The organism is Butyrivibrio sp. TB (assembly GCF_900110805.1).
Taxonomy (GTDB): domain Bacteria; phylum Bacillota; class Clostridia; order Lachnospirales; family Lachnospiraceae; genus Butyrivibrio; species Butyrivibrio fibrisolvens_C.
Genome location: NZ_FOER01000031.1, coordinates 1 through 47,167 on the forward strand (window position 1 = coordinate 1; position 47,167 = coordinate 47,167).

Consider the following 47,167-nt stretch of genomic DNA (forward strand, 5'->3'; position numbering starts at 1 on the left):
TGTTAACTTCCTATCTTTTTAACTCTCGTCGTCACTTCCGGTAAATCCCCTCAAAAAATCTCTTAATGCAGGGTTGATGATTTTTAATCCTCCTCATCAGCGTCCCCATTCATGAATTCTATGATCTCTTTCAGTGACTTTTTACTCTTCTCGAAAGCCTTCACCAGTTCCTTGCTCTCAAGTTCCCTGCGCTTTGTTATGAGCTTGTCCAGTTCTTTAAGCTCTGCTTCATATCTGTCTTTTGCCTTAAATACTGCCTCTTCCTGTTTCTTGATTCTATCGTCTAAACTTGTTCTTGCCATGATATCAGTCCTCCCTCTCTGCATTTGCCTTAACAATTACATTCTTTAGATCTTCTCCGAGTGCTCTTCCCAGCGTCTTTATGTCTGCTGCATTCATCCCGAATGCTTTCAGTATCGCTTTCTGGGTAGCACTTACTGCGTGATCTATCCTGTATGTATTGTCAGAGGACTTTATCATCTCTATCTTTTCAAGTTCCTTAAGTGCGGCTGGAACTGTCATGTAATTCTCTTTCTGTCCACTCTCCTTTACTTCATCCTTAAGGCATGTATATATCTTATTACGTATGATAAGAGCTATGAACTCTATGAAAAGCTTGGTCTCCAGAGATTCATTTCCATAAACCCTTTCTGCCCTTGCTCCCATATATGATTTATCTCCGCGGAACAGTTTTTCGGAAACATCCCTGCTCTTATACAGGTTTATTGCTTCTTCCGCTGTCATGGACTCTGATGTGATAAGTACAAAGTATCCACAGAGTGCAATCTCCCTGTCTATGACATCAGTGCGTTCGCGCCATGCAAGGAGTCGTTCATCTTCCTTGCCCTTATTGTAAATCTCAAGTTTAAAGTATTTCTCAATGTTTGGACTTGGGGGTATCTTCTTGCCCCTGTTCTTTTCAAGAAACTCGACTATCCTGTCTATCTTTCTCTCTACATTCTCGCGTTCTGCTGCATGTTTTCTGTCATTGTAGTATATGTGGAAATATCTGTCCTTTTCATCCGAAGGGAACAGTTGCATCTTAACTGTCATTCCATTGACTTTATAGGATCTTATGCTGTTTGCCCTGCTCTGCTCAAAACTGCCTCTATGTTTTAAAACAAGCTCACTCACAAGGTCCTTCATGCCCTTGACCATAATCACAAAGCCGTAGCCGTGGTGATCCATGTAGTGAATGTTTGCCTCACTAAAATATCCCCTGTCGAGGATGAATCCTATATTTTTATAGCCATAGCCTTCCACCTTTTCCAGCATGTACTGAAGCTGTGACACGTCATTGATGCTACCCGGATAGTCCTCATAGAAAAGGGGCTCATTGTTGTTCCTGTCATATGCTATCGCATAGTTGAAAATCGGCTTATCCTGCTTATCCTTTTCATGTCCGATCTCAGCAAGATCTATATCACCTGCCTGGCAGTGCTTATTGGTTGAATCATAAGAAACATAAATCTTTGATCTGTGATCCCGGTTCTTATTCCATTCATTAAGGAAAGCAATCCTTGCATCAGTCATGTCCTGGCCAAGGAAGTCTGAAATCTTTGAATCACTATAGACATGCATCCCTTTTGTAAAGAGAGGATGCTTATAAGCATAGTCAGGATAATACTGACCGGCATTGTTCTCAGTTAGAATGCTATATGCAGCAAGATCAAGAAACAGTCCGGCATCCTTGCCAACAATACGATTAACCATCTCGTCGATATGATAACTGGCAATGATCTTCCTGATTACAAAAAATGCTCCAACATTCAGGCAACTGCTGCGGCTGGTATCCCCTTCCAGTTCTTCAGGGATCTCTATATCCGGAAAGAACTTCATGCAGTTAGCATTAGGATACATCATGTCAAGGTGCTCATCATCACGTCTTCCGATGGATGTGGTCTTGGGGACGGAATACTTCTTGACAGGGTCATACTTTCTCTCATACGCATAGTACACGTAGGTAGTTCCCTTGATGTTTTTTATTGTGATACCGTTTTCCCCAGTCGGTATCTTCACAAGGAAATTCATATACATGGCAGCCTCCATAGAGATGTAATTACTTCTCTATTATCTTACCATGTTTCCCACTCAAAATCAAGTGAAATCCGCATAAAATCTGGTTTTTTCCAATTTCTCCACCTCTCAATTTGGCTGCCGAGAGTTAATTATCGCGGAAGTTCACAGTCTAAGAATCTGACACCTGTAGCTCTGGAACTGGGCGGCGAGAATGGGAACTGGTGCATTATCAGGAAAGATGCTAATCTCAAAGATGCTGCAAGAAAGATTGCCTTCTTCAAGATGCTCAACAGCGGACAGATCTGTATCAATATCAATCAGATTGCCGTTGCCAGCGAAATTGCTGACAGATTCATAGAACTGTTAAAAGGTGAGTTCAAACGCCAGATAGGCGATGATGCGCTTGTAAACAGCGAATATCCGCACCTCATCACTAAAAGCGCCTATGACAAATGTAAGTCCGAATGCGACCTTTATAAAGACAGGGTCATCTATGGCGGCAAGGGCGATCCTCAGAGCCTTAGATTCCAGCCAACTATCATATATCCTGTCAAGGACGACGAGCCTATAGTCAATCATGAGCTCTTTAATCCGCTTCTGCCTATCGTCCCCTTCGAAGATAACGAGGTGGACAAGCTCCTTAATATTATCGAATCAAGGCATCACGGACTTGCCCTATACATCTTCACTGAGAATATCGATTGGGCGCAGAAAGTAATGTCTACTATGCAGTTCGGAGGCGGCTGCATCAACGAAGTGTGCCTTCATATGATGGTCAAAGGCGTGCCTTTTGGTGGAACAGGTCATTCCGGCATGGGAGCATATCACGGCAAGTGGGGATTTATGGAATTCACACATCCTACAACTGTCCTTGTAGGAAGTACAAGATTCAACCTGCCGCTTAGGGAGCACCCATATAAAGGGATTAAGCTTGGGCTCATCAGATTGTTTGAAAGGTGAAGCTTGCTAATTGTATGGAATCATCAAGCTAGTTATATCCTTGAAAATACCATGGGCGGCTATCATTCAAGATGCTGCATCTATATTTTCTTTGGTATATCCGATTCGGGCTTTTGGATTCTTCTGCGCTATAAGATTTAGTACGAGATTCGCAAGCCCCATGTTTGCTTCACAGGCAGCCAGTGCCGGAAGACTATAACTGCCCTTATATATATCCAGGATTTCAATCGTATAAGTTATATCTTTTCCATACTGTTTGTTGATCTTAACATATGCCCAGACAATATCAGAATATGGGATAAGTCTCGTATCAGTATAGTATGTGAATATATATTTGTTGGTACAGTAGAAGGCATTCTTTATTATCTCTTTGGTAGTAGCAGATTTAAGATCTGATTCTAACATAGCATATTCACTATCAGTAAGCCTGCACATAGTTTTCTTGAAGCTATGGATAGGAGTCATACCGAAATAGAGAAGGAATAGTCCCAGTATACATGGGAACATAGCAAAAATAACAGCCGTTTCTATATCATCTTCTGAGATTCCGCTGCCATTGTATGATTCTTCAACTACAAGGCAGTATTTTCCAAAAAGCTCATCATAATCATCTAAGTCTATGTCTTCACCTGTGCTTTCGTTATAGAAAGTAACAGCATTTTCTTTACCCATATCAAGGAGGGTGTCATAATAGCCGTGAAGAGTTGCAACGCCTGTATCTTTAAGTTCTTTCATTGCCTTTTGGTATTCTTTGTCATCAAGCTCTGCTATATATATGCCGTTATCCGTACTGATCATATACACGCCATAGTCTCCGCTGCTTGGTGAGTAGAACAGGATAGGCACATAGGAGACTTTGATCTCGCCGATTGACTTGACGGATGCTTTCTCATATTCAGCGGCATCGTCCATATTGTATATAGTCGTATTTTTGGCCGAAACTTCTTCATTGTGTGAATATATAGAATATATAACCGGTGCAAGGATACTTATTGCAAGGATTATAGAGCCGGCAAGAGCTAGTTTTTTCTTTTTCTTAAGATATAGTTTTAGTGATTCATTATTAACTCTCTTAACAGCATCTTTGCCGGTTACAACTTTTGCCTTTTTGACAGGCTTTTGCTTTTCATATGAGGAGGCTATAGAAGTACCATATGAACTTATGGAATTTTCGAAAGCCTTTCTTTGTTTTCGCTCTTTAAGTAGCTTTGAGCCATTTTTGATGATATCGTATAATGCCAGAAGGATGATTATTCCGGGCATTAGATATTTGTCTATGAGAAAAGAGGGTACAAGATCTTGACCAGCAGGGCAGATAGTCTGATATCTTACAACACTTTCAGATTCATCAATGCTGTACTCTGCAATAGTTGAGCGATAGAATCTCTCCTCCTCATCGTCCATGGATCTGATGATGCCGACAAAGCTATATACATCACCGGACAGGAGCTCGTTTGAATCTATATCACCATCCAGGTAACTCCAGGTCTTATCTGATATCTTATCCATGAGTTTACGGTTACTATCAAAGACATACATAGATATAAATGAACTATCATCAAGCCAGGCTATATAATAGTATCTGTCTTTACCTGATGTATCATCATAAGTGACAGATGCATAGTTACCAAGGTTTGCATCAATAGTGACGTTTACGTACCTTTCCGGAAGCTCACCATCCCCATATTCTTCCAGATAGTCGGTAAGGCTTGGAATATTACCTGTAACGACGTCCTTTGTTTCTTCCCAACTTGGAACTGTATAGATGACAGCCCCAATCATGATAAGTACTGCAACAATAATTCTGGCTTTTTTACTAAGCATTAATTTGTCCCCCAACTTATATTATGTGCAACGCTTATATTCTAACATATACAAAGCCTTATGAGCATGTCAATCTTAGTAATAATGTGTGTTTCTTTTATGCTGTTGGGCCATGTTATCAGTAAAAATAGTAGGAGAAAATGATACGATCATAAGAATCTTTAATAACAAAACGGAAACTAATAAAATCATGTCATATATCAAATAGCTGATATGCTCATATTACAATATACAATTATTGCACCTGTCTCCCTAATAAGAAATAATTAATCCGGAATTATTATTGTGAAAATTGCCTTTTCGCATTCTGTTTCTTCTAATATAAATATCCATAATAAATCCCACTTTAGCCATGTGAAATTAAATAAAATATACAAACGATATACAGATAATCGCAAAAAATGTTTATTCTAGCGCAACTTTTGAATGAAAATAAATAGCAATAATTAGTACAAGAATAGCAATATTAAAAAAGAAACTCTGCCTATAACCCTTTATAAATGTATAGGAGTTATTAATTTAGATACAAATTTAGTAGGGAGGATTTATAGGTGGAGACTAGCTCTGCAAATAAGAAAACTTCTGTAGTAACCAAAAAGAAGCTTTCCAAAAATTATCTTAAAAGGTATTGGCAGTTATACGTTTTGCTGGCTATACCAATGGTATATTTTTTAGTGTTTAAGTATGTACCTATGGTATATATTCAGATTGCATTCAAAAAATATATGCTCAACACAAGTGTTTGGAGTATGCCCCTGGCCAAGAATAATGGATTCCAGTATTTCATACAGGCATTTTCCAATCCTGAATTCTTAAGGGCACTTAGGAACACTATCGTTCTTAACCTTCTTGATCTGTGTATCGGATTCCCGATCCCAATCATATTTGCACTTATTCTTAATGAGCTTGTATTCAAGCGTTTCAAGAAAGTGGTTCAGACAATTGCATACATGCCTCACTTCTTATCATGGGTCATCATCTATGGTATTGCTATACAGCTCTTTGCACCTAGCACAGGTCTTATCAACTTGGCTATCACAAAGATGGGCGGAGAGGCAGTTCCATTCCTCAATGATGGTAATCACTGGGTATGGACATATATCTTCCTTGGTGTATGGCAGAGTTTTGGATGGAACTCAATCGTATATCTTGCTGCAATAGCAGGTATCAACTCAGAACTTTACGAAGCAGCATCTGTTGATGGTGCCGGACGTTTCAAGAAGATGTGGCATATCACACTTCCTGGTATCAAGCCTACAATAGTTATTCTTCTTATCATGGCTATCGGTAATATCCTTGGAAGTAGTTTTGACAGACCATTCGCACTCCAGAATAACCTCGTAATGGATCAGGCGCAGGTTCTCTCAACATACGTATATCAGTATGGTATCAAGGGCCTGCAGTTCTCACTGACAACAGCTGTCGGACTGTTCCAGTCTGTAGTTGGCGTATTTTTCCTGCTTATGGCTAACTGGCTGTCTAGAAAGCTCGGAGAAAGGGGTATCTGGTAATGAAAGTAAAATCAAAAAAGGCAATGTTTGGCGATTGGATCTTTGTTCTTATATGCGTGATCATAAGTCTTATCTGTATTATTCCTATGATCAACCTGCTCGCCAGATCACTTAGTAGTACTGATGCGCTTGTAAGACATGAAGTATATCTGCTTCCAAAGGGACTTAACTTCGGCGCATATGCAACAGTTTTCAAGGATATGAAGTATATCAATGCATTTGTTTATACAGTTATCCTCACACTTGTTAGTACAGTAGTATCACTTACTATGACAACTATATGTGCATATCCTCTTATTTTTCCAGATCTTAAGGGAAAAGGATTTTTTAACGTAGTAATAACTATCACAATGTTCTTCAACGCAGGAGCAATACCTAACTACCTTCTGATGCAGAATCTTAATCTTCTGGACAATCCGCTGGTACTGGTTCTTCCATATTGCCTTAGCGTTTACAACATGATCATTATGAGAAGTTTCTTCTACGGAATCCCTGATTCACTCAGAGAATCCGCAGAGATTGACGGCGCTGACTTTTTTACAATACTTTGGAAAATATATATACCGCTTTCCAAACCTGTATTTGCAACACTCGCTCTGTTCTATGCAGTAGGTAGATGGAACGGATACTCAGATGCTCTTATGTATATTAAGAAATCAGAGTTCTATCCTCTTCAGCTCCTTTTGTACAACATCCTCAACAACATCAACAGCGTAGAAGTTGCAACACAGGAAGGTTTCTCTGCACCAGGTCTTTCAGAGTCACTTAAGGCAGCTATAGTTATGTTCTCAACGGTTCCGATTCTGTGCATATATCCATTCCTCCAGAAGTACTTCATTCACGGAGTTATGGTTGGTGCAGTTAAAGAATAAAATAATATGGCGCACAAGCGTCAAGGAGGGAAAAATGAAGAAAAGGTTACTTTCACTGCTTCTTGCATCAAGTATGGTAGTATCACTTGCTGCATGCGGCAAATCCGGCGAAGGAAACGGACAGGGTACAGCAACAGGCTCAGCTCCTGCAGATGCTGCAACAGAGCTTGTAGATGGCAAGTTTGCTGACACAAGAACAATCACAGTAGAGGTTTATGATCGTGGTAATGATGGCGGATCTGACCCTACAGACAACATGTACACTAAGTACATCCATGATCAGATGCTCGAGCAGCACAATGTAGATGTACAGTTTGTAAAGGTTCCAAGATGGACAGAGGTTGATGAGATCAACAACCTCCTTGCAGCACAGACAGCTCCTGATGTATGCGTAACATACAGCTATGCTACAATTCAGACTTATGCTGATATGGGTGGTGTTCTCGATCTGAGCTCATATGTAGAGGATTATAAGGATGTACTTCCTAACCTCTGGGATTGGCTCGGTGAGTCCAATATCTATTGGGACAAAGATCCTGAATCAGGATCAATCTGGGCACTTGAAGCAAGACTTGCTAACCAGAACCGTATCTGCACGTTCATCCGTAAAGACTGGCTTGATACTCTTGGCCTTGAAGAGCCTACAACTAAGGATGAGTTTTACAATGTTCTCTGCCAGTTCAGAGACAATGCTGACAAGCTTCTTGGCGCAGATGCTGACAAGATGGTTCCTTATTCAGTAAGCTATGACGTAGGTTGGAGAGCAGCTACTCTTATCGAGTCATTCATGGATCCGGCTATCACAGAAAAAGAGTACTATGTAAACGGATTCGATGACAGAAAGCTTACAGAAAACGGTACTAAGGATGCTATCAAGCTCCTCAACAAGTGGTACAACGAAGGTCTTATGTGGGATGATTTCGCTGTATACGGAAGCGGCGACACAACAGAAGACGACATGATGAAGGCCGGCTATGTTGGTGCATTCACACACAACTGGGATTACCCTTACAGAAACGGTGAAGATTCTATCGAAGCTAACCTCAAGAGACTTGTAGGCGAAGACGCTTCTTATGTAGCAATCGATCCTTTCGAAGATTCCAACGGAACACATACTAAGTGGATCGCAGGCCCTATCGACAGAAAAATCTTCTTCCCTGTAACTAACGATGAACCTCTTGCGTCTCTTCTGTACCTTGATTTCATCTCAGATCCTGAGACTATCCAGTATCTCCAGATCGGTGATGAGAACGTTACACACACAGTTGCTGACAATGGTGCTATCCAGATTCAGGCTGCAACAGGCGATGCTATCCAGAACTCCGGTATGAACATCGACTATACAATCACATGTAACGGTCTTCACCTTGTAGATCCTGAGATCACAGAGCTCTCACTTGCATATAGCTATGCAGGTGTAGATCCTAACCTTATCTTAAGAGCTGATGAGATTGCTAAGACAGATACAAGAGAACTTGGTAATGTACAAGTTGGTGCTATCGAGTCTGAAGCAGGATTTGGTGAAGCTCTTTCAAGTAAGCGTGATCAGGTATACGATAAGGCTCTTAGCGCATCAGAAGCTGATTTCGATAGCGTTTGGGATGCTGGAATGCAGGATTACCTCGCATCAGGCGGACAGACTATCATGGATGAGAGAAAGACAGCTTGGGAAAATGCATACGGCGATGCAGAGAACCTTCCTGAGAAATAATGCAATTATAAATAATGCAGGTAAAAAATATTTCAATTGGTAATAATTGATCTATAAGAAATCATTCAGGGCAACTTTCGCGAGCAACGAAGGTTGCCTTGAATTCTTTAGAATCAGGGCTTAGGTCAAAGTCGCTTATTGCTCTTGCAATTCTTGAAAGGCATGCATCTGCCATTTCCTCCATGGGGAGATTGACAACAGAAAGAGAAGGAATTGAAAATTCCTCCTGTTCACTAGGCCCGTTGCCTATGCTGATAAGTTTGAGCTTATCAGGAATATGTATACCATTTTCATGAAAAGCTTTAAGAGCTCCAAAGGCTATATTGTCAGAAGAGCACAGGATACAGTCAGGTACAGAGCCCTGACTTTTTTTATTTATGCGTACAGCTATCTTAAGAGCGGCCTTGTATCCGCCTATCAAAGAATCATCTGTAATTACTGTTTCAACATCTTTAATACCTATTTCATTGAACTTGTATCTGAACATATTCTCACGTATACTCATTCCATTGAAATCAGCTTTAGAAGTAATAATAACAGGGTGCTGTAAATCTTGACTTATAAATACATCTGCAGCAGTGCTTCCTATCTCATAATCATTCATGTTTATAGTTGGATATTTCTTGGAATAACGATTATAAATAACGATCGGTATTGGAAAGTCATTGTTTTCGAGGTATGTCATATCATCTTCAGATGCGTTGCATATGATAAAACCATTGCTTCCCATTATAGTTCTCTTTGTGATGGCATCCTTAAGATGACCTACATTATAGGGCATGATCTGAAGTTCATATTTGTATCCGTTTCGTATAAGTGAATCCTGAAGTCCTTTGAAGAAACGGGGCAGTATATACTGTCTTGCATTTGCATCCCAAAAAAGAGTTATGATATGCATGTTAGGAAGATTGCTTCTAAGTAGCTTGGACTGCATATTTGGTGTATAGCCAAGCTTCATAGCAGCATCATTGATCTTTTTTTGTGTTTCTTTTGATATATTTCTTTTTTCTCCAAGACCTCTAAGTACTATTGATACAGTACTTGCAGAAAAACCAGTGTATTTTGCGATATCTTTAATTGTTGTCATTTTAAGTCCTCTTTATATTTTGTATTTTCGTAAGTATTACTTAGATGATGTAACATCAAGGATATTCACACATCCAAGTGAGAAGTTTGAGTTATACATCATAATAATATCACATAAATCCCCCATGCACTATATAAAATAGTACAACGATATACTATTTACATTTACCAGCTATAAGCGTATAATCCAAAAATAAAGTACAACGATGTACTAAACCAATCCATCTAAATTTTTATATCCGTGCAATATTGATATTACTGTATTTATCATTCCAATTTGTTTTGGATACAAGAGCCTTAATAAGGCATATATCACTGATATATACCTGATAGGATCGTATTTTTTCCAAACAGATGAAAAGCTTTTACCTAATTCGGAGGAACTAATATGAAGAAGATAGCTATAGGCGGTGGTCAGGGATTCTGGGGAGATTCTCCTGATGCTGCAATACATATGATCAGTAAAGCTGATATTCAGTATCTTGCATGTGATTATCTTGCAGAACTTACTTTATCGATCATGGCGAGACAGAAGATCAAAGATCCGTCCAAAGGATATGCGCCGGATTTTGTTACAAGACTGCTCAAAGAGGCAGGAAGACAGGCTTATGACAAGAATATAAGGATCATCACCAATGCAGGGGGGATGAATGTTGACGGCTGCGTTGAAGCTATAAAGAACTGGGCTTTGAGTGAAGGGCTAAGTGGATACAGGATAGGTTATGTAACAGGAGATGACATCAAGGCCAAGATCCCGCAGCTTATCAAAGAGGGATGGGACTTCCCGTCAATGGATACAGCAGGAAGCAATGACACAAGTGGTATATCATTTGAAGACATTAAAGACAAGATATATAACTGCAATGCATATATAGGACATGAAGAGATACAGAGGGCTATAGCTGGCGGCGCTGATACTGTTATCACAGGGCGGGCTGCAGACTCGGCTCTATTCCTTGCTCCACTTGCGCATGAATTTGGCTGGGCAGATGATGACTGGGACAATCTTGCAAGAGGCATCATGGCTGGTCACTTATTAGAATGCGGAGGGCAGGGGGCTGGTGGCAACTTCATGTATGACTGGCGCAGCGTTCCTGATATGGAACATCTGGGATTCCCAATTGCTGAGCTTACAGAAGATACTATGGAGATAACCAAAGCGCCAGACTGCGGCGGACTTATTACAGAACAGAGTGTTAAAGAGCAGTTTCTGTATGAAGTGCTGGATCCTTCTAACTATCTGACACCTGATGTAAACGTAGATATAAGTCATGCAACCATCACAAAAAAGGGAGAGAACAGGGTATCCGTAGCCGGCATCAAAGGCAAGAAGCGCCCTGACACTATCAAGCTCTGCGTAGGTTATCACAAGGGCTGGAAGACCGTATCCATGTTGTCTTTTGCCTGGCCGGATGCTTATGAGAAGGCAAAATACTGTGCAGAGATCATCATGAACAAGATGAAGGAAAAAGGAATGAAAGCAGACGATGTTCATATCAGCTTTATAGGTCTTGACTCTCTCCACCTCGGCGTTGCTGATAAGAACCCTGAGACACTGGCAAGGCTCAATGAGTGTGTTATGCGCATAGCTGTTTTCTCAGAAGATAAGAATGAATGCGCCAAGATAATACCTGAGATAAGTCCTCTTCAGCTTAATGGACCACAGGGTGCTTCATTCTTTGGAGGAAGAGCCCATGTTCAGGAAGTTATGGCCCTGTATCCGACAGTTATCCCAAGAGATGCTCTTGATGTGAAGAGCCATATGATCACAGTCTGATAACCACAGACAACTATAGCTTTCCGGCATTGATCATAAAAAAGAATACTATAGTAATGATATATAAAAGATTTAAATAGTAAAAGATTGAAATAATAAAAGATAAAAAAGAGGATTGATTATGCCCAGAATATATTTATATGACATTGCCCACGGAAGAAGCGGAGATAAGGGCGATACCAGCAATGTATGCGTATTTGCAAGAAGATCGGAATTCTACAATATCATAAAAAGGGAAGTAACACCTACAAGGCTAAAAGAGTACTTTGGAGACATGGTCAAAGGCGACATCATACGATATGATGTCGAGACCCTACTTGGCATGAACTTTGTGATGCATCATGCTTTAGGCGGCGGAGCTACTATGAGCCTTCGTCTGGACAGCCTTGGCAAGTCCATGGGATCAGCAGTTATGAGGATGAAGATAGATGTATCTGATGAGGAGCTTGAGACGATACAGAAGCTTGGCGCAAGGCTCATGCCCTTCGAAGATCCATATGAGGAGGCAAGAGTATGAGTGATGGATTAAATAGTGCAGGGAACAATCCACAGGCACTTGAAGATATATGCGTCCTTGATCTTACAAGAGTAGTAGCAGGGCCTTATGGCGGATCTATACTAGGAGATTTTGGCGCCAAAGTGATCAAGATAGAAGTCCCCGGCAAGGGAGATGATGCAAGAGGCTACGGTCCATATAAAAATGGTGAGAGCGTCTATTATGCCAATCTTAATCGTAATAAAAAAGGAATTACATTAAATCTAAAATCAGAAAAAGGTAAAGAGATTTTTAAAAAGCTCGTCACAAAGGCAGATGTAGTCTTAGAGAATTTCAGACCAGGTGTTATGGATAAACTGGGGCTTGGTTATGACGTTCTTAAAAAAATAAACCCCGGGCTTATATATGCGGCATGTTCCGGATTCGGGAGCTATGGAAGATACAGCCAGCGCCCGGGTTATGATATAATATCGCAAGGGATGGGTGGCCTTATGTCTATAACAGGATGTCCTGGCGGAGAGCCTACAAGGTCAGGTAATGCCATGGGAGACATGCTTGGCGGTATGAATATGATAATGGGCGTTCTTATGGCTCTTCATGCAAGGCAGAGAACAGGCAAGGGTCAGAGAGTTGATGTGTCGCTTGTAGACAGCGTAGTTGCCAGCCTTGAAAATGCATATATAAGGTATTTTGATTCAGGACAGATCCCTGTTAGAAGCGGCAATGCATACGCATCTATAGCTCCATATGACACATATCATGCCAGGGACGGATTCGTAGTCATCGCATGTGGCAATCAGAAGCTATATGAGAAGTTCTGCCGTCTCATCGGAAGAGAAGACATGATAACTGATGAGAGATTCCTTACAGTTCCCTTGCGAGTTCAGAACAACCTCATTCAGAAAGCTGAGATTGAAAAGTGGACTATGGACAAGAGTGTTGATGATATAGTTGATATTATACTAGGCGCCGGAATTCCCGCAGGTCCTATATATGATGTCAAAAATATCACAGAAGATCAGCATATTGCATCTGATAGAGAGATGTTCATAGACATAGAACATCCTGTGATAGGACATATGAAAGTCAATGGCAATCCCATTAAACTTATGGATATGATGCCCAGGATCAATTATCCGGCACCTACACTTGGTCAGGACAATGATATGGTATTTGGTGATATTTTGGGCATGGATGAAGATCAGATCAGAGAATTAAAACAGCAAAAAGTAATCTGATATATTCATATGATTATTTATATATCTTGGATATATTAGTAAATCTAAAGAAGTTATTAATATTAAGTGATATTAGTAACAGATCCTTTAGTTTTAAGTCTTGCCAACAAGAACTCGTAACGGTTTTTAGGCATAAGTTAGAAGCAAAAAAGATAAAATTACAGGAGCTATTTTATGATTGCACAAGTCTTTAAATATCTAAAACATCGACCTATACTAAGACGATGGATAGTCATAGGACTTACAATCATATGTCTTACAGGGTTGATGCTGATTGCGTCAGCCCTGTTTATGGTGCGAAAGCTCTATATCAAAGAGCAGACACTTCAGGAGAATGTTGCTGATGAGAACATGGCGCTTTTGGATAATTCATTTGAGGAAGTCGTACTTGGCGCCCAGACGTTGATATCCAACGATCTTGTTACAGTTGCCTCAAGGAAGGGAGATGAGACTGTCGAAGACAGGATGCGTCTATCTGATATATCCAGGCTCATCAATGAGTACATGGCTGTTCATACATCTTTTAGCAAGATGTATCTTATTTTTCCAAAGGCAGACTTTGGAGTTCTGACAGAATCAGAATATATCCATATAAAGGATAACCTTCGTATGCTCTCTGGTATTGACTTACAGGCACAGGATAGTGACAAACTGTTCTCAGACAATCTCTACAGTGCCTTTAAGATAATAGGAAGAGGTGCTGACAAGCAGCTCTACTATTCCATGGCAACGCAGTACAAGACTACTCTTGAAGATCAGGATGCAGTACTTCTTATAAGGCTTGATCTGTCAGAGCTTCGCAGCAGGATAGATAGCGGATATACCTTTTTCCTGATAGCAGATGATGGAGAATATATCAAGATAGGAAGTGAAGAGTTCTCAGATGAGTTTATCTCGCAGTGTATAAGCTGTCAGGCCAAAGAGACTGTAGATGGCAGGATCATATACCCCCATAACAGTAACTCATTTGGTATTAAGCTCGTGTCTGTCATGGATAGAAGCATTGCCCTTGGGCAGATCCGCCCTTTTATCCTGGGAGTCATTGTCTATGGTATCGCACTTATTCTTATAGCTGCAGGTCTTTCGGTGTACTGTCTTCGCCGCCAATATAGACCCATTGAGGAGATAATCTCTTTTATGGAAAAAAATGAAGTCGTAAGTTCTGGGGACAGAACCAGGGATAACGATGAATTCAAGCAGATAGAGAACGGAATAGACAGATCTATCAGAATGTTACAAAAATCATCAAAAGATTACTTTGAATATATAAATGACAATGCAACAAGGCTTATAAAACTTCTTAATGATGGAATTGACATCTTAGAGCCGGGCAATAAGGATGACTACAGATATCTGGTTGTAAGCTATGATATTGATAATCCTACAGGTGAACCATTTGAACAAAAAGACAGAGACATGGTCTGGTTTATAATCCATAACGTATCAGAAGAGCTCCTTGGTAAGGAGAACCTGCTCATAAGCGGAGGTCTTGCACATTGGTTTTACAATATCATAGAGCTTGACGGCGTTGATGACATAACTTTAGGAGATCTTACTTCGAAGCTAAACAGCGTATGTACCTTCATAAGGGAGAAATATGACATAGCGCTTGTATCCAATATTTCTGATATACATCATGGCAAGAAGGGACTTATAAAGGGTAATAGTGAAGCCATGCTGGTCAGAGAATATCGAATATATGTAGGCCAGCTTCCTTATGTTGCCTATTACAAAGAGCTGTCCCTTGATGATGATGCCAAGGCAACACTTACAAGCTGGGATCAGATGGAACAGATTCAGAATATGTACCGAATGCATCGAGGGCTAGAAGCTCAGGGCATGCTCGATAATATGGTAGGCAAGGCTGTAAAAAATACCATTAAGAATACTATTAAGACTAACGATATACAAGATTCATCTATGGAAAATAGTGGCAAGAGCACTAACATTGCTGAGAAAGCAAGGCAATACGTAGATACATACTATGCTGATAAGAATATGAATGTGAATAGCATAGCTGATGAACTTGGAGTCAATAATTCGTATTTGTCCAGAACCTTCAAACAGGTATATGGATCCGGAATGCTGGAATACATCAACAATGTAAGACTTGATAAGGCCAAAGAACTTATGGAAGAGGGATTTACAGTCAAGGATGCCGCAGATAAGGTGGGCTTTGCAACCCCCAGACCCCTTATCAGGTGTTTTAGAGAAAAATACGGCACAACGCCCGGAGACTATTATAAATATAAATAACTACAACTTTCCACTAGGACGGACCGGTATACTTAAGTGGAAAGTTTTAATAAATAACTTCACATCAGAAATATACGCAAATACATGCAGGTTGCCATATCTTATAAGCAACCTGTTTTTTCTATGTATCATTTTTGCATATGTCTGATTTTTGACCTATGTCAAAAATGGTACTTCGATATCATAAATCGGTTCTTTCAGCGCCTTCATTCCATGCGTATACTTGCAAGTAGATGGAGCACGGAGCTGCGGTGACATAGCTGCCGTAGTGGAGGATTGGGTTATTTAATGAAAAAAGAAAAGGAGAGTTGAATGGAACAGGCGCTAAAAAAAGAAAAGATCGCCGTGCCGGATAATAAGGCAAAAGCATCGGCGAAGAAAAGCAAAACAGTAATTCCTAAAAACGGATATGTCGAAAATGCCGGATTTGCTGGACTTCTTCATAATCTAAGGATCGATTTTATGAGGAACAAAGTAATCTATATAATGTGCATTCCAATTGTTGCCTGGTACATTATATTTCACTATATTCCGATGGGCGGAATAGTGATGGCATTCCAGAAATATACACCGGCTCTTGGAATATCGAAAAGTCCATGGGTTGGATTTGATAATTTCACAAGATTTTTTACCGGACCTTATTTTGGAAGACTTATAAGAAATACTACAGTGATCGGAGTTCTGGACGTAATATTCGGCTTCCCGGCTCCTATAATCTTTGCTCTTCTTCTTAATGAAGTGCGTACCAAATTTGTCAAAAAAACTATACAGACAGTATCCTACATGCCTTATTTTATATCCATGGTTGTTGTATGCGGTCTTATAGTAGACTTCACACAAAGCGGCGGCCTTATCTCCAACCTGGTTGCAGCGATTACCGGTACAACACCGGCTAACCTTCTTGCCAATCCTTCTTATTATTGGGCGATACATATTATCTCCAATATATGGCAGGGAATGGGCTATGGTTCGATCATCTACATCGCAGCTCTTGCAGGAGTAGATCAGGAACTGTATGAAGCAGCTGTACTTGACGGAGCTTCAAGATGGCAGAGATGTATCAGCATCACGATACCATCTATAATGCCGACTATCATGATCATGCTTATACTCAGAATGGGATCTATCCTTCAGGTCGGAGCAGACAAGATCCTTCTTCTCTATACACCTGCAACCTATGAAACAGCAGATGTTATAAGCACATACATATATAGGTGCGGTCTTCAGCAATATGATTACGGCTTCTCAACCGCTGTAGGTTTGTTTAACTCTATTATCGGAACTGCATTTCTTCTGATAACCAACGCTATATCGAAAAGGTATACCGAATCCAGTCTATTCTAGACTATAACAGGGGGATTACAAAATGGTAGTAAAAAAATCTATTGGCGATTATATATTTGACACCCTCAATTATATATTGCTTATATTCATCGCATTTATATGTGTCGTTCCTATCGTACATGTATGCTTTGCTTCTATATCAGAGCCTGCTCTTGTTGATAAGGCAACAAGCTTTATACTCTGGCCTTTGGGCAAACCATCATTTAACGCTTACAAGATCATCATGCGATACAAGAATATCTGGACAGGTTATAAGAACACCTTGTTCTATGTAGTAGCGCAGTGCTTTATAACAAGTATCTTATCAGTGATAGCAGGATATATCACATCCCGTAAGCGTTTTAGATACAGAAATGTACTTATGATGTTCCTTGCTTTTACAATGCTCTTCAACGGCGGTATGATCCCGACATATATGGTCGTTAATAAGCTGGGACTTCTTAATACAAGAGCTGCTCTTCTTATCCCCCAGGCAATGGGTGTCTTCTATATTATCATCATGAGGACAGCAATACAGGCAATCCCAGATTCTCTTGAGGAGTCAGCCAGAATGGATGGTGCGGGCGAACTTACCATTATGTTCAAGATCATCCTTCCGCTTTGCAAAGCTACTTTTGCAGTTATAATCCTGTTTATTGCAGTAGATAAGTGGAATGAATGGTTCTCAGCACTGTTGTATCTGCCTACAGCAAGAGAGATGTATCCGCTTCAGATGTTCATGAGAGAGATACTGATATCTGCCCAGAACTCGACAAGTTCAGTTACTGCCAATGCCGGAGATCTTATGGACAATGCTCAGCTTTATAAGACACTGGTCAAATATGGCGCTATCGTAGTATCTACACTTCCGATACTGGCTATATATCCCTTCTGCCAGAAGTATTTTGTAACAGGTGTTATGGTTGGATCGGTAAAGGGGTAGTTTCTTATATTCATTGGTAAAAATCTATTCTATTAGTAAAAACTATTGTTGAATATTGAATGGGAAAAAAAGAGAAGGTATATCAAAACAATATATTCTTAAAGGGAGGGTTTCATAATGAGAAAAAAGATTGTAGCACTGTTTCTTACAGCGATGACAACTGTGGCAGCTATCACAGGTTGCAGCAAGGATGCAGGTCAGGCAAGCGGATCGACTTCATCTGCAGACTATGCCTACAATGAAGACGGTGAATGGACATGGCCGCTCAAGGAGAAAAAGGAACTTAGCATCTGGATCGTATGGAGCAACGATTATGTTGAGAATCCAAATGATCTTAAGGCTATCCAGAAGATGGAGGAGCTTACCAATGTACATGTTAACTGGCAGGTAGTAGATGCAGCTTCTGCTCAGGAGCAGTTTGGACTCATGCTTGCATCAGGGGAATATCCGGATATCATTCGCGACTGCGGAACTTACTATCCGGGAGGAACAGAGAAAGGTGTTCAGGACGGTGTACTTGTAGATCTTACAGATGTTGCAGAAAAATATATGCCCAATTATACAGCACTTCGTACCAGCATACCTGAACTTGAGAAAGACACTGTAACAGATGAAGGTAAGATCGTCGGTACACGTACCATCACATCATATTTTGGAGATATAAGAGGTGAGAGAGTATGGGCAGGAATGGCACTTCGCGGAGACTGGCTTGATGATCTTGGACTTGAAGTACCCAGAACAATAGATGACTGGGACAAGGTCCTTACAGCATTCAAAGAAAACTACCCGGAATGTGAAGCACCTCTCATGATCGGAACTAACGGATATGACTATTTCAGCCATTTCCTTTCAGCATACGGAGTACTCGGCGAATTCTATAAGGATGGTGATACTGTCAAATACGGTCCTCTTGAAGATGGTTACAAACAGTGGCTGACGCTCTTCCATGACTGGTATGAAAGAGGTCTCATTGATCCTAACTTCATGACCAACTCTGCAGATATGGCAAGCCCTGCTGATTATATTGGAACAGGCAAGGCTGGCGCCGGCGTTCAGCTTTGGGGACTTACTTCAGATGTGCTCAAGACACAGGGATATACAACAGATGAGGACTTCAATCTTGTAGCAACATCCTCTCCTGTACTTAAGGAAGGCGATACACCTGAGATTGGATTTAACACATCAGCTCTTGTTAAGGAAGAAGTTGGTATCTCCACATCTACCAAAGATCTTGAGCTTGCATGCAGATATCTTGACTTCTGGTATTCTAATGAATCAATGCTCCTTAATACACTTGGTATCGAAGGCGAGTCATATACAGTAGATGCTGATGGTACTTATCACCTTACAGATGCTATGCAGGCCATGATAGATGAAGGCAAGGTTAATACAAGAGCAGAGGCTGTATATACATATACACTTGGAACAGCAGATTTTGGATTATATAACTGGGGTATGTTCGATCCTATCTATGAAGGACAGGATGCACTTAAAGCATATGATGAATTCGACAAAGACAAGTTTGACCTTATGCTTCCTCCATGCATGACAATGACTGACGCTGAGAACACAGAATATGTTACACTTTATACAGATATACAGACACTTGCTCGTGAGAACACAGTTAAGTTCATCACAGGTGAGAAGTCACTTGATGAGTATGATGCGTTTGTAGAACAATTAAGGTCTTACAATATTGACAGATGCATAGAACTTCAGCAGGCTGCTCTTGACAGATATAATGCAAGATAATAAATATCAAATGTAATTATATAATATAAAAAATATACAGCGCCGGTCTATCCGGTGCTGTATCATATGCTAAAACTGGTATGACATAACTTGTAATGCAGAAAGGAAGAGTGATATGAAAAGTTTTAAGATGGATGATACTACTATTGTTAGTATCAAAGCGGGGAAGTTACAGGGATATTATTTTGACGGTACTTACATATTTAAAGGCATTCATTATGCAGAAGCAGAGCGTTTCTGCCAGCCTACAGAAGTAGAACCCTGGGAGGGAGTCAGAGATGCAACGTCTTTTGGTATGGTATGTCCACTAATGCATCAGGACAATCCGAGAGGCGAGATCATGGTTCCTCATGCATACTGGCCTATGGATGAGCACTGCCAGAATCTCAATATCTGGTCTACGGGTCTTTGTAAAGATGCTCATAAGCCTGTAATGGTATGGCTTCATGGAGGCGGATTCTTTGCAGGATCATCTATAGAACAGCTGTGCTATGACGGCGCAGCCATGGCCAAGGAAGGAGACGTAGTCGTAGTAACTATCAATCACAGACTTAACATCCTTGGATATCTTGATCTGTCACCTTTTGGTGAGAAGTACAAGAATTCGGGCAACTGCGGCAATGCTGATATGGTTGCTGCTCTTAAGTGGATCAAGGATAATATCGAAGCTTTCGGTGGAGATCCTTCAAATGTAACGATCTTCGGCCAATCAGGCGGTGGAATGAAGGTTACATCTCTTATGCAGACACCGGAAGCCGACGGACTGTTTAGTAAAGGTATAGTCATGAGCGGCGTTCTTGGTAAAGACTTCATGGATACCGGCAAAGGGGACGGAAGACCGATAGTTACAGCTATGCTTGGAGCACTTGGACTTACAGAAGCAGAAGTTGATAAGCTTCAGACAATTCCTTATCCTCAGCTGGTTGAAGCCTATGAGAAGGTTGCAGATGATATTAAGAAACAGGGCCTGTATGTGGGCATGTCACCTATGATCAATGATTATTACAAGGGAGAGCCCCAGTTTGTAGGATTTACAGACAATGCCAAGAAGATACCGCTGATGATAGGAAGTGTATTCGGAGAGTTCGCATTCATGCCTCTTACATTTGATAAGACCAGGATGACAGAGGAAGAGATGAGAGCCAAGATCGTTGATACATATGGTGATGACAAGGCAGATGAGCTTATAGATAAGTTCAAAAAAGCATTCCCTGATAAAAAGATTGTTGATGTTATATCCTATGATTCTATCTTCAGAGCACCAACCAAGGTCCTTATTGAAGAAGCAAGTAAGAGAGAAAAGGCTCCTGTATACTCATATCTGTTCACACTTGAGTTCCCGATACAGCACAATAAGCCGGCTTGGCACTGCTCAGACATAGCCTTTTTCTTCCACAATATTGACCTTGTACCTGTTGCTAATGTTCCGGGAGTTTCGGACAAGCTTCAGGAGCAGATATTCAGAGCTGTTATTAACTTTGCAAGGACCGGAGATCCCAATCATGATGAGATTCCTACATGGGATGCAAGTAGACCCGGAGATGAAGCTACCATGATCTTTGACAGAACCTGTGAATGCAGACATAACTTTGATAATGAACTAATTGCGTATCATAAGACTCTAATTCCCAAGAACCTGTTCGGAGAAAATGTAGAGATCCAGCACTGATAAAAAGTTGCGTTGAGCTTATATGGAACTTGATATCCCACCAATGATATGTTCACATTAATGCCAAAAACTGCGGCACTAAGATATATTCTTAGCGTCGCAGTTTTTTTTTAAGCAAATTGAGCCATATACAGATCGTAGTAAGCGCCTTTTCTTGCAATCAGCTGATCGTGGCTACCTGCTTCCATGATGCCTCCGTTATTGATAACAAATATGCGGTCAGCATTCTTGATAGTAGATAGACGATGTGCTATTACAAAGCTCGTCCTGCCTTTGAGAAGTGCCTGTATACCTTTTTGAACCAGCAGCTCGGTATGAGTATCAATGCTGCTTGTAGCTTCATCAAGGATCAGTATTTTGGGCATAGAGATCATAGTTCTTGCAAATGCTATCAGTTGCCTCTGGCCTATAGACAGGCCTGCGCCTCTTTCTTTGAGCTCTGTGTCATAGCCCTTTTCAAGTTCCATGATGAAGTCGTGAGCATTTACAGCTTTGGCTGCAGCGATCATCTCTTCTTCGGTTGCATCAAGCCTTCCATACATGATGTTCTCTCTTACAGTTCCCTGGAATATGAAATTATCCTGAGTCATAACACCCATCTGGCTTCTAAGACTATTGATGGTAACATCAGTAAGGTCGTTGTCATCAACATAGATCTTTCCTTTTTGAATATCATAGAACCTGCTTATCAGATTGACTATGGTACTCTTGCCTGCGCCGGTCGGTCCTACAAGAGCTATTGTTTCGCCAGGTTTTGCTTCGAAGTTTACATTCTCCAGAACCTTGGTTTCAGAATCAGTACCTTCATCGTAGGAGAATCCTACATTTTCAAAACGAACCTTACCAAGGATAGGAGGGAGCTCTTTGGCATCGTCCTTATCAACTATGGTTGCCTTAGTATCGAGTATGTCGAATACTCGTTCAGCTGCAGTCATGTTGGTGACAAGCTGGTTGTAATAGTTAGACAGTCCCATGATAGGGCTCCAGAACATACCTGTATAGCTTGCAAAAGCAGTGATAAGTCCTACAGAAGCTCCTGTATAGCCCAGAAGCTTTACTGCTACAAGGTATATGAGCATACTGTTCAGGGCTCTGCTCATATCAATTGAAGGTCCGAATAGATCTACAGCCCTGCAGGCGCCTATATAAGCGTCTCGGTGTTTGTCAGCAAGTTCTCTGAAGGTTTTCTTGGTCTCGTTTTCAGCATTAAAGCTCTGTACGACAGATATTCCTGCGATATCCTCATGTACGTAAGCGTTAAGGTTAGAGGATTTCTTACGTACATCTTCCCAGCGCTTGTGCCCGACCTTCCTGATCCAGGTGATACTTACTATCATGATAGGAAGTGATACGAAGGTACCTAGCGCAAGCTTCCAGTCTTTGACCAGCATGATAATAACTACACCTATAACAGTTATGAAGTTAGGAATCAGGTTTGTGATCGTGTTGGACATAACATCCTTCATGGAGTTAACATCTCCGATTATTCGGGCCAGGATCTTACCTGTAGGCCTTGAATCGAAGAAAGTAAAGGATAGTGTCTGGATGTGTTCGTATAGCTCCTGCCTTATATCCAGCAGAACCTTGTTAGCCACCTTGTTCATCATATACATTCTGATCTTGACAAAAGATATATAGATAATACCAAGGAGCACTATAGATGCTGCAACAAGTAGTAGTCCTCTGACATTCTTATTGGCTACATGTACGTCTATTGCATACTCTATGAGCAGCGGGCTTATAAGGCTTATGCCTACTGTGATCATAAGCGATATGAATACCGGGATTATTTCAAATATATGTGGTCTTAAATATCTTATAAGACGGGCGAATATCTTATGCCTGTCCGTGTTTTTTAGCGTCTCATCTTCGCGAAATGAGTTAGCTGCCATTATGCACTCACCTCCATTACGTCAAGGGCTCCGTATTGTGCAACATAAGTTTCGTAGTAGAGTCCTTTTTTCCTAAGCAGTTCTTCGTGTGTTCCGCGCTCAGCAACATGTCCGTCTTTTAGATAGATGATCTCATCTGCGTTACGAACTGCTGATATTCTGTGAGCTACGATGATTCGTGAAGAGCTCTTTATCTCATCAAGTGTCTTCTGGATCTCGGCTTCAGTCTCCATATCAAGAGCAGAAGTTGAGTCGTCCAGTACCAGTATAGGAGCATCTTTGGAGATAGCACGAGCGATACTGATACGCTGCTTCTGGCCTCCGGATAGTCCTACACCTCTTTCTCCTATAACAGTCTCATACTTATCGTCAAGCTTATCTATAAAGCTGTCTGCCTTGGCTTTTTTGGCTGCATCCACGATTGTTTCCATGGTCATATCTTCACGTCTTCCCATGCGGATATTTTCTTCAATAGTATCTGAAAAAAGAAATACATCCTGCATAACAACTGATGATGCGCTTCTGACCTGTGACAGATCCATATTCCTTATATCTGTTCCGTCAAGCTTTATCGTACCCTCAGTAGGATCATAGAAACGCTGCAGGAGGTTGACGATAGTACTCTTGCCTGAACCTGTCTGTCCCATGATGCCAAGAGTCTTGCCCTTATGAAGGGTGAAGCTGATGTCTGACAGGATCTGCTTGTCTCCAAGCTTAAGTGATACGTTATCGAACTCGATTTCGCCTATAACCTTATCAACGTGCTTGGCAAAAGGGTCAAGGCAAAGAGTAGAATGTTCCTTATATATCTTTTTGACCTTTTTAAGAGAGGCGATCGAGCTTGAGATATCATTGGTGATCCAGCCAAGCTCTTCCATAGGCCATGTGCAGTTTCTTGCATAGATTATGTATGCTGCAAGGCTTCCAAGGTTCATCTTTCCATGTATTACAGATATACCTCCGAATACTGCGCAGGCTACAGGAAGAAGAGTGCCTGCAAGCTGGAACACAGGATAGAAGCGGATCATAACCTTGGCTTCTTGCATGTTCAGATCGTGATATCTTTTGTTGTGTTCATAGAACTTTTTGATCTCGTAGTCTTCTCTTGCAAATGCCTTAACTGTACGTACTCCTGCAAGGTTTTCTTCAGCTATTGTAGTAAGAAGAGCATTCTCCTCACTGATTTCGTCATAGACTTTATCAAGCTTTTTTTCCATGATGATCGCAGCTGCGCCGCAGATCGCCATGAAGGTAACAGGCAGTATTGTAAGAACCAGATTGATTCTGACCATGAAATACAGGATGAGTACAGCATTAAGTACAACTTCCATACCCATCATAGCTGCCATACCTACAAGCCTGTATATCTTGTCGATATCATCCTTGACTCTTGCCATCAGCTCGCCTGTGCTGGCATCATCAAAATAGTCAAGAGAAAGCCCCTGAATATGATCAAAAAGATCCTTTCTCATTTCTGTTCCTATAGTTATACAGTTTTTATCAAAAGTATATTCTTTAAAGTATCCGAATACACTTCTGCCAAGTCCTATCAGCATGATAGCTACAAGCAGAAATGCAAAGTTATCATATACGCCTCCAACTAAAACATCATTTACTATTGTTTTTGTAACCATGGGGAACATCATGTCTAGGGCAATTGATATCAGCATGAATATGATCGCCATGGTATATGTTGCCCAGTGCTTTTGCACATAACTTCCAAGTGTCTTCATTTTTCTTTTTTTCTCCTCATTGGTGCTGTAACAGTGCTATTAACCTCGGAACTGTGTTTTAAGGAAACGGGCCCTTGCTTCCCCAAAAAAGCATAAAAAAATCCCCAGGTAAGCTTTAAATCTTTACCTGGGGAATGCTTATCACAATAATGATTCTATAAAGACAGATCAAAAAGCTCTATCCGCGTAGAATATCCCGAGGTAAAGTAATAACAAATACATGATTAAATTTATTCACTAAATTTATTCTCGCCACATTAATCATTGCTTTTACCTCGCTTTCTTTAATATTTATCAGTCGTAGCATAACTGACTCTTTGATAATGACATAGCTATTTTCAGTTGTCAATATGATATTTATATATTTTTAATATTTTTGATAAATAAAATCTTGTTTTGTTATCATATAATTATGAGATACGTCACACATGGACAGATTGGCATTTTCAAAGTCTTTGCAGGAGTGAAGTTTTAGTGATAGGGATTTCTGGAAGTATGATAGAATAAATATATACGAAAATATATTAAATCTATTAAATATAAACCATAGTAAACAACTTTAGAAAATACCTTATGCCAGTTATCTAATACTGACATATAGGGCATTTGATAACTGGCAAGGTGCATTTTCTTAAGTCATTTACATTAATAATCTTTGGAGGAACTGAATTTGGATAAGATTTTCAAAAAGCTTGACAAGAAATATTTGAAAATATGCATCTATGCTGCGATCACTGTTTTGATAACAGGTGGTATTGCAATGCTATTTCTTTTAAGCGGCCCCTTTTGGTCTAAGCTATGGGCTATTTCTGCTGCAGTATTTAGACCTATGATCATAGGAGGTATTATCTGCTATCTATTCCTTCCTATAGTGGAGAGACTTGAGAGGCTCTTTAATAAGAAAAAGAAGCATAAATGGGCAAGGCCAATTAGCGTGCTCCTTACTTTTGGTATAGTTATAGCGGCAATCCTTCTGATACTTGCTCTCATTGCTGTTGCGATCTATAAAAATGTAGAATCTCTCAATATAGAATCTATCAAGAATCTGTTTTTTAAGTTACAGGCTGATTACACGGCTATATGGAATTTTGTAGCCCAGCAGTTGGAATCATATGATATAGCTTCCGATAACATAAGTCACATAGTGACAGCAGCAACAGGTGCTGTTACAAGCTTCTTTTCAGGACTTTTGTTTGGCGTTATCTTTTCAATCTATTTCCTGCTTGATGGGAACCATCTGTCAACATACTGGACCAGAGCTTTTCGTCTTATATTCGGGCAGAAAGCAGAGGACAATATTGAAGTCTTTTTGAAGGATGCCGACAAGGCCTTTTCCGGATATATTCGAGGTCAGTTCACAGATGCACTTATAGTTGGTGTTCTTATAACTATCATCCTTTCGATAGTAGGAGTTCCCTATGCGATAGTTGTAGGCGTATTTGCAGGACTTGGCAATCTGATCCCTTATCTTGGACCAGTTGTCGGATATCTTACTTTAGTTATTGTATGTCTTCCTACAGCAGCTTTTGACAAGATGATCATTGGAATTATCATATTTGCGATCGTGATGTTTATAGATGGCAATATCATCAATCCAAAATTATTGTCTGATAATGTTGAGGTTCATCCCTTATTGGTTGTAGCTGCCCTTATAGGAGGCGGCGCTCTTGGCGGCATAGCAGGTATGCTGGTAGCAGTACCATGTGCAGCACTATTAAGACTTCAGTTTGATAAATATCTTATGAGGACAGAGAAAAGAAGGCTTGATGAAATGAAAGAAGCTTCATCAAAGTCAAAGGGTGAGCACCGGAATAAAGCATAAAATAAGTAACTTCGCACTGGTCCGTTCAATTGTTAAGTTTATAGATACGATTAGAAATCTAAGAAATCTAAGAAATCATTGATTCTTGATTGAATTTGTTTTATAATTTCTCATTGTTTTTACGTGTATTTTAAGTGACTAGAACTTCCCACTTGGATGGGTCGGCCCATCCAAGTGGGGAGTTTTAGTAAGTAATAAAATGAGGAATGAGATTTATGTTTTTTATATTGATCGATATTTTGGTCATTGGTATTGTCATACAGGCTGTCAAATATAAAAAGGTAAGGAACAAGATCTTCAGCCATAAGGAAGTTGAGAAAGCTGCAAGAGAACAAGTCAAGAAGATGAAGATCACCAATCCTGTGATTACCTGTGAATATTGTGGAAGCCAGATAGATACTTCAAGAGAGGAGGTCTGTTCGCATTGCGGAGCACCGTATGATGTATCTGCGGACTGGCGTGCAAGATTCAATGTCAGTGATTCTTTTATCGAGGAAAGTGCTGATGAAGTAATTAGTAGTCAGGAATCCAAAGTAAAAGAAGAGACAGCTGTGATGTTAAAAAAGATCAAAAGAAGGATCATTACCTTATGTGTTCTTGTCTTTGGTCTGCTGATAGTGGGAGCTATCATTTTAGTAACAGATGGTCCGGGTAACTATAGAGGCAATGAAAAGCTCAATGATAAGAATGGTTATCGTAACTGCGTTGATGTTGATTATAAGATCAATGGTGATGGTGTCATATACGATGATGGCAATGTTAAGATAACAGTCGCAGGCATTTATTATGAAGAAAACAGTACCAGAAGATATAATGGACTTATGAGATCTAACGGCAAGATAGCCTTTACTGTAGAGAATAGCTATGATGAGAACATATCCGTATCTATAAGCTGCAACAGTATCAATGGGATAAGTAGTGATACTAATTATATCAGTATGTATGGTCGTTTTAAGAAGAATAAAACTGTAACTATCTATGAGCAGATATATCAGTTTCCGGGAGAAGGTATTTCAGAGCTTTATTTTGACAGGATATATGTTTCTTGCGATGACTATAAGCATGGTGAGGAAAATGTAGAGGGTATAAAGCTAACTACTACTCATGATGAGACATGTGAATACGATCTTGATGGGTATAAGATGATCTATACCAATGATAAATTCGATGTATATGCCAAGTATACAGATGAAAGCTATGATGAAGGCTATATACTGTATATAAATAATAAGTCAGACAAAGCATTTAGGATAACTACCAAAGATATTCTTGTAGATGACGCAAGCTGTGATATATACGGAATTAGGGATTTATATATACCTTCCGGATATAAGCTAAAGACAAGTACTCTGTACAGTTCTGAAGATACTTTTGAAAATGTAAAATCCAAAGACGTTAAGATGAGTATAGCATTTAACTGTAAGGAAGATCCTTCACTTGACTTCTCAACAGGATACATAGAACTCAACTGATATAAATCACAAAACTTAAGCGTAGTGGCTTTGAAGCTGCTACGCTATTTTTTAAGCTCCACCAAACTGATAGTACTCCAATAGGATTCTATCAATTTGACGGAGCTTTTCCTATACGTTTTTAGTTTACCGCTTAAGAATCATTTATATTTAATTGTATAATACAATAGAGTCAAAATGTATTGACCGTATGTTATTGTGACACTATTCTTTCTACCATATGTCCAACTGTTTGGTATAATAGGAGTGGCTTGAGTTTGACTGAAACACTAACTGCTGACAGAATATTAAGGTATACAGAAAATCTCTTTATGCTAAGTAGAATACAGGAGATGCTGTTTACATAAATATGACATATAACGGACATTTTCCAGTAGCAGGAATTGTAACGTCTCCTAGACCCTCTTTCCTAAAGTCCTGGGCAGGCAGGGGGTTCCTTTAAATAATGTCAGCTGCAAAAAAGAATTTTCACTAGTAAGTGCACTTCTAAAGGCAACATAGCCCATAACAGCATCACGCTCGGATACCCCCATGTGTATTTGCTACCATAAAATAGTTCTTAGCAAAAACAAGAAGATCTTCCTGCGTTTTGATGTGCCTGACCAGAAATTTAAAGCAAGGCATTATGATCGCATCGTTACTCATATTATTTACAACACCTCCACATTACAATTATCAGGCAATACGCAATCCACTTTCAACGAAAAACAAATACCCGGCAAAATAGTTGCGTAAAATTATAAAAAGTAGTTGCGTAAAACCAAACATGTGATACAATATATTATATAAGGGGAATACTAAATGCGAAGGATCGCAATATACAATATGAAGGAACACATAATAAGAACACTAATGGCATTAAGCATAGCCATAACAACATTTAATACATCAACACAAAAGATCATATCTAAAGCTGAGAGCAACAATCAAGAAATCATCAACAGTCTCTATGAACAGCTTGTCATCGAAGGAAAAAACGAGGCCAGCTTCACAGGAACAGACTATAACGATCATGACGAATGGGTAAGCTACGTAGATGACATCATGACTGGATTATATGCCATTGACAGCAAGGATACCCCTTTTGACGGAACTGCGTTATTAGGAAGAGGAAATCTACGTTATACAAAAAAAGGGGATCAATACAAGATCATCTACCGTTCAGCATACGATATAAACGAAGCACAGACAGTAATCCAAGAAATAATAAAAAATGAACTGTCAGATGAAATAGACGATAACTCCACTAATAAAGAAATCATGTTTGAAATATGCGACTATATTGCAGGCAACTACTCCTATAGCAAAGAAATAGCAGAAATAGAATCAACAGATGAAGAAGAAAGACCCACCTTTGTCGATGCTTACTATGGCGATCATAAAGTAGTATGTACAGGATTTGCAAATATGGCATACCTCCTAGCAACAAGCCTTGGAATTAATTGCCTTATAATAAGTACAGACACACATCAATTCGTTGCGGCGCAGACAGGAGATAACGGAGAATATACAGCATACGATTTGACAAAGGGAAAATATGCAAGCCTGACATGGTTTGAGAGAACAATGCAAAATACAATAAATGGAATGTATGACATTACAGGTAGCTACGAAGTAAAGGTTAATACAAACATCAACTATTCATATGCTAGCAGTACCGAACAATATGAACAGTTCTGGTACTACATATCAAACTGGAAAGCAACATCACCTGATTACTATGTAGATCTTATAACAGGAAGCGTAATACCATTTCACCTGTCTATAGTGATCTTGGTAATATTCGTCATAAGAAACAGCAGGGGCAGAAAAAAACACGTAAAGAACCACCGCAAATGTGTCAATGGAGTAAGGAGAGTCACATTATGAACAATACACAGCTTATAGATAAATTCAATCAGATAGTTAATACAAATTCAAGATTATATGATCTTTGCATAGAAGCAATCAACCTAGCAGAATCAGATCCAAAGGGTTCATTGAATGCACAGTCTGAAGCTGCAAAAGAGATAAGATCCTATATAAACGAAGATGAACTGACAGAACAGGAGAAGTCCCTTATAGACGATCTTGAAAAGGCAACAACACTATCAGATGATATGGCTAGCGCCAACATTGATTACCTTTATAACCTATGTCATAGATTCGGAAATAAAGCTCCGGACAAGCAGGAGTACGAAGAGTCAACAACAAATGAAACCTACACAGAGTACGATGATACTGAAGGCAAGGCAATATATCAGGAACCTATCAGAGAAACACTTATTAATAATTCGACTGTTCCAAGCCTACGCTTACTAAAACTCATACCAATAATGATCGCTGTGACAATGCTTATCATTGTAGGAATCGTCATAGTAAGTCTGTTTCATAATACACCAACAGTATTCCACTAATACATCAGGAGATTATACAGTCTTAGATAATGATTCAGAATTAAATTATTACAATCTATATGGTTTGGGACAATTAAAACTTAAATGCGTAAAACAGGGGGTTCACGCATTAATAATAAAAGAGAGCAAAATCCTATAAAGACTACAACCACAAGGGTTTGCAGACTTGTTGCAATATATTAAAAAGCAAGCTTTTTCCTTAAATCTGTCAAAATGTTATATGATAGCTAAGGATAAACGACATCAAAGATATGTTACATATAAAGGTATTAAAATGAGTTACAGAGAAGATACTAATAAAAACCTTTTACGCAAGATCAATATCATCAAGGAAAACTTACCGCAATTTGCACAAGAATTCCTGGTATCAAAAGAAAACTCTAAAGAGAAATCTACAGTCCTACAATACGGATACGACATCGAGAAATTTCTCTATTTTATGATCGCTACAGGTAAATCAAATGCGGAAGAGACATCATGTGTCAAATTAAGCGAAATAAAAGATATCCAATCAAAAGACATAGACGAGTATATGAGCTACCTAACAGAATATAAGAGAAATGAAAAAATTTTCCGCAATAAAGACGAGGCAAAGCATAGAAAGATAGCTTCACTGAGCGCAATGTTCCATTACCTTACCATGAATGATCTTATTGAGAAAGATCCGTCTACAAAGATTGAGAATGCTAAGATACGAAAAAAAGACATAATAACAATGGACAAGGAGCAGATAGCAGAGCTGCTTGAAGTTATCAGAAGCGATGAAGGTTTTGATGGAATAGCCCTGCAACGCCATCAAAAAGAGAAGTTCAGAGACGAAGCCATTATAATGTTCTTACTCGGCACCGGAGTACGTATTTCAGAACTTGTAGCTCTAAATATAAACGACATAGACCTGAGTAATCGTAAAGCTAGGATTATTCGCAAGGGCGGAGATGAAGACACTGTATATTTTGGCGAAGATGTCAAAGAATCACTCCTAAGATATCTTGAAGGAGATAAAGACACAGAAGGCTCCAGGGCTTCATTCGAACCGGAAGAAGCAGAAAAAGACGCTCTGTTTATATCAAGACAACATAACCGATATGCGGTCCGTTCAATACAAACAATGGTCAAAAAATATACCAATATAGCACTTGGTAAAGACAATCATATTACTCCTCATAAGATGCGATCAACCTTTGGTACAGCACTATACGAAGATACAGGGGATATTGAACTTGTATCGAAGACACTTGGCCACAAAAGCATCCTTATGGCATCAGAGAGATACGTAAAATTTCCAGAAGAGAAGAAGAAAGCGGCGGCTAATAGAAGAGTATTATGAGAAGATTAAAATTGCTAAAACAGAGAAACTTCACTACAAAAACAGGTAATTCGAGTGAAATTCATTACAAAAATAAGCAAAACCCTAGACAAATAAGGGGAAAATAGTAAAAAAGACGAGAATATACCTAAAAAAGTAGGGAACTTTAAGCCTATAACTAAGCTATTCACTCACAGAAGTTCACTACAATAACGGGTAAAAAGCAAGGATAATACGAAAATGCCGATTTAAACCGCCATCAGAAATGGGAGATCATTAGAATATGGAAAACGAATACTAATCAGACAAATTCAATAAAGACCTTGTAATATCAATAAACCTGTCAATGATAGTAGAACCAGGGATATCACTTCCTATAAGATACGAATATGTATCCCTGAAATCCTCAAAATTAAGAACTCCATAATCAGGCATTGGAGCATCTACTTTGTAATATTCCCTAGCCGCCTTATTATGCCTTCCCTTTACCGCAAGTTCCGCAAGTAGCCTTGGGTCAGCACCCCTTTTCCCATCGGCAAAAACAGCACCTGTTATGCCTGCGCAGTAAAGGATCTTCATAGCTTCTCTTCCTTTGTTCGCAGAGCGCATTATTACCACAAAGTTTGCATCACATTCATCTGCAAGCTCCGACAGTTCGAGAGCGCCAAATTTCTCACCACCGTCCAAGTATTCTTTTAAAAATACGGCATCAAGATCCGGATTCTTTTTAATATAATCACGGATCATAGTTTTTGTGTAACGGCTCGTACCCTGCACTTTTAATCCGTATGCTTCAATGTTGGTAAAAATAGCACGTTCAGCCGCTTCAAAATTAAAACCAAACAGCACTTTAAATGTTCTGTCTTTTTTGTACATTGTGCATCCTCTCTACTCTTAGAAGACATCTATAGGCAAACAACACCTATCTAACTGTAATTTTGAAGTAATGCGCAGAGCAGATTCAATAGTAAGGGATTAAAAAACATGACTGCTTTTATTGACTAGTACACACGTGATGTTTTTTTAATGAAATTTTGCTTTTTTATGCAGCTACAATTGTTGAAAAAATGTCGTTTACAAACTATAATAATAGTGAAAAAATGTCGTATTACTCTTGGAATAATTTTGAAAATTTGCACATCTGATTAAGGAGTAGAAATGTTTAAAAGAAAAGCCAGTGATCAATTAAAGGAATGGAAAGACAATTACGCGCCTGAATATGCTGCGCTTCTCGAAGGAGCTAGGCGTGTTGGAAAATCGACTATTGCCGAGGACTTTGCCAAAAAAAATTATAGGACTTATATAAAGGTTGATTTTGCAAACATTACCAAAGAATTGTTAAACGTCTTTGACGATATTGCCAACCTTGAAATCTTTTTTCTTAGAATCCAAGCGGTTACCGATATCACATTATATCCACGCGAATCAGTCATTATCTTTGACGAAATCCAACGCCAGCCCAAAGTAAGGCAAGCTATAAAATACCTTGTAGCAGATGGCAGATATGATTACATAGAAACGGGTTCTTTAATCAGTATCAAAAAGAATGTCAAAGATATAGTTATTCCCTCGGAAGAACACAGAATCCCCGTATATCCAATGGATTATGAAGAGTTTATGTGGGCAATAGGCAACGATACATATGACAGGCTTAGAGAGTTTTACAAGTTAGGCATAGAAGTTGGCAATAGCGTTAATAGAAAATTAATGCGAGACTTTCGTATTTACATGGCGGTTGGCGGCATGCCCCAGGCTGTTAATGCATATATAAAACGAAAGAACTTTACAGAGATCGACCGCATTAAGCGAGACATTATAGAACTTTACATTGATGATTTTAAAAAGATCGATCCATCCGGGTCCATCGGAAGAATGTACGAATCTATTCCAAGTCAATTGGCAACAAATAAGAAAAAGTATTTCATCTCACAGGCTACAGGAAAAAGAAAAACGAAAAAGGATACGCTATGTCTTTCTGATCTATTGGATTCAAAGACAGTAATCCCCTGCTATAACACCAGAAATCCAAGTATTGCGTTATCTCAGACAAAAGACAGCGATACATACAAGTTGTACTTATCTGATACAGGCTTATTTACGACTATGATCTTCAAAGCATCCGGAAAAACCAGTGAGAATATCTACAATAAGCTACTGAGTGATAAACTTCCTGCAGACCTTGGATATTTATATGAAAACGCAGTAGCCCAGATCATCACCGCAACAAATACTGATCTTTACTATCATACTTGGAAAAAGGAAAACAGCACACATTCTTATGAAGTGGATTTTATTGTGCAAAAAGACACAAAAATCGTTCCGATAGAGGTAAAATCATCCGCTTCAAAGAAGCATGATTCCATTGACGCTTTCAGTAAAAAATATTCAAAATATGTGGCGGAAATGTATCTGTTTTCGCAAAAGGATGTTGGACATGATAACGAACTTAAATTAAGACCAATTTACATGCTTCCATTTATATTGGAAGAACTCAGTTAACCATCTATAGCCTTAACATAAAGCAAATACAGCTACCTCAAGAAAGTAGAATTGTAGATTACCATAATTCTATAGAGCATCTACAGAAAGATGCTCTATATTTTTTGCTCATATTTCTCATCTAGAAGCTGCATCGTATACAACCACATACTACTACATATTTGCCACAAAATTCCCCTCTCGCAACATCAGCCAGCCGTTTTCGCAAGCTTGCACCACCCTTGTCTAAACGGATCATCGACAATAAATCGTTTTTTCGCAAATAGTAGTTGCGTAAAACTAAATTGTGTGTTATATTATAAAAGGATAAAGAATTATGCATCCACTGAAAGGAAAGATTTTTACATGACAAGCAATACAAATACAGCCAAGTATTATCTTGGACGTATAATAAATTCAGATTATGTTACTTGTTTCGAACGTAACAATTATCCTGAAAAATATTTTGTTCAGTATAAAACCACACAGGTAAATGAACTAGGCACTATTAACTACTACGCTATCGCAAAGGACCGTGATGATAAAAACTACGCGAACTATACACCTGTAAAACAGCTCATTTATATAAGAAAAACCAGTACCTTTGCATTAATGGAAATAAGAAGTGCGAAAGGCGGAGCAGGTTATCCTCAAGCACTAATATTCCAAAAAAACTTTAATGCATCACAGGCAGTAGACTATATAGTAGCATTACTTGAAGCTGAGCACCCTGCTAACACTACTCTTAAAAGCGCTACACAATACACATCCAGAATTAACGCATACAATTTAATCCCGACAATAGTGAAACTTCTCACACCATCAAAAAGACTGGAAATACTAGAAAGGTTACATAAAGTAGCTACAAATAAGATTAACGACTCTTTCATAAGGCCCGTTAGAACAAAAAAAGGAAACTACACCACAAGAGATAAATTTATTGACTCCTTTGCTTCAAACAACCTCGCCTTCCTGGGAAAATACCTTGCAAACGAGATCATTCACTGTAATACTGAAAATGAAACACATGGACTGGAAAAATATTTTTACGAAAAAGCCTTTCAGCTAGACTTAACTTACAGTAGCATAGACGGATACGAAAGCTCGGTAGTAGCAACATCTGATGAAGTTTATAGCAAGATAGTCGATACTCTTAGTAAAAGAAAAGAGGATGAATACAGGTATTTCGATGCTCCGACAGATACTTGGAATACCAATCAAAATACCCGCAGAGGTACAGCTATCAACCTTGCAGCATTTATGGCTAGAAGAGCAATCAAAAAAGGTTTTGCTAACGAAGAAGATTACAAGATAATCGAAGAATACAAGAAGTTTTGCTCCATTATTCACAGAACCACAAGAGTATTTGAGGATAACTTTACAGTAAAATATTATGACGAAGACAATCTCTATATAACCATTCCACAAAGTGCAGAAGAAATACCCATCAAAGAAGCCAAGGAAAAGTTAAAACAACTTGCCGAAGCGACCACATGGAAGGCTATGGCATATGCCTGTTACACACAGCTTATACTCATAGGAAGCCTAAAAAAAGCAGCATACTATACAAGAAAAAGAAAGCAATTAGCAAAAGGAGAACAGCTCTCATTTACAGAAAGGGATCTTAACCCTGTATCAAAAAGAATCCGATTATTATTAATAATACCGCCTATCCTTATAACACTAATTGCTTGCATAACTGTTTTTGTACTATTCGCATACAGATTCTCCAATGATATGGAGTTCAGGAATACTGTTCAATTAATACCTTATAAGATCATCACAGTCATAATAGGATTCGGTATAGTTGCATTATTTTTCGTGGGAATAGGCAATGCAGATGGCTATCCGGTCTACTATCCCGGATATTGGAGGCATCGCAGATAGTAAATATCATAAAAATATGATAGATCAAAATACCATATACAGATAATATAATTGTAAAAAAATATAACTCACTAAAACTTAAGCGTAGTGGCATTGAAGCTGCTACGCTATTTTTTTGAAAAAATATTTGACAGCCTATGAACATGCAGCTTATTTGTTCATAGACTGGCGGTGAACGTAGCCACATTCGATAATAATCGCCATATTGTGAGATGGCATCTTATGGAGGTTAGCATGGGCAAGGCATTTACAGACGAAGAGAAAGAACAGACTATCGAAAAGTTAAGGCGTGAGGGTTTAAAGCTCCTTGCACAGGACGGAATCAAGAATGTATCGATTCGAGAGCTTACAAAGAGAGTCGGTATAGCGCAGGGAGGCTTTTATTCTTTTTACAAGGATAAAGATGCATTTGTAACAGACCTGATCCTTCTGAGGATAAGGGAGAAGACTGACCTCATGCTAGAACACAAAGACAAGACGCTGGCTGATCCGGTAGGATTCTTGTCAGATCTTCTATACCGCGAGGGTATGCATCTTAAAGATAACATGGCCTTCAATAACAGAGTTAGTGACAGTATAGCTTTTTTCATACAAAGCGATAAGAATGACGATGGCGCTGGCAGGAGGATATACAGGAACTTTATGAATCAGCTTGTACAGTACTGGGAAGAAAACGGCTATAAGGTAAGCTGTGATGTTGATGCGATCATATCTGCAGCTGTCATGGGAGGAGACATGCTCTCTAACTCGGAGATAGTACCAAAAGAGCATTTTGAGAAGATATACCATGAATATTGCTATGCGCAGGTAAGACAATTCATGCAGGTTTCACGTTAATAAGAGAGGTTATCAGTAATTAAGCGAGGCAGCTTGATATGACACAGCAGCATATCCTCGATCATATTAAATAATACAGCCGCCGGCTTTGGTGTATATGCAGTTGCTGCAATTACTATCGCTGTGAGGATTGCTTATATAGCAAGTGCCCTTGTTATAGGATTTGGTCAGGGCTTTCAGCCTATATGCGCCATCAACTATGGAGCAGCAGGGCTTTATGCGAGAGTTAAGAAATCTTTCATTCAGACATATATCACTGTAACAGTATTTCTTTTTATATCCGTTCCAATCTTATATATATGCAGAGCCGCTTGTTATGAGATTCAGTAACGATGCTGAAGTTATAGATTATGCGGTGATACTTCTTAGAGCGCAGCTATCTGTTATGCCTTTTATGGGGTATTACATCCTGATAGGGATGCTGCTTCAGAATATAGGCAGGTTTGGAAGAGCAACCCTTGTAACAGTTTCTGAAAACGGGCTTTTCCTTATACCGGTCACTTTTATAATGCCAACGATAATGGGGATAGAAGGTCTTACCTTGTGCAAGCCTCTATCCTATAGATGACAACGGAATAACTCGCCTTCCAAGTAATAAGATCAAGATCACTAAAGGGATATTTGCTCTTCCAAGATATTGGAAGATGATTGGCGATATAGACAACAATATTGCTAAGTCAGAAGAATCTCTTAAGGATTGTACACAGGCCATTCCTATGAAGAGATCGTGATACGGTATCCTGAGCTTGGCACAAAGCTATCGACCTTTATGGTCAATTATGGCAGTAAATCAGATTACAACTGTTATCGTTTTGCAGCAAAGACCTGGCGAAAAGACAAAGAGCGCTTTATCAGCGTATTAAGACCCATGGTAAAAAGCGGCGCCGCTATTTACTTTGGCTGCCGGAGTTGTCGTAGATACAGGCGGAACCTTATCTCACGCCGCTATAGTAGCAAGGGAATATAATATTCCTGCAGTACTTGCAACGGGTGATGCGACATCCAAACTCAAGGATGGTGACAGGGTCATGGTTGACGGGACAAGTGGCAAAGTTGTGAAGCTTGGGTGATAGCGATTATTATCTGCCTCTTACAAGAGTGAAGTTTGAAAGTGTTACACTTTCAAACCCAAATTGGTGCCTTTAGCTCCACCCATTTTAACCATTAGCCACATTCTTTGCTCGTGGCATGAGGTTAAGTATGATAAAAGAAAAAAAGCTCCCCGCTTGGATGTTGGTTCATACAAGTGGGGAGTGTTTGTTAAAATAATTATCATACTTTGTTTTTGAGCGTTAGGAGCTTCTCGCAAGGGGTGGTTCTTCTGGTAGCATTGAGTATAAAGAACACACCGGCTCCAACTAGGACGAATATAAGAGATGGTCCCAGAGCATCTGTGAAGAAATCACAGATAGAGAATATTCCGAAGAATATTACAGGGACTACACTTACTATGCATAGCAGTATGCCTCCGGCCAGCATGAATGATTTGTTTTCCTGATTATCAATAAGCTCGTTTTGGATTACGAATTCGGTTTCGGGATCCAGCATACAATGTTCATGATCAAGGAATCTCCATAGCTTATTTCTGCTTGTAGACAGGAGAATAAGTGCAACTCCCAAACCCACGGATACAAATAAAAGAATAACACCTATTGCTTCAATAAAGTCAGAAAATAAACTTAATATAAAGATGTCTCCAAGTCCTGAAGCAAGAATAGGGCCAATTGGAGCTATAATGCAGAAGAATACACCGCATCCGAGTAATATTCTTGATGAAGTACAATCTTTAATATAGTTGTCAGCTTCATAAGAGTCTATTATGCGCCTTCCCTTGGGGGGCATTTCATAGTTTGGAGCATCATTTTGGGGCGCAGGTATGATGCTATGCTTTTTCTGACCCAGGATTTCCATAAGATCTTCCTTACTTCCGAATTCAGAGATGATAGTACCTATCACTTCATTTTTGGGCATACCGCTTTGAATAAGTTCATTGTATTTGTCTTCCATCATAGAATACAGTTCCTGCTTGGCTTTTCTGGCTTGCGGAGTATCAGGAATGCTTGCAAACATTGCGTCCAGATAGTTTTTGATAGTTTCCATAGTTAGTTCCCCTCTTTTATTTATTCATCAATAAATCTTTCTATTACGTCCTTGGTAAGACGCCATTCTTCACACTTTTCCCTATAATAATTAAGCCCTTGGTTCGTGATCTTGTAGTAAGTACGGCGTTTACCATTGTCTGCCTCCATGCTAAAGGACGTTATATAACCGTTCTTTTCCAACCTTGTGAAAGCAGAGTAAAGCGTAGTCTCCTTGATCAGGTACTTGTCATCAGATACAGCCCGGATATTCCTTGATATCTCATAGCCGTAGGATGGCTCCTTTCTTAGGAAAAAAAGAATGATGGTATCGTTATAACCTCGGATCACATCACTACTGATCTCTTGCATAAGATAAACTCTCTTTCGGTACGTGTATTAGGTGATGAATTATTAACTTTCCACTTAGGTGATACTGCACCGTCCAAGTGAGAAGTTTGAGTCATTAATACTGACACTATTGAAATAATACAAATGAAATACTCGTGTGCTATGTACTACGATAATCGTTACTACGACTGTCATAGTAAATATACTACTACAGTCGGGGTATGTCAATATGCTAGATATAGCTTTATCACTAATAAACAATTATACTTGATTATGATAGGATGTTTATGAGAAGATCCATTAAGGAGAAAGCGCCATGAAATCTATACTTATCAAGGATACAACCAAAGAAGAGCGTGAGCAGATAGTAAAGAGTTCACTGGATTGTGGCGGCGGTTGTGAGAACTGCTCTTCATGCTGGCTCGGAGGCGGAAGCCCTTGGGATATATACCAGGATTATATTGATGGTAAGAAAGAAATCCGTGACATAAATATGGAATACATGGAAAAGTATCGACAGGACAGGCAGATACACTAGTGTGCTGACTTGAAAAAAGATTGAGGGATAAGATGACAGAAAAACAGATATATTGGTCAAGAAAACGGGATGAACTTGTGACAGCTATCAAGCAGCTTGGGTTCCCCAGGGAACTTGGTGAGCAGATTGCAAAGCAGCTGGGAAGCCCCAAGGCTATGGACAGAATGCTGGCGTATATTTATAATGTGAAGCCCCGAACTGCGGAACTGATTGTGGATGAAATGCTGGCCATTTGCAGTGATATAGATACATGGCACAAAAAGAAATCTGCAGAAGAAGCTAATGCAAAATATAACGAGATTCTGTACTACGGCCTTGAAACTGATGATGAGGAAAACTACTAAGGAATTTCTTATGTTCTTTCGGCATGCATTCTCTTTTTGTTTTCATACATGTTGTTATCTGCACGCTTAAAGACGTTTATTGCATCTGCATCTTTATCACTGTCATACGTGGCATAACCAATCGCAGCTGAAACTGCCTCCCAGGGAGATAGACCCTTGTTGTTTGCCAGGTCCGAGAGCTCTTGGTTGAACTTATCTATTAGAGAATCAATATTTTCAAGGTCCTGACCCTTTAGGATTATGGCAAATTCGTCACCTCCCACTCTGAAGACAGGAGAGTGGGCAAATATAGCGCAGACTATATGACAAATGTTCTTGATGGCTTCATTACCTTTTTCGTGACCATAAGTATCATTGATGATTTTCAGGTAATTAAGATCAACGACTCCGATTCCAAATTCAGTTTTTTCAAGCTTAAGATTCCATTCAAGGCTCTTGATCTCATTGTCGTATGCGGTCTTATTTCGTATTCCGGTCAGAGAATCACGGTTTGCAAGGGCTTCCAGCTGGGAGTTCTTATCCTGCATGTCACTTATCATTTTATCTTTGTCGATCAGGTCAAAGGCATAATTCCTTATATCCTCAACCATGGAGAAGATGGAGCTTGACAGGGATTCAATCTCATCATGGGTATGTATGTCAATTTCATCCATAACAAGTTCTGATACAGGAGCGCGCTTTCGGCATTTGTCTTCAATTTTGCCGGTTGCATTTTCAAGGTTCCGTATAGGCCTGACTATCCGCTCGTTATACCATCTGTTGAGCGCTAAAACAAGAAGCAGACCTGCAATAAGTGCAACTATGAATGTCGCAAGCGCATATGTATAGGCTGCTTTATATATATCATCAATAAGGATATCCCCACAGATCACAGCAATGGGCTCTCCTTTTGAATTTATCAGAGGACGGATTGCGGTATATATTTTCCCAAAGTCAGTATCATTTCTAAAGTAAGTGACAGTTGTATCCGTGTCCATGCGCTTAAGGTACTCAAGGGCGACATCCCTTGGATAAGCATCTCCGGTATAGTTTCCGAGATCGGTAAGTTCATCTGCTTCATAGGTCTTTTCATATAAAGTATATGCAGCAAGGACATCCATCATGTTGTCTGGAGGATCTGCCCTTAACGGCTCAATTATATATATAAAAAACAGGTCATGGGTTTCCTTAACGTCATTGGCCAGAGTCTGCAGCTCGTTGTACTTGTCTGATTTGACACCGGTACGCATACACTCTTCAAGGTCATCAACATCTATGCATCTGCTCAGAAAGTTGATGGCATCACCGGCATAGTTCTGATATCTGCTTATCATATCCCTCCTGTAAATATCAAAGCACAAAGTGCCCACGGAAATAGATATGAATATAACAATGATTACACTGATGCGGATAAGTGATTTTTGTAAGGAATTTTTCATTTTTTTATTGTTCATATCTGTCCTGCCTGCACCTCCATTTTAATTGTAACTTGGATTGCGCTGTGACTCAACAAAAAGCTTTATAAACAAAAAACATGTGCTTTTTGTTTACAGGAAGTTTATAGATTATGTTGCATATTAAATGTTACTATATAAACGTAGAAGATTGTCTTCATTTTAGGTTGCAGAGTAACTTTTGGCTGCACGCTGTTCCAGGGTTATTACTTTTCAAAGCCTCTGCCTTTAGAAGAATTTGAGGCAATGCTCAAGGAATAGATTTTGAAATCATTTAGGGAGACTATAAGTTTGAAAGTGTTCCACTTTCAAACCCAAATTGATGACGCGAGCTCCATCAATTTGAACCATTAGTCACTCGCGACATGAGGTTAATTATGAAAATCGCTGAATTGATGGCAAATAAGCTTGAGAAACTCTTTCAGGAGGCATCGCTGGAGAATATTAAAGCAGATACCTACAAGGACCTCTGTGGTGCGCTTCATGTCACGAAAATGTATTATGACATGGATCTTGGTGGTGATGACAGATACCGGAACCACAGGACGGGGAAACTTGTATTTGAAGCAACACCAGTTGATGACAAGCTTGTTCTTTTTGATTCCGGCATGCCGGGAGGCTTAAAAAAGTGTTACAACTTCTACTATGATGGAAATGAGTATGTCCATGCCTACATAGAATTCGAAAAAGCTGTAAAAGAAGATGACATTGACCAGGAACTGTGTGCGTTTATGGCAAATGTTATCTACATCATCATAAGCAGACAGAACATGAGAAAGATGCTTGACTATGCTGAGACATCTGATGTTCTTACAGGAATCCCTAATATTGCAATGGTACAAAGAAAATATTATATGGTACTACAGCATTCCAGGCCACAGGATTATGCCGTTCTAAGGATCAACCTCAGAAACTTCAGATACATTAATGAGATATGTGGTGCACAGGCAGGAGATGAAGCCATAATACAGTATTCAAGGAAACTGCTTAAGTTTACAGAAGATGATGAATGTGCCGGACGCATGGGCGGGGATAATTTTGTAGTATACCTGCACAATGAGAATCTAAAGAACTTTTTAAAGAAGATAAGTACAGTCACCATATCAAAGCTTAAAAATGCTCCAAATAATCGCTTTGACGTTGTGGCATGGGTCGGGATATCCATGCTCTCAGAAGATGAGAACAAGACTTTCCTTGAACGCCTTAACGATGCAAATGTAGCCTGTGGGATTGGAAAGAGCAGATTAAAGCAGGACGTTGTTTATTATGGCAAAGAGCTGAAAAATATGGTGATGCAAGGAAGGGACATTATAGGAATATTTCCGACTGCATTAAAGAACCATGAGTTCACGCCTTTTTTCCAGCCTAAGGTTGACATGAAAACGGGCAAACTTGTTGGTTTTGAAGCGCTGTGCAGGTGGTTCCATGAGGACCATTACATATACCCTGATCAGTTTATTCCGATATTGGACAGAGAGGGGCTTATACCGAAACTTGATCTTGTCATATTTGATGAAACCTGCAAAGCGATAAAAAGATGGAAAGAAATGGGACTTACTCCACCAAGGATTTCAAGTAACTTTTCCAGAAAAGACCTTTTTGTACCAAAGATAGAAAGCAAGATATTAAAGGTAATAGAGGAAAATGGCCTATCTACTGACGATGTGGAAATAGAGATAACAGAGAGCACAAAGGATGTTGAGTATGAGAGACTCATTACATTTGTAAAAACTCTCAAAGAAAATGGGCTGTTTATATCCATCGATGACTTTGGTACCGGATATTCATCCCTGTCACTTCTCCATAACATCGATGTAGATGTAATAAAGATCGATAAGTCTTTTACAGATATGATAACAGCAGATGATAAAACTGCGATTCTTGTTGAAAGCATAATAACTATTGCACAAAGACTAAAGATGGAGATCATCGCAGAAGGCGTTGAGACGAAGGAGCAGGGTAAAAAGCTTGTGGAACTGGGCTGTAATCTGGCGCAGGGATATTATTACAGTAAGCCGGTAGACTATCAGTCTGCGACAGAGATTATAAACAGTTGCGATTATGCACCGGTCGTATGAGACATACCGGAACTACTATGAAGATGATGCTCAGGTTCCGGATGGGGCTTTCGACCTGGAAAATTCTATTTCAGAATATTCCGCGCAAGCTCGAAACGCTTCTGAAGGAACATAGTGTGGAAAAGCGAGTTGTCGGACAGACCATGCTGCTGATTAGGAGGCCTATATGCTCATCCGGCAAATGAACGACAACAAGGCTGTGCTTGCTGAATGCACTGTGAACCTGAAGCAGATGAGCTCTTATCTTACTATGATCGAACTGAGGAAGAGCTTGATTATTCTGTAATCAGTTCATTTGCTCCACCACAGGCAAACGGAAAGTGCGTATACTGCAACCATTGCAAGCCTTGTCCTGTAGGTATAGATATAGGGCTTGTGAATAAGTATTATGACCTTGCAAAGGTAGGCGATTCTTTAGCAATCGAGCATTACAAGACCCTTGAAAAGAACGCTTCAGACTGCATTTCATGTGGTCACTGTGACAACAGATGCCCATTTGGAGTGAAGCAGAGCCTGAGAATGCAGGAAATTGATGAGTATATGGATCAATTGTTGTAAGATTTTGAATGTGATTTTATTTTCCAGGATAATGGGCTTGCAAAGTCTTTAACAATCTACAAATTTCTTGCATAATAATGCATATATGAGGCAACCCGTTTATATCTTTATGAGTATGTTTTTGTAGGAAATACGCATTGTTTTTATGTATGAGTCGATATATGATATAAGTACAAAGAAAGGCAGAAGACTTGGTGGGTTGACACCTAAAATCTGATACTTTTTTTCCGGATATAGGTGCCGGAGGTTGGCAGGCAACGGAAAAACCTGATATTATCCAGACGCAGGTGCTGGAGGTTGGCAGACAACGGAAAAATCAACCACTAAATGGGAGTGTTCACTGCTGCGGCGATGGCATTCCCATTTTAAAATGTAAGATAAAATTATATTGTTTGAGAGGTAAGGCATGAAAGCAAACGATATCATTAGAATGGCACATGACATAATAGATAGTTGTGCTATTGAAAATGATTATATCGAATATAAGAAGTCTGCGGATATAAAGGATGGCATATTAAAGACTGCCTGTGCTTTTTCCAATAACTATATGAATAGAGAAATTGGGCTTATTTTTGTTGGAATTGAAGAAGTGGATGACAAGGAGACTGGAGAAAAAGCTGTACCCGTCAGACCAATATCTGGAATAAAAGAATCCCTTATTGAGTCAACTGAAAATACCATAAAAGCACTACTTGCAAATATTCATCCCAGAATATAATACAGTCTTCATCAGGATGAGATTGATGATAAGAAGTATATTATCATAGCCGTAGAGCCAGGTCCGGATGGGCCTTATGAAACCAGTGATAAAGCAGAGAAAGATAAGAAAATTGGATTAAAGGCTGGTAGATATATCAGGGTAAGGAGAGATTCAAGACTTCCTAACAAGCGCGAAGAATTTGAGCTTCTCAAGAAATTTGCTGACTTCCATTTTACATCGGAACTCAATGAGACAGCTACGCTTGATGATCTTGATTATGAATACATGAAGGAATACCTGGCCAGAACTAATGCAGCTCCAGATATTAGAGCTATGTCAAAGCTTGAAATGGCAAAGGCATTGAAGCTTATAGGAGAGAGCGAATATGGTGGCTTACGCGCCAAGAATTTTGCTGTGTTAATGTTTGCAGATAAACCAGAGCAGTATATTCCATATGCCTATGTTGAGATTATCAGAGAAGCTGTTGGAACAGATAAGATGGAATCGAAGCGCTTTAGCGGTCCAATCTGGATTCAGGCACAGCAGGTAGTTAAGTATTTTGAGGACAATATTCAGGCATCTTACACAATAAGAGATTCTCTTACTAATGCTGCACACAGAGTTTTTAACTGGCCAGCAATAATGTTTGCGGAGCTTTCTACTAATTGTATCCTTCATAAAGAGTATTCAAAAGAACAGTATGTAGGTATTTATTTGTATAAGGACCACATAAGCTTTATTAATCATAATAGGCCGGTGCCACCAGTGACAATCGAGGACATGAACGAAAAGACAGAGTTCCAGGACAGAAACTATCTCAATAAAGAGATAAAGGAGATGTTTTTTAGTCTTGATCTCATTCAGTCCTATGGTTCTGGAATTAGAAGAGCCAAAAATGCTATGGCAGATAACGGTTCACCTAAACTTGTGTTTGAACCAGTAAATGACACAGATGACTATACTATGGTGACAGCCTACATAAATGAGGAGTTTGCTCGTGTCAAAGCTGAGGAAGATGGTAGAAGAGTAGAAGATGATTTAAAAGCCTTGGGCAAGAGTGAGAAAAATGTCACAGAGAATGTCACAGAGAATGTCACAGAGGTTGTCACTGAACTGTTTTCAGATGTTTCGAAAAAGTATTTGAAGAACTATAAAGGTAAACAGAAAGCAACCGCTGAAAAGATATTGAATGCCATTACTTCCAATAATCACGTGACTATCGCTGAAATGGCAGAATTTGCAAGTGTAAGTGATAGAACTATTAAAAGATATTTAAAGGATATGCAAGAGTTTGGGGCTGTTGAACGAAAAGGTAGTGACACAGATGGCGAGTGGCTATTACACTAACTTGATAAGTTTTGAAACAGTAACACTGGACGTTGAAAAAAATGCTGCATTTGCACTTTGGATTAATGCTGACGTAAATTATTTGCAGTCACTACTGGATTAAATTAAAATGAGTTTTCTTAGGAGCTTCACTACGTGAGGCTCCTTTTCTTTGTTTGCGCGCCATGGGTGCGCTCTAACGGGTGAAAGTCCCGAACACGCCCAGATAGTGGGAAGTGTATAGCTGAACAGCAAGGGTGTCCATCGTGAGGTGGAATCTGAAGGAAGCTGTGAGCAAATCTCTGGTCCGACGGACAGAAATCACATATAAGGCTAGGCTACGAGAGATAAGTTGGCAAAGAACAACGAGGTCTAATAACTATCACATTTGTAGTAGCAGAGTAAATGTGGCGGATATATGGAGAGAAAGAGCGTGCGCCTTAAGCGTGGAGGTCTCACAGTGGTTTCATTAGCCTAGTAACAACGAACTGTGAGAAGTCA

The 47,167-nt window shown here is 39.5% G+C and carries 37 protein-coding genes and 1 pseudogene; 28 read left to right on the forward strand and 10 right to left on the reverse strand.

Going from position 1 to position 47,167, the window contains the following annotated elements:
• Positions 1-83: 83 nt before the first annotated feature.
• Positions 84-302: a hypothetical protein gene (locus BMX21_RS16720; RefSeq protein WP_022755965.1), complete on the reverse strand. Its 219-nt coding sequence runs from the start codon at positions 300-302 to the stop codon at positions 84-86.
• A gap of 4 nt (positions 303-306) precedes the next feature.
• On the reverse strand, positions 307-2,037 hold the full coding sequence (locus BMX21_RS16725; RefSeq protein WP_092039752.1) for an IS1634 family transposase: 1,731 nt from the start codon (positions 2,035-2,037) through the stop codon (positions 307-309).
• A gap of 159 nt (positions 2,038-2,196) precedes the next feature.
• On the opposite strand from BMX21_RS16725, the gene BMX21_RS20220 reads away from it, so the two are divergent.
• Entirely contained in the window at positions 2,197-2,979 is a 783-nt protein-coding gene (locus tag BMX21_RS20220) for an aldehyde dehydrogenase family protein (RefSeq protein WP_278305259.1), read from the forward strand.
• 66 nt (positions 2,980-3,045) lie between these two features.
• On the opposite strand, the gene BMX21_RS16735 is transcribed toward BMX21_RS20220, so the two are convergent.
• Positions 3,046-4,803 (reverse strand): DUF6709 family protein, encoded by a 1,758-nt coding sequence (locus tag BMX21_RS16735; protein WP_092046074.1) that lies wholly within the window; start codon positions 4,801-4,803, stop codon positions 3,046-3,048.
• Between the two features lie 551 nt (positions 4,804-5,354).
• On the opposite strand from BMX21_RS16735, the gene BMX21_RS16740 reads away from it, so the two are divergent.
• The 3 genes from BMX21_RS16740 to BMX21_RS16750 are packed head-to-tail and all read left to right on the forward strand — an operon-like array spanning position 5,355 to position 8,897.
• Positions 5,355-6,314 (forward strand): ABC transporter permease, encoded by a 960-nt coding sequence (locus tag BMX21_RS16740; RefSeq protein ID WP_092046076.1) that lies wholly within the window; start codon positions 5,355-5,357, stop codon positions 6,312-6,314.
• Positions 6,314-7,186 (forward strand): carbohydrate ABC transporter permease, encoded by an 873-nt coding sequence (locus BMX21_RS16745; protein ID WP_092046078.1) that lies wholly within the window; start codon positions 6,314-6,316, stop codon positions 7,184-7,186. The genes BMX21_RS16740 and BMX21_RS16745 overlap by 1 nt, the downstream gene beginning before the upstream one ends.
• Before the next feature lie 34 nt (positions 7,187-7,220).
• Complete coding sequence (locus tag BMX21_RS16750; protein WP_092046080.1) at positions 7,221-8,897, forward strand: extracellular solute-binding protein; 1,677 nt, start codon at positions 7,221-7,223, stop codon at positions 8,895-8,897.
• A gap of 61 nt (positions 8,898-8,958) precedes the next feature.
• Here BMX21_RS16750 and BMX21_RS16755 read toward each other — a convergent pair whose 3' ends face one another.
• Entirely contained in the window at positions 8,959-9,984 is a 1,026-nt protein-coding gene (locus tag BMX21_RS16755; protein WP_092046082.1) for a LacI family DNA-binding transcriptional regulator, read from the reverse strand.
• Between the two features lie 387 nt (positions 9,985-10,371).
• Here BMX21_RS16755 and BMX21_RS16760 point away from each other — a divergent pair, with 387 nt between their 5' ends.
• From BMX21_RS16760 to BMX21_RS16795, 8 genes are all read left to right on the forward strand, one after another.
• Positions 10,372-11,760 carry an acyclic terpene utilization AtuA family protein gene (locus BMX21_RS16760; RefSeq protein WP_092046084.1) on the forward strand — a complete coding sequence of 463 codons (1,389 nt, stop codon included), beginning with the start codon at positions 10,372-10,374 and terminating at the stop codon, positions 11,758-11,760.
• Between the two features lie 121 nt (positions 11,761-11,881).
• Positions 11,882-12,277 (forward strand): AtuA-related protein, encoded by a 396-nt coding sequence (locus BMX21_RS16765; protein ID WP_242952949.1) that lies wholly within the window; start codon positions 11,882-11,884, stop codon positions 12,275-12,277.
• Positions 12,274-13,494 (forward strand): CaiB/BaiF CoA transferase family protein, encoded by a 1,221-nt coding sequence (locus BMX21_RS16770; RefSeq protein WP_092046086.1) that lies wholly within the window; start codon positions 12,274-12,276, stop codon positions 13,492-13,494. Before BMX21_RS16765 ends, BMX21_RS16770 begins: the two co-directional genes overlap by 4 nt.
• Positions 13,495-13,668: 174 nt before the next feature.
• Positions 13,669-15,750, forward strand: coding sequence for a helix-turn-helix transcriptional regulator (locus BMX21_RS16775; protein WP_092046088.1), 2,082 nt, complete (start codon positions 13,669-13,671; stop codon positions 15,748-15,750).
• A 312-nt stretch (positions 15,751-16,062) separates the two neighbouring features.
• Positions 16,063-17,094, forward strand: coding sequence for an ABC transporter permease (locus BMX21_RS16780; RefSeq protein WP_092046090.1), 1,032 nt, complete (start codon positions 16,063-16,065; stop codon positions 17,092-17,094).
• A gap of 22 nt (positions 17,095-17,116) precedes the next feature.
• Complete coding sequence (locus tag BMX21_RS16785) at positions 17,117-18,016, forward strand: carbohydrate ABC transporter permease (RefSeq protein WP_092046092.1); 900 nt, start codon at positions 17,117-17,119, stop codon at positions 18,014-18,016.
• Between the two features lie 117 nt (positions 18,017-18,133).
• Positions 18,134-19,768 carry a type 2 periplasmic-binding domain-containing protein gene (locus BMX21_RS16790; RefSeq protein WP_092046094.1) on the forward strand — a complete coding sequence of 545 codons (1,635 nt, stop codon included), beginning with the start codon at positions 18,134-18,136 and terminating at the stop codon, positions 19,766-19,768.
• A gap of 115 nt (positions 19,769-19,883) precedes the next feature.
• A complete protein-coding gene (locus BMX21_RS16795; protein ID WP_092046096.1) occupies positions 19,884-21,437 on the forward strand; it encodes a carboxylesterase/lipase family protein in 1,554 nt (517 codons plus the stop codon).
• 110 nt (positions 21,438-21,547) lie between these two features.
• Here BMX21_RS16795 and BMX21_RS16800 read toward each other — a convergent pair whose 3' ends face one another.
• Entirely contained in the window at positions 21,548-23,329 is a 1,782-nt protein-coding gene (locus tag BMX21_RS16800) for an ABC transporter ATP-binding protein (RefSeq protein ID WP_092046098.1), read from the reverse strand.
• On the reverse strand, positions 23,329-25,062 hold the full coding sequence (locus BMX21_RS16805) for an ABC transporter ATP-binding protein (RefSeq protein ID WP_092046100.1): 1,734 nt from the start codon (positions 25,060-25,062) through the stop codon (positions 23,329-23,331). The genes BMX21_RS16800 and BMX21_RS16805 overlap by 1 nt, the downstream gene beginning before the upstream one ends.
• Before the next feature lie 670 nt (positions 25,063-25,732).
• On the opposite strand from BMX21_RS16805, the gene BMX21_RS16810 reads away from it, so the two are divergent.
• The 5 genes from BMX21_RS16810 (at position 25,733) to BMX21_RS16830 (ending at position 32,079) form a co-directional block, all read left to right on the forward strand.
• A complete protein-coding gene (locus BMX21_RS16810; RefSeq protein ID WP_092046102.1) occupies positions 25,733-26,884 on the forward strand; it encodes an AI-2E family transporter in 1,152 nt (383 codons plus the stop codon).
• 215 nt (positions 26,885-27,099) lie between these two features.
• On the forward strand, positions 27,100-28,356 hold the full coding sequence (locus BMX21_RS16815) for a hypothetical protein (RefSeq protein ID WP_092046104.1): 1,257 nt from the start codon (positions 27,100-27,102) through the stop codon (positions 28,354-28,356).
• Between the two features lie 801 nt (positions 28,357-29,157).
• Entirely contained in the window at positions 29,158-30,225 is a 1,068-nt protein-coding gene (locus BMX21_RS16820) for a hypothetical protein (protein ID WP_092046106.1), read from the forward strand.
• Positions 30,222-30,752: a hypothetical protein gene (locus BMX21_RS16825; protein WP_092046108.1), complete on the forward strand. Its 531-nt coding sequence runs from the start codon at positions 30,222-30,224 to the stop codon at positions 30,750-30,752. The genes BMX21_RS16820 and BMX21_RS16825 overlap by 4 nt, the downstream gene beginning before the upstream one ends.
• Before the next feature lie 274 nt (positions 30,753-31,026).
• On the forward strand, positions 31,027-32,079 hold the full coding sequence (locus BMX21_RS16830; RefSeq protein ID WP_177174088.1) for a tyrosine-type recombinase/integrase: 1,053 nt from the start codon (positions 31,027-31,029) through the stop codon (positions 32,077-32,079).
• A gap of 276 nt (positions 32,080-32,355) precedes the next feature.
• Here BMX21_RS16830 and BMX21_RS16835 read toward each other — a convergent pair whose 3' ends face one another.
• A complete protein-coding gene (locus BMX21_RS16835) occupies positions 32,356-32,934 on the reverse strand; it encodes a hypothetical protein (protein ID WP_092046112.1) in 579 nt (192 codons plus the stop codon).
• A gap of 282 nt (positions 32,935-33,216) precedes the next feature.
• Here BMX21_RS16835 and BMX21_RS16840 point away from each other — a divergent pair, with 282 nt between their 5' ends.
• From BMX21_RS16840 to BMX21_RS16865, 5 genes and pseudogenes are all read left to right on the forward strand, one after another.
• Positions 33,217-34,557, forward strand: a complete 1,341-nt coding sequence (locus BMX21_RS16840) for an ATP-binding protein (RefSeq protein WP_092046114.1) — start codon at positions 33,217-33,219, stop codon at positions 34,555-34,557.
• Positions 34,558-34,902: 345 nt separating this feature from the next.
• A complete protein-coding gene (locus tag BMX21_RS16845; protein ID WP_092046116.1) occupies positions 34,903-36,423 on the forward strand; it encodes a hypothetical protein in 1,521 nt (506 codons plus the stop codon).
• A gap of 234 nt (positions 36,424-36,657) precedes the next feature.
• On the forward strand, positions 36,658-37,260 hold the full coding sequence (locus BMX21_RS16850; protein WP_177174089.1) for a TetR/AcrR family transcriptional regulator: 603 nt from the start codon (positions 36,658-36,660) through the stop codon (positions 37,258-37,260).
• 63 nt (positions 37,261-37,323) lie between these two features.
• Positions 37,324-37,828: pseudogene (locus BMX21_RS19770) on the forward strand (MATE family efflux transporter).
• Between the two features lie 328 nt (positions 37,829-38,156).
• Positions 38,157-38,330, forward strand: a complete 174-nt coding sequence (locus BMX21_RS16865; RefSeq protein ID WP_092046125.1) for a PEP-utilizing enzyme — start codon at positions 38,157-38,159, stop codon at positions 38,328-38,330.
• 202 nt (positions 38,331-38,532) lie between these two features.
• Here the strand turns inward: BMX21_RS16865 and BMX21_RS16870 are convergent, their stop codons facing one another.
• Complete coding sequence (locus tag BMX21_RS16870) at positions 38,533-39,360, reverse strand: hypothetical protein (RefSeq protein ID WP_092046127.1); 828 nt, start codon at positions 39,358-39,360, stop codon at positions 38,533-38,535.
• 20 nt (positions 39,361-39,380) lie between these two features.
• Positions 39,381-39,710 (reverse strand): PadR family transcriptional regulator, encoded by a 330-nt coding sequence (locus BMX21_RS16875; protein ID WP_022754468.1) that lies wholly within the window; start codon positions 39,708-39,710, stop codon positions 39,381-39,383.
• Between the two features lie 295 nt (positions 39,711-40,005).
• On the opposite strand from BMX21_RS16875, the gene BMX21_RS16880 reads away from it, so the two are divergent.
• Both BMX21_RS16880 and BMX21_RS16885 read left to right on the forward strand, forming a co-directional pair.
• Entirely contained in the window at positions 40,006-40,227 is a 222-nt protein-coding gene (locus BMX21_RS16880) for a hypothetical protein (RefSeq protein WP_022754469.1), read from the forward strand.
• 32 nt (positions 40,228-40,259) lie between these two features.
• Positions 40,260-40,571, forward strand: a complete 312-nt coding sequence (locus BMX21_RS16885) for a hypothetical protein (RefSeq protein WP_022758812.1) — start codon at positions 40,260-40,262, stop codon at positions 40,569-40,571.
• A gap of 8 nt (positions 40,572-40,579) precedes the next feature.
• On the opposite strand, the gene BMX21_RS16890 is transcribed toward BMX21_RS16885, so the two are convergent.
• The gene (locus tag BMX21_RS16890; protein WP_177174090.1) at positions 40,580-41,884 is read right to left on the reverse strand and encodes a GGDEF domain-containing protein; all 1,305 of its coding nucleotides are present in this window, start codon (positions 41,882-41,884) and stop codon (positions 40,580-40,582) included.
• A 497-nt stretch (positions 41,885-42,381) separates the two neighbouring features.
• Here BMX21_RS16890 and BMX21_RS16895 point away from each other — a divergent pair, with 497 nt between their 5' ends.
• From BMX21_RS16895 to BMX21_RS19780, 4 genes are all read left to right on the forward strand, one after another.
• Complete coding sequence (locus BMX21_RS16895; RefSeq protein WP_177174091.1) at positions 42,382-44,082, forward strand: putative bifunctional diguanylate cyclase/phosphodiesterase; 1,701 nt, start codon at positions 42,382-42,384, stop codon at positions 44,080-44,082.
• Positions 44,083-44,292: 210 nt separating this feature from the next.
• Positions 44,293-44,640: a 4Fe-4S dicluster domain-containing protein gene (locus tag BMX21_RS16900; RefSeq protein ID WP_022754474.1), complete on the forward strand. Its 348-nt coding sequence runs from the start codon at positions 44,293-44,295 to the stop codon at positions 44,638-44,640.
• A 406-nt stretch (positions 44,641-45,046) separates the two neighbouring features.
• Positions 45,047-45,358 (forward strand): AlbA family DNA-binding domain-containing protein, encoded by a 312-nt coding sequence (locus BMX21_RS19775; RefSeq protein ID WP_242952950.1) that lies wholly within the window; start codon positions 45,047-45,049, stop codon positions 45,356-45,358.
• A 267-nt stretch (positions 45,359-45,625) separates the two neighbouring features.
• The gene (locus BMX21_RS19780) at positions 45,626-46,687 is read left to right on the forward strand and encodes an ATP-binding protein (protein ID WP_242952951.1); all 1,062 of its coding nucleotides are present in this window, start codon (positions 45,626-45,628) and stop codon (positions 46,685-46,687) included.
• Positions 46,688-47,167: the final 480 nt, after the last annotated feature.

Excerpts from the sequence above, each read along its gene's own strand:
- BMX21_RS16720 (WP_022755965.1), bottom strand. The coding sequence starts at position 302 with ATGGCAAGAACAAGTTTAGACGATAGAATCAAGAAACAGGAAGAGGCA.
- BMX21_RS16725 (WP_092039752.1), bottom strand. The coding sequence starts at position 2,037 with ATGTATATGAATTTCCTTGTGAAGATACCGACTGGGGAAAACGGTATC.
- BMX21_RS16735 (WP_092046074.1), bottom strand. The coding sequence starts at position 4,803 with ATGCTTAGTAAAAAAGCCAGAATTATTGTTGCAGTACTTATCATGATT.
- BMX21_RS16745 (WP_092046078.1), top strand. The coding sequence starts at position 6,314 with ATGAAAGTAAAATCAAAAAAGGCAATGTTTGGCGATTGGATCTTTGTT.
- BMX21_RS16750 (WP_092046080.1), top strand. The coding sequence starts at position 7,221 with ATGAAGAAAAGGTTACTTTCACTGCTTCTTGCATCAAGTATGGTAGTA.
- BMX21_RS16755 (WP_092046082.1), bottom strand. The coding sequence starts at position 9,984 with ATGACAACAATTAAAGATATCGCAAAATACACTGGTTTTTCTGCAAGT.
- BMX21_RS16760 (WP_092046084.1), top strand. The coding sequence starts at position 10,372 with ATGAAGAAGATAGCTATAGGCGGTGGTCAGGGATTCTGGGGAGATTCT.
- BMX21_RS16765 (WP_242952949.1), top strand. The coding sequence starts at position 11,882 with ATGCCCAGAATATATTTATATGACATTGCCCACGGAAGAAGCGGAGAT.
- BMX21_RS16770 (WP_092046086.1), top strand. The coding sequence starts at position 12,274 with ATGAGTGATGGATTAAATAGTGCAGGGAACAATCCACAGGCACTTGAA.
- BMX21_RS16775 (WP_092046088.1), top strand. The coding sequence starts at position 13,669 with ATGATTGCACAAGTCTTTAAATATCTAAAACATCGACCTATACTAAGA.
- BMX21_RS16780 (WP_092046090.1), top strand. The coding sequence starts at position 16,063 with ATGGAACAGGCGCTAAAAAAAGAAAAGATCGCCGTGCCGGATAATAAG.
- BMX21_RS16785 (WP_092046092.1), top strand. The coding sequence starts at position 17,117 with ATGGTAGTAAAAAAATCTATTGGCGATTATATATTTGACACCCTCAAT.
- BMX21_RS16790 (WP_092046094.1), top strand. The coding sequence starts at position 18,134 with ATGAGAAAAAAGATTGTAGCACTGTTTCTTACAGCGATGACAACTGTG.
- BMX21_RS16795 (WP_092046096.1), top strand. The coding sequence starts at position 19,884 with ATGAAAAGTTTTAAGATGGATGATACTACTATTGTTAGTATCAAAGCG.
- BMX21_RS16800 (WP_092046098.1), bottom strand. The coding sequence starts at position 23,329 with ATGGCAGCTAACTCATTTCGCGAAGATGAGACGCTAAAAAACACGGAC.
- BMX21_RS16805 (WP_092046100.1), bottom strand. The coding sequence starts at position 25,062 with ATGAAGACACTTGGAAGTTATGTGCAAAAGCACTGGGCAACATATACC.
- BMX21_RS16815 (WP_092046104.1), top strand. The coding sequence starts at position 27,100 with ATGTTTTTTATATTGATCGATATTTTGGTCATTGGTATTGTCATACAG.
- BMX21_RS16820 (WP_092046106.1), top strand. The coding sequence starts at position 29,158 with ATGCGAAGGATCGCAATATACAATATGAAGGAACACATAATAAGAACA.
- BMX21_RS16825 (WP_092046108.1), top strand. The coding sequence starts at position 30,222 with ATGAACAATACACAGCTTATAGATAAATTCAATCAGATAGTTAATACA.
- BMX21_RS16830 (WP_177174088.1), top strand. The coding sequence starts at position 31,027 with ATGAGTTACAGAGAAGATACTAATAAAAACCTTTTACGCAAGATCAAT.
- BMX21_RS16835 (WP_092046112.1), bottom strand. The coding sequence starts at position 32,934 with ATGTACAAAAAAGACAGAACATTTAAAGTGCTGTTTGGTTTTAATTTT.
- BMX21_RS16840 (WP_092046114.1), top strand. The coding sequence starts at position 33,217 with ATGTTTAAAAGAAAAGCCAGTGATCAATTAAAGGAATGGAAAGACAAT.
- BMX21_RS16845 (WP_092046116.1), top strand. The coding sequence starts at position 34,903 with ATGACAAGCAATACAAATACAGCCAAGTATTATCTTGGACGTATAATA.
- BMX21_RS16850 (WP_177174089.1), top strand. The coding sequence starts at position 36,658 with ATGGGCAAGGCATTTACAGACGAAGAGAAAGAACAGACTATCGAAAAG.
- BMX21_RS16870 (WP_092046127.1), bottom strand. The coding sequence starts at position 39,360 with ATGGAAACTATCAAAAACTATCTGGACGCAATGTTTGCAAGCATTCCT.
- BMX21_RS16875 (WP_022754468.1), bottom strand. The coding sequence starts at position 39,710 with ATGCAAGAGATCAGTAGTGATGTGATCCGAGGTTATAACGATACCATC.
- BMX21_RS16880 (WP_022754469.1), top strand. The coding sequence starts at position 40,006 with ATGAAATCTATACTTATCAAGGATACAACCAAAGAAGAGCGTGAGCAG.
- BMX21_RS16885 (WP_022758812.1), top strand. The coding sequence starts at position 40,260 with ATGACAGAAAAACAGATATATTGGTCAAGAAAACGGGATGAACTTGTG.
- BMX21_RS16890 (WP_177174090.1), bottom strand. The coding sequence starts at position 41,884 with ATGATAAGCAGATATCAGAACTATGCCGGTGATGCCATCAACTTTCTG.
- BMX21_RS16895 (WP_177174091.1), top strand. The coding sequence starts at position 42,382 with ATGAAAATCGCTGAATTGATGGCAAATAAGCTTGAGAAACTCTTTCAG.
- BMX21_RS16900 (WP_022754474.1), top strand. The coding sequence starts at position 44,293 with ATGCACTGTGAACCTGAAGCAGATGAGCTCTTATCTTACTATGATCGA.
- BMX21_RS19775 (WP_242952950.1), top strand. The coding sequence starts at position 45,047 with ATGAAAGCAAACGATATCATTAGAATGGCACATGACATAATAGATAGT.
- BMX21_RS19780 (WP_242952951.1), top strand. The coding sequence starts at position 45,626 with ATGAAGGAATACCTGGCCAGAACTAATGCAGCTCCAGATATTAGAGCT.